This is a genomic window from Rhizobium sp. BK399, from assembly GCF_014194695.1.
Classification (GTDB): domain Bacteria; phylum Pseudomonadota; class Alphaproteobacteria; order Rhizobiales; family Rhizobiaceae; genus Rhizobium.
This window is the reverse complement of record NZ_JACIAH010000001.1, coordinates 788,104-843,588: the sequence shown is the minus strand read 5'-3', so window position 1 is coordinate 843,588 and position 55,485 is coordinate 788,104. Positions and strand designations below refer to the sequence as shown.

The window sequence follows — 55,485 nt, the reverse complement described above, 5'->3', positions numbered from 1 at the left end:
GAAGTACGTTGCTGGCGTTTCCTACGAATATGCTGCTGGCATGGGCTTCCCGGAACTCATCAAGTCGGTCGAGAAGGTCGATGACCTGACCGTCAAGTTCACGCTGAACCATCCGGAAGCACCGTTCCTTGCCGACCTCGCAATGGACTTCGCGTCCGTCGTGTCCAAGGAATATGCCGACAAGCTGCAGGCTGACGGCAAGATGGAACAGATGAACCAGATGCCGCTCGGCACCGGTCCGTTCACCTTCGTTGCCTACCAGCCGGATGCCGTCATCCGCTACAAGGCCAACGAAACCTACTTCAAGGGCAAGGAAAAGATCGACGATCTCGTTTTCGCGATCACCCCGGACGCTTCCGTCCGCGCTCAGAAGCTGAAGGCCGGCGAATGCCACATCATGCCTTACCCGAACGCTGCTGACGTCAAGGATCTTCAGACGGACTCGAGCCTCAAGGTTCTGGAACAGCCGGGCCTGAACGTTTCCTACCTCGCCTACAACACGCTCCAGGCCCCGTTCGACAAGGCCGAAGTGCGTCAGGCGCTGAACATGGCGATCAACAAGCAGGCGATCGTCCAGGCCGTCTTCCAGGGCGCCGGCCAGGTTGCCAAGAACCCGATCCCCCCGACGATGTGGTCGTATAACGACGACATCAAGGATGACGTCTACAACCCGGACGAAGCAAAGAAGATGCTCGAAAAGGCTGGCGTCAAGGATCTCTCGATGAAGATCTGGGCAATGCCGGTTTCGCGCCCGTACATGCTGAACGCACGTCGCGCCGCTGAACTGATGCAGGCTGACCTCGCCAAGGTAGGCGTCAAGGTCGACATCGTCACCCATGAATGGGCTGAATACCTGAAGCTCTCCAAGGACAAGGCCCGCGACGGTGCTGCGATCCTCGGCTGGACCGGCGACAACGGCGACCCGGACAACTTCCTTGACACTCTGCTCGGCTGCGAAGCCGTTGGCGGCAACAACCGCGCGCAGTGGTGCAACAAGGAATTCGACGATCTCGTGAAGAAGGCCAAGAAGACCGCCGACGTCGCAGAGCGCACCAAGCTCTACGAACAGGCACAGGTCGTCTTCAAGAAGGAAGCTCCGTGGGCGACCATCGATCACTCCACGGAATTCGTACCGATGAGCGCCAAGGTTTCCGGCTACGTGCAGGATCCGGTCGGTGTTCACCGTTTCGACGGCGTTGATATCGCCGAGTAATCAAAATTATGCAAAGATGCCCGGCAATCCCGGGCTTGGCCGGCGGTCAGGTTTGATACCTGACCGCCGGAACACTATGGACACTTGCCAATGTTGCGATTTCTCATCGGACGCCTTGCGATCCTGATCCCAACCTTCATCGGCGTTTCACTCATCGCCTTCTCGTTCATCCGACTGCTGCCCGGTGACCCGGTCATGCTGATGTCGGGCGAGCGCGTGATGGCGCCGGAACGCCATGCCCAGGTCATGCATGATCTCGGCCTCGATCGACCGGTCTACGTTCAATACCTTGATTACCTCGGCAACGTGGTGCAAGGCGATCTCGGTTCGTCGATCGTTACCAAGCGCCCGGTTCTGCAGGAATTCGGCTCGCTCTTCCCGGCGACGCTCGAGCTTTCGCTTTGCGCGATCATTTTTGCCATCGTGCTTGGCATTCCCGCCGGCGTCTTTGCCGCGGTCAAGCGAGGAACCTGGTTCGACCAGAGCGTGATGGGCGTTGCCCTCGTCGGCTATTCGATGCCGATCTTCTGGTGGGGCCTGCTGCTCATCGTTCTCTTCTCGAACACGCTGCACTGGACGCCCGTGTCCGGTCGTATTTCGCTGATGTATTTCTTCAAGCCGGTGACCGGCTTCATGCTGATCGACAGTCTGCTCTCCGGCCAGGCCGGTGCATTCAAGTCGGCGTTCGTCTCGCTCATCCTGCCGACAATCGTCCTCGGCACCATTCCGCTTGCGGTCATCGCGCGCCAGACGCGCTCGGCCATGCTGGAAGTGCTCGGTGAAGACTATGTACGAACCGCTCGCTCGAAGGGCCTAGCGCCCTTGCGCGTCGTCGGCTTGCACGCGCTTCGCAACGCGATGATCCCGGTCGTGACGTCGATCGGTCTGCAGGTCGGCGTGCTGCTCGGCGGCGCGATCCTGACGGAAACGATCTTTTCCTGGCCGGGCATCGGCAAATGGATGGTCGATGCCGTCTTCAAGCGTGACTACACCGTTGTGCAAGGCGGCCTGTTGCTCATTGCCGGCATCATCATGATCGTCAACCTGATCGTTGACCTCATGTACGGTCTCATCAATCCACGTATTCGTCACTAGGAGCGGCTTATGAGTGCGATAACCACCAAGTCGACCCAGCCGTCAGGGCTCTCTGAGTTCTGGTATTACTTCTCCCGCAACAAGGGCGCCGTCATCGGCCTCGGCGTCTTTCTGTTGGTGCTGGTGATGGCGATCTTCGCGCCGTTGATTGCACCGCATGATCCGAACGTTCCTTTCGACGGCATGCAGCGCGTCCCGCCGGTTTGGGCGGAAAAAGGCAACCCGATGTTCCTGCTTGGAACCGATGCCGTCGGTCGCGATATGCTGTCGCGCCTGATTTATGGAACGCGCTTCTCTCTGTTCATCGGCCTTGTCGTCGCGTCGCTTTCGGCTGTCGCCGGCGTGCTGCTCGGTCTTGTCGCCGGGTATTTCCGCGGCCGCACCGATACTTTCATCATGCGCGTCATGGATATTATCCTGGCTTTCCCGTCGCTGCTGCTCGCTCTGGTGCTGGTCGCCGTTCTCGGACCGGGCCTGCTGAACGCCATGATCGCCATCTCGATCGTCAACCAGCCGCATTTCGTGCGCTTGACGCGCGCCGCCGTGATCAGCGAGCGCGAGAAGGAATATGTTGTCGCATCGCGCGTGGCCGGCGCAGGCACTTTCCGTCTCATGTTCAAGACGATCCTGCCGAACTGCCTGGCGCCGCTGATCGTTCAGGCGACACTCGCATTCTCCGCTGCGATCCTCGATGCCGCAGCTCTCGGCTTCCTTGGCATGGGCGCCCAGCCTCCGACATCGGAGTGGGGCACGATGCTCGCCGATGCGCGCGAATTCTTCCAGAGCTCTCCGTGGCTCGTCACTTTCCCGGGTCTTTGCATTCTGATCACCGTTCTCGCTATCAATCTGATGGGCGACGGACTGCGCGATGCGCTCGACCCCAAACTGAAGAGGTCCTGAGATGGCACTTCTTGAAATCGAAAATCTCGTCGTCGAGTTCCAGACCTCCACGGGTCCGTTTCGTGCCGTCGATGGCGTATCGCTGAAGGTTGATGCGGGCGAAGTCCTGGCAATCGTTGGCGAGTCGGGATCCGGTAAGTCGGTCTCCATGCTGGCTGCGATGGGCCTCCTGCCGTGGACCGCAAAGGTGACGGCAGACAAGATGGTCTTTGACGGCCGCAATCTGCTTGGCATGTCGGCAAGCGAACGACGCAAGATCATCGGCAAGGATATGTCGATGATCTTCCAGGAGCCGATCGCCAGCCTCAATCCGTGCTTCACCGTAGGCTTCCAGATCGAGGAGGTCCTGCGGATCCATCTCGGGCTTGATAAGGCTGCGCGGCGGAAGCGCGCGATTGAGCTGTTCGAGGCTGTTGGCATTCCCAACCCGGCCGAACGGCTCGGCCACTTCCCGCACCAGATGTCGGGCGGCCAGTGCCAGCGCGTCATGATCGCCATCGCGATCGCCTGCAATCCGAAGCTCTTGATTGCCGACGAGCCGACTACCGCACTCGACGTCACCATCCAGAAGCAGATCCTCGATCTGCTGATGCGGCTGCAGACGGAGCACCGCATGGGTCTCATCATGATCACCCACAACATGGGCGTGGTCGCCGAGACGGCCGATCGCGTGATCGTGCAGTACAAAGGACGCAAGATGGAAGAGGCCGACGTCCTGTCGCTCTTCGAGTCTCCGAAGAGCGACTACACGAGAGCACTGCTCGCCGCCCTGCCGGAAAACGCCACCGGTGACCGACTGCCGACCATCGGCGAGATTTTCAAGGGAGCGGCCCAATGACGCCAGTCCTCGAAGCAAAGAACATTGTCCGCAACTATTATCTGCCGGGCGGTCTCTTCAAGAAGGAGAGAACCGTACATGCCGTCAAGGGTGTGAGCTTCAAGGTGGAGCAGGGCAAGACACTGGCGATCGTCGGCGAAAGCGGTTGCGGCAAGTCGACGCTCGCCCGCATCGTCACGATGATCGATCCGGCGAGCGGTGGCGATCTCTTCATCGACGGCAAGAAGGTCGATATCGCTGCAGGCGATCTGACACCGGAAATTCGCCGTAAGGTGCAGATTGTCTTCCAGAACCCCTACGGCTCGCTGAACCCGCGCAAGAAGATCGGCGACATCCTGATGGAGCCCCTGATCATCAACACCGATACGCCCGCCGCCGAGCGGCGCGAATTGGCGATGGCGATGCTCAAGAAGGTCGGCCTGCAGGAGATTCATTTCAATCGCTATCCGCACATGTTCTCCGGCGGCCAGCGCCAGCGCATCGCGATCGCCCGCGCTCTGATGCTGAAGCCGCGGCTCCTGGTTCTCGATGAGCCGGTGTCTGCACTCGACCTTTCGGTCCAGGCTCAGGTTCTCAATCTGCTCGCGGATTTGCAGGACGAGCTGAACCTCACCTATGTCTTCATCAGCCACGATCTCTCGGTCGTTCGTTACATGGCCGACGACGTCATGGTGATGTATTTCGGTGAGGCTGTGGAGTATGGCGCGCGGGATCAGGTTTTCAACGATCCGCAGCACAGCTATACGAAGACCTTGTTCGCTGCGACACCGCGCGCCGATGTCGACACCATTAAGGCTCGTCTTGCGCGCAAGAGTGCGGCACTCGCCGCGTCATAAGGGTTCTCCCTGTTCCGGGAGCGCCGGAATTGTGGGAGAGATAAACAATGCCAGAGACCAACACGACCCCTCATGCCATCATCGTCATGGGGGTCAGTGGTTGCGGCAAGTCCTCGATCGGCCTGAAGATTTCGGACGCCCTCGGCCTGCAATTTGTCGAGGGTGACCAGCTTCATCCTGCGTCGAATGTCGAGAAGATGTCGAAGGGCATTCCGCTGACGGACGACGACCGCATGCCTTGGCTCGATCTCATCGGTGAAACGATGAAAGAGGCGCTGGATCGCGGGCAGGGCGTCATCGTTTCCTGCTCGGCGTTGAAACGCGCCTACCGCAACCGGCTGCGCAACGTGGTGAATGGAAGCCTGTTCTTCGTTTATCTGTCTGGTTCGAAAGAGCTGCTGACGAAGCGGATGGGTGAGCGCAAGGGCCACTTTATGCCTCCATCACTGCTGGAAAGCCAACTCGCGACGCTGGAAGTGCCGACCGGCGAGCCCGGCGTGGTGACGGTCGATATCGATGACAGCATCGACGGGATTGCAAGGGCGGCACTCCGGGATTTGTCCGGACTCGGTGTCGCCTAGGGGAGAGTTCACGGATTGAAACGCTGCGGCGAATAGGCGGAAATATCGACGAACGGCCTCTCGCCAGTCATTACCTCAGCCAGAGCACGGCCTGTAACCGGCCCCAGCGTCAAGCCGTGGTGGGCGTGGCCGAAGGCGAACCATAGCCCATCATGCCGCGGCGCTTTTCCAATGATAGGCATCATGTCTGGGGTGCACGGGCGAGCGCCCATCCAGGGCTCCGGATCAAGCCTTTCGCCGAGCGGAAAGACCGTGCGCGCCACCTTCTCGGCTCGATCGAGCTGCACGGGTGTCTTTGGTGCATCCATGGCGGCGAATTCAGCGCCCGTCGTCAGTCGTATGCCGCGGTTCATTGGTGCCAGGAAATAACCGCGCTCCGCATCGAGCGTCCAGTTGTTGAGGGTCGCATTCTTTGCCGCGGCATAGTGCATGTGGTAGCCGCGCTTGACGCCGAGCGGGAAGGCATAACCAAGCCGCCTTGTGGCTACTGCGGCCCAGGGACCGAGTGCCAGGACCGCATCCTCCGCGTCCAGCGAGCCTTCGCTGGTTACCACCCTCCAATTTGCCCCAGAGCGGCCGAGGGAGTTGGCATCACCGGTCAGGTATCTGCCGCCCAGGCTTTCGAAATAAGCGCGATAGGTCATCGTCAGCCCGTGCGGATCGAGAACCGACCAGGGATCGCGCCAGCGTAGGCCGCCGACGAAATCTCCGTTGATGTGGGGCTCCAATCGCGCAACCCCAGCAGCATCCAGCTGCTCATAGCTGATCCCGAATTCCGCTCGCAGCCGTTCGGCCTCGGCAAATTCTGCATCACGCTTGCCGGCCGTGCGGAAAATCTCCATCCAGCCATTCTTGCGGATCAGGTGCTGCGCATTGGACGCCTCGATCAGATCATTGTGCTCCGATATCGAGTGCTGGATCAACGGCGCATAGGCGCGGGAAATCATTTCGTGGCGTTTGGCGTTGGAATTCCACCAATAGCGGGCGAGGAAAGCAAGTTGGCCGGGCAACGCCTTGAGATGATAGTGGGCATCGATCCGGTTGTTGAAAGCGTAGCGGACCAGAACGCCGAGCTGTTGTGGAAAGCCGTAGGGAACGACACCCTCGCGTTGAATGAGTCCGGCATTACCAAAGGACGTTTCCTTGCCTGGCGCCTTGCGATCGATCAATGTCACCTGCCGTCCCCGGCGCTGCAGATGAATGGCTGTCGATACGCCGACGATCCCGGCGCCAAGTACAATTGCGTTCTTTGTCATTGCCGTGCATTCCACCTATTTCAGGCAATGAAAATGCCGCTCCGGCAAGTCACACGCAAACGAAAAATTGCGTTTCATTTCAAAAACATTGCGGTTCTCAACGCCTCATTTTCCGCTTTGATGCGGACGTAGAGTACTGCCGCGTTCAGCGCCGAAAATATCGCGGCGTAGACGGGCATCCCAAAGGCGAGGGGAAGGACGGCGATCTCGCCGGCGACGACCGCATAGTTCGGATGCGTCATGAACCGGTACGGTCCACTGCTGACGAGGGGAGCGCCGGGCAGCATGATGATGCGTGTCGTCCAGCGGCCCTTGAGCGTGCCGATGACCCAGAGACGGCCTGCCTGCAAAACCACGAAAACGGCCAACCACACTGGGTCGATCGGGCGACCAATTGCCAGCAGCCACAATCCGGCAATCCAGCAGCTGTGCAGCGCCACCATGTAGCGATAGTGCTCCGGCGCGACCTCCTTCGCGCCGCTGTCCAAAAGCGCCCGCGTATTGCGACGGGCAAGAACGAGTTCCGCGAGGCGCTGGGCCGTCACGAAGGCGAGGAGGGCAACAGAGGGCCACATTACGCGACCCTCTTTAACGTTACGCAGCTCGCCGCAAAGCCTGGCCCCATTGCGACCATGGCGCTACGTGGCGGCAATCCGGCCTTCAAGACGCGTTCCAGTACGAAAAGGATCGTCGGCGAGGACATGTTGCCATACTCGGCAAGCACGGCGCGCTCATGATCCAGCTTTCCTGCGTCGAGTGACAGCGCGCTTTCCAGGGCTGTCAGTACTCTCGCGCCGCCGGGGTGACAGATGAAGCGATCGATATCGCACCGGGACAGGCCGTTACGCGCCAGTATTCCGTCAACGGCGGGGCCGAGTTCAGCCTCCGCAAAGGGCGGCAGCGACTGGGCGAGAACCACGCCAAAGCCGGTATCGTCGATCTTCCAGCCCATGACGCCCAGCGTATCGGGGAAAAGGTGCTCGCCCGTCGACTCGACCTCAGCCTTGCCATGCGGCCCCGCCCGGAGAACGCAGGCCGCCGCGCCATCGCCGAAAAGGGCCGTGGCGATGATGTTGGCGCGTGTCAGTTCGTCGAGCCGGAACGCGAGCGTGCAAAGTTCGATGGTCACGAAAAGCACGGTCTTGCCCGGCCGGTCGCGGGCAAACCGCGAGGCAATGGCGAAGCCCGAAACGCCCGCAGCGCAGCCGAGCCCGAAAACGGGAACACGTTCGATATCCGAGCGAAAGCCCATTTTTTGCGCGAGCTGTGCATCAAGGCTCGGTGTCGCGATCCCAGTGGATGAGACGGTGACGATGCAGTCGACGTCACGCCCCTGCAGTCCCGCCTGTTTCAGCGCGTTGGTGGCGGTTTCGAAGAACAGGCTGCGTGCCACCTCGCCATATGCTTCCATCCGGTCCTGCCAGCCGTGCGGTTCGATGAACCACTCCAGTGGACGCGCGGCATAGCGCTTCTTGATGCCGGAATTTTCGAAGACGCTGGCAAGATGAGAGAAATCCTTGAATCGGGACGAAAACAGCCGGGCGGACGTCTCCGCTGCTTCCTTCTGGGTGATGACATGCTCTGGTGTCGCGACGGCAAGACTCAACAGTTTTACGGTATCACTCACGGAATGCTCCTTTTGGCCGGCGCGAACGGCTAACACCTCAGCTTCGCATTTATTCGCCGGCGGTGCAGCGCAGCGCTCCAAAAAAGAAGAACAAGCAATCGAATAAACTGCCATTCAACAGTGTTCACTCGCCGCCAACGTCATTTTCCTAGGAGATATCCCATGACGATCGCGACTGTTCGTATTGCTTCCATCCTGGTCGGCGGCTGCATTGCCGCTTTCGCGCTTTCGGCTCCCGCTTTTGCAGTGGGAGGCGGTGGCAGCGGCGCTGGTGGCGGCAGCGGTGCCAGTGGCACGGGCGGCAGCAGCGGCACCATGCCGACCTGCAAGAAGGGCCAGCTGTATGACAAGAAAACAAGGAGATGTGTCAAGCAGAGCAGCGCCAACGTGACGGACGAAAACCGCACGGACTATGCCTATTCGCTGGCAAAGGCTGGCCGCTACGAAGAAGCGATTGCCATGCTCGATACGCTGAAGGACCCGAACACGGCTGAAGCCCTGAACTACCGCGGCTACGCCACCCGCAAGCTCGGCCGCACGGACGAAGGTATTTCCTACTACCTGAAATCCGTCGAGATCGATCCGAAATATGCACAGGTTCGCGAATATCTCGGCGAAGCCTACGTCGTTAAGGGTCGCCTCGATCTCGCCAAAGAACAGCTCGAAGTGATCAAGACGCTTTGCGGCAGCACCGAGTGCGAGGAATACGAGGACCTCCACGAAGCAATCATGAAGCCCTCTAAGATGTGATTTCCGGCGACTGGACAGGAGCGCGCAATCACGGTTGACAGGAACCCTCCAAATGCCGTTCGCGTACACCACATTTCCTGCCTATAGTCCTGCAACGCCAAAGCCGCCGGTACAACCGGCGGCTTTGGAAGGAAAACGTGTGGCGGAGGCTCACATCGCAAGCGAAGCCGATATCAGAAGCGGCCTGGCGGACAATCTGCTGCGGCTGTGGCGCTATGGCCTTGTGCTTTCGCATCGCCGCGACGTTGCCGACGATCTCGTGCAGCAGACCTGTGTCCGCGCGCTTGAGCGTGTCGGGCAGTTCGAGACGGGAACCCGGCTGGATCGATGGTTGTTTTCCATCCTGCATTCCATCTGGCTGAATGAGATCCGGTCGCAACGAGTGCGCCTTGGTCGGGGCTTCGTTGATGCCGACGAGGCCTTGGTCGTCGATGGTGCCCGCGAAACGGAAACACATGTCATGGCGAACCAGGTTCTGCGACTGGTCAATACGCTGCCGGACGCGCAGCGGGCAGCCGTGTTCCTCGCTTACGTAGAAGGTCTTTCCTACAAGGAGGTAGCAGACGTATTGGACATCCCGATCGGAACGGTGATGAGCCGCCTTGCTGCCGCGCGCGCCAAGATCGCAGCCAGCGTATCGGGGGGAGGGGACACATGAGCGACAAGAACAAAATCCCCTCCGATGAGGAATTGACGGCCTATATCGACGGTGAGTTGTCGAATGCCGAGGTATCGCGCATCGAGGCGGTTCTGGGCTCTGACGAGCATGCGGCCGCAAGGCTGGCTTTCCTGTCGCAGAGCAGCCTGTCATTCCAGCAGGCCTTCGAGCCATTGCTGTCCGCGGCACCGAAGGCGAGGCTCGATGCGATGCTGGGCATTCTGCCGGCCGAGGCAAGGCCGGTTCCGGCGCGCTCCAATCGCCGCAGCTTCCTAGCTGCGCTTGCCGCCTGCCTGGTCGCCGGTGTTGTGGCCGACCGGGTCGTCATCGGCATTCGCAACCGCGTTCACGCACCCGACGAAAGCAATGAATGGCGGGCCGTGGTCGCCGAATACATCGCTCTCTATACGCCAGACACCCTGGCCGGTCCGTCGCCATCCGCCGAAGCACAGGTCGCCCAACTCGCGCGCCTCGACGACAAGCTTGGCCTCTTGTTGTCCCCTGAAGCCGTGTCGTTGCCGGGCATCGAGTTCAAGCGTGCGCAGATGCTGCAGTATGATGATAAGCCGCTCGCGCAGATTGCCTATCTCGATCCCGAGACCGGACCGCTGGCGCTCTGCATCGTTCGCTCGGATGTCGGCATGAAGGAGCCTGACGTCGAAGGCCGAAATGGCATGAACGTCGTCTACTGGTCGAACGCAACGCACGCCTTCATGTTGATCGGCCGCATCCCGATCGATCGGATGCAGGAACTGGCGGATGGTGTCAGGGCAAGGATATCGGCGTAGTCTCGGCCGGTGTGGCCGAGTGGGCATCGGTCGGACCTTTAGGCCAGGCTCTTCTCGTCTGCGCGAAGCCAGGACATTGTCTTCCAGACCGAGGCAATTCCATTGCCGGCATTCGATCCGGAAGACCACGTGATGGCTATGCGGCCAGCATATCTTCGATCCGGATCGGCAGGGTTCGCACGCGTTTGCCTGTCGCATGGAAGATTGCGTTTGCGATCGCTGGAGCGGTGCCGACGAGTGCTATCTCGCCAAGGCCCTTCACGCCGAGCGGGTTAACGTGAGGGTCGACTTCCTCCACGAAGTGTGCCTCCAGCGTCGGGATGTCGAGGTTTACCGGCATCAGATAGTCGGCCATGTGAGCGTTGACCGGGCGGCCATCGCGCGGATCGAGTGCTGTCTGCTCCATAAGCGCCATCCCCATGCCGCCAATCATGCCGCCGGTGCACTGACTGCGGGCGAGAAGAGGATTGACGACGCGACCGATCCCATAGGCACCGACGATGCGGCGGACGGTGATCGTGCCCACATCCGGATCGATGGCGACCTCCGCAAATACAGCTCCGAAGGAGTGCATTGAATATCGCTCCGCCACGCTCGGATCGCGCTGCGCGGATCCACTGGCTTCGATCGGACCGCGGTTGGCGACAACAATGTCCTGATAAGAAATGCCCAATGACGCTTCGCCGCGGCGCCGAAGCGTGCCTTCGCGCCATTCAAAATCTTCTATCGACGTTCCCGAAACCGGCAAGTTGGCGCTTGTGGTTGCAAGCCGAGTCGCTTCTGCCTGCACTTCGAGACAGGCAGCACGGATTGCCGACCCGACCGATGCCATCGTCCAGGAGCCACCGTGCGAGGGTGTTTGCGGATAGTCCGACCTTCCAAGCTTGAAACGGATTCGCTCCAACGGGAGGCCGAGGAATTCCGCCGCCACCTGGCTCATGGAAGTATAGGTTCCTGGGCCCATGTCGCTTGCGGCTGCCTCTACCTCGGCCGTTCCGTCTGCAAGCAATCGCACTCTCGCGTTTGCCGGTGCATGGAAGGCCGGATAGGTCGCGCTGGCCGTTCCCATGCCGATAAGAAGACGCCCGTCGCGCATGGAGCGCGGTTGGGCGGTTCGTAGCTTCCAGCCAAAACGCTCGGCGCCGAGGTCGTAACATTGGATGAGCGATCTGCTGGAGAACGGCTTGTTTTCACCTTCATCGATATCAGGCTCATTACGACGCCTGAGCTCAATGGGGTCGATGCCGAGTTTGTAGGACAATTCGTCGATAGCGCTTTCGAGCGCAAAGATGCCGCTCGCCTCGCCGGGACCGCGCATATGATTTGGCGTGCTCGTGTCGAGCTGCGCCAAGCGGTAGCCGGTCTGGACGTTGGGGCAGGAATACAAGTAGTCGGTGACCGAGGTCAGCGCCTCCGTGAATTGCTCATAGCGGCTCGTTTCTCCCGTACCTTCATGGATCACAGCGGTAAGCCTGCCCTCTGACGTAGCACCGAGCGCAACCCTCTGAAAGGTGCGTGGCCTGTGACCGGTTGTGAAGAACATCTGCTTGCGGGTGAGCACCAGCTTGACCGGCCGTCGGATCTGGCGCGCCGCCAGTGCTGCCAGCGTAACGTGCGGCCACGTCCTGAGGCTGGTTCCGAAGGCGCCCCCGATAAAGGGACAGATGACTTCGACATTCTCCAGCGGCAAGCCAAATACTGCCGCGATTTCGGCTTGCTCATTGACCAGATATTGGCTCTTGCTCCATAGGGTCACACGGTCGCCGTTCCAGGATGCGACCGTTGCGTGCGGCTCCATTGGATTGTGGTTCTCACGCGCAATATTGTAGGTCTCGTCAATGACGACAGGCGCCTCGGCCACTGCCTTATTGGCATCCCCTCGTGATCTGTCGACGCTACCCGCTTCCGGAATGATGCGCTCAACCCTCCGATCCGTGGGGTCCGTGAGCGGCTGCTGGGCTTCATAGGAAATGTGCAGTTCTGCGGCAGCCCGCTCGGCATGATCGATGCTGTCCGCAACGACTACGGCGACGGGCTGGCCGTAGAAGCGCACCTTGTCGTCCTGCAGGACATGAAGGCGGTCCCCCGACGCCGGATCGATGATGGCCCTATGCGGCAGATAAGGCAGCCGTTCGGCGTTACGATGGCTGATGACGGCGATGACGCCCGGCATCTTCTCGGCGGAAGTGCTGTCGATATCGGTGACCGTACCGAGGCCGATCGTGGAACTGACGATGGCGGCGTAGGCTTGGCCAGGTTGATTGAAGTCGGCCGCGTATCGGGCGCCGCCCGTCACCTTCTGCGGGCCGTCGACTCTAGTTCTGGCTGTGCCGATGAGATTGGTTGTCATGCGACTTCTCCTGCCATTTCGAGGGCACGGACAATGGTCCGCGGCAGTAGCTCCACCTTGTAGTGGTTATGGCTTAATGGACGGGCACCGTCGGTCGCCAGATGGGCGGCAGCCTCGAAGCTTGCGCGATCTGCGGCATTGCCGGCAAGGGCCGCCTCGCAGGCTCGCAGACGCCAGGGCTTGGTGCCGACCCCGCCCACAGCGATACGCGCTGAGCGGATCAGCCCGTTGTCGACATCGATCGCGACTGCCGCCGAAACAAGCGCGAACTCATAGGAAGCCCGGTCGCGTACCTTGAGATAGCGTGCGCGTCGGCTGTGGGGTCCGCCGGGGACGCGGATCTCCAGGATCAACTCGGCCGGAAGGAGCGTATGCTCCAGATGCGGAGTGTTTCCGGGCAATCGGAAGAGGTCTTCGACGGGGAAACTGCGCTCGCCTTGCGGACCCCTGACCCGCATTGTCGCGCCGAGTGCGACGAGCGCGACCGCGACATCCGAGGGATGTGTCGCGACGCATTGATCGCTGGTGCCAAGGATCGCGTTGCCCGCATTGAGGCCGTCGATCGCGGCACAACCGGAGCCGGGAGCCCGCTTGTTGCAGGCAGCGTCCAGCATCCGGAAATAAGGACAGCGGCATCGCTGCAGCAGATTGCCGCCCATCGAAGCCATATTCCGCAATTGTGGCGAAGCGCCTTCGATCAGGCTCTCCGCGATCACCGGCTGCAGGCGCTGCACGTCCGGGTGGGTAGCAACGTCGGACATCCGGGCGAGCGCGCCAATAACCAGATCCTCACCATCCACTCGAACATCGCCCAAGGGGAGGGCGTTGATATCCACGAGCTGATCCGGCCGTTCGACCTCCTCGCGCATAAGATCGACAAGCGTCGTTCCGCCGGCGATGTAGCGCGCGCCGGCGGCTGCGGAGGCTATCGCGGCTTCGGTGTTACGTGCCTTTTCCAATACAAACGGAAGCATGGGTCAGCTCCTTTCGGCCGCGTCAGCGATCGCAGCGACGATGCCTGGATAGGCGCCACAGCGACAGATATTGCCGCTCATCCAGAACCGGATATCCTCGAGGGACGCCGCATGGCCCTCGGCAATGCAGCCTAGTCCCGACATGATCTGGCCAGGAGTGCAGAACCCACACTGCAGGCCTTCATGCTCCACGAACGCCTGTTGCAGTGGATGAAGCTCGCCGTTCCTTTCGAGCCCTTCGATGGTTTCGATTTCGGCTCCGTCATGCATGGACGCCAACGTCAGACAGGAAACGATACGTCTGCCGTTGAGGAGAATAGTGCATGCGCCGCAGGCGCCCTGGTTGCAGCCCTTCTTCGTGCCGGTGAGATCAAGAGTTTCACGCAAAACGTCGAGCAGGGATTGCCGGGAATCGACCTGAAGTTCTCTTGCCGTTCCATTCACGACGAGCCGAACCGGCCCTGTCACGCCGCTGGTTGTCACGCTTGGCGGGGACGACTGCGATTCAGCATGGGACACGGACGCGAGTGACACGACGCCTCCCGCCATCTGAAGAACCGTGCGGCGTGAAACCGATATCGAAGCGGCGGAAGAGTGCTCCTCCGGTCCAGCCTCATTTGACAATGTCTGGTTTTGATTGGTCATCTTGGCCTCCTGACGCGGACCGCGTGCGAGGCTTGGCCAGTTAGCCAGCCCCCACCGCACCTTCGCTTAACGCTATCTGCCGATTGCTCGCAGACCAGTGCACAGAGTGCTGTTTTTTGTATGCCAGTGCTACCTTGCAATAAAGCGCCGTGGCCCGACGGGACCGTGTCGGATGGAGCTTGCCTAGAGGCTGCGAAGGCGCCGCCACGAGCCGGGTGTGACACCAACCGCCTTGGAAAAGCTACGCGTGAAGTGGCTCTGATCGGTAAAACCGCATTGATGGGCGATCAATTCGATCGGCACGGAAGGCTTCAGAAGTAGATTTTTTGCTCGTTCTATCCGCTGCGCCTGCAACCACTGAAGCGGCGGCAGGCCCGTCGTGGCCTTGAATTCGCGTGCGAAATGGCTGCGTGACAGGCCACACCCGCGAGCGAGTTCCCCAAGACCGATCTTGCCGTCGAGGTTCGCCAGCAGCATCTCCTTCGCCCGACGCTCTTGCCACTGCGCCAGTCCCCCACGGATCGCATGTACGACCGCAGGCCGCTCGGCATACGCAACGCTGATGTGCGTCAACAGAGCCAGCGCAATGCCATCAGCAAAAAGCTGAGTCGCAGTCTCCTGCTGCTCGAAAGCGGTTACCAGGCATTCGCCCAGATTTCTGATCACGCCATCATCGAAGGCCACGCCGCTGGCGGTGCGGAGCGACCCGACCGACCCCAGATCGTGCTCGTCGTGGAACTGCTGCAATGCCTCATGCGACGCATACATGGACACACAGTCGACAGCTCCACGAGTCAGCGAGGCATGTTCCTCGTTGAGGTCAAGGAAAAGAAACTGCCCGGCATTGAGCGGCATCGCGGGCATTGGTCTGTCATTGACCCAATAGGGATACTCGGCGAGATAGCGCCGCTGGAGGCAGATCAAGTAGCCGTTGCTCCGTTCCATGCGGACCGGAGCTTCGTTTTCCGGTTCATTCCAGCGCAATCGACCGCCGGTAACTTCCGCCAGTTGCAAAAAGCGCGTGGAAAGGGTGCGAGGTTGCTCCAACCCCACAAATCGACCGATGCTCCGTCCAAACTCCTTCGCCATCGTCGCCCCCGGTGTGGAAACCAGCCATGTAAATAGCATTGCGCAGGGGAATTCAAAGCGAAATCAAGTTACCGTGGGAGGTGGTAGGGCTGCCGGGACTAAGGTCAGAGGGAGATCGGCACGCAGCAAAGTGGAGAATTGGCTGGGGAACCTGGATTCGAACCAAGATCGACGGAGTCAGAGTCCGCTGTTCTACCATTGAACTATTCCCCAGCAGCTGCGGCGCTCGAAGCGGCTCCGCTGGTGTGCGGCGCTTATAAACAAAAGCTGGCGGATTGCAAATACCTGTTTCGAAAAAAATGACCAGGGATTTTGCAGCGGGTTTTGATCTCAAAAAGTTGGCTTATTTCGCAACTGCCAAAAAGAATTTGGTGATTTCGCGATGCGCTGGTATCTTCGCGGCAACGCAAAATCGAATGAGCGCCTGCTGCATACCTTCTGGACTTGCGCGGTGCGATGGAAAAAGAACGTGGAAGACCCCGAAGGCGGCCAAGGGCCGCAAGGTAACGGGGCGTTGGCGGCAGGGCGCAAGGACGGCAAGAAGTCCAGGCGCCGCAAGGGCAAGCGTGGCGGGCAATCCCGCAGCGCGAACCAGTCCGCTCAGCATGTCCTCTCAGGCGAGACCGGAGAGGCGGCACGCCCAATCGAAGCCGGCAACGCGGCGCGCAAGCGAAAGCGTCGCCGTCGTGGTATAGGCGCCTCAGGCGAAGCCGCGCAACAACATCGTCAAAGCAACGAAGTTTCCGCCATCGCAGCGCAAGCAGCTCGCGTTGACAGCGAGTCGGTACCGAGCCGCCGCAATCGCCGCAAGCATCGCGGCAAACGCGGTCTGCAGGGACGTCCCCTGGTGCATGAGAAGCCGGTCGGACGTCCAGCTCAGCCGCAGCAGGCGACCCAAGGGAGCGACACCGCTGAATCGCGGATAGGTCAGAACGAGAATCGGGCGCCGCGGCAGGCCGAAAATGGGTACCGCAATCACGGCGAACATCCGTGGCCGGACGAGCTCTATGCCGCTCTCGATCTCGGCACCAACAATTGCCGCCTGTTGATCGCGCAGCCGACGCGGCCCGGCCAGTTTCGCGTCGTCGATGCCTTTTCGCGGATCGTGCGCCTCGGCGAAGGATTGGCGGCAAGTGGTCGGCTCTCCGACGATGCGATGGATCGGGCGGTCGATGCGCTGCGCGTCTGCGCTTCCAAGCTGAAAAGCCGTGAAATCCGCCGGATGCGGCTGATCGCCACCGAGGCCTGCCGGCAGGCGGTCAACGGCGCCCAGTTTCTCGAGCGCGTTGTGGCCGAGACCGGCCTCGAACTCGAGATTATCGATAGGGAGACGGAAGCGCGGCTCGCCGTTTCCGGCTGCTCGTCTCTGGTCGGTCGGGAGACACGGTCGGTTGTCCTCTTCGATATCGGCGGCGGCTCCTCCGAAATCGCGGTCATCCGCATCGGCGATAGCCGCTTCAATCGCCTCGCCAATCACATCACGCATTGGACCTCGCTTCCCGTCGGCGTCGTGACGCTTTCGGAGCGTCACGGCGGGCGGGATGTCACGCCGGACGTCTTTGAAGGAATGGTCGTGGAGGTGGAGGGCATGCTCGAGCGCTTCGATTGCCCTGCGATCGACATCGGTCATGCCGGTGACTTCCATCTCATCGGCACATCAGGAACGGTGACGACGTTGGCCGGCGTTCACCTCGATCTGCCGCGCTACGACCGGCGCAAGGTCGATGGTATCTGGCTTTCCGACGACGAGGTCTCGGCTATGCAGGCCAAGCTTCTGTCGTGGGATTTCGCCAGCCGCGCCGCCAATCCCTGCATCGGGCCGGATCGCGCCGACCTGGTGTTGGCCGGTTGCGCCATTCTCGAAGCGATCCGCCGTCGCTGGCCGAGCCCCCGTATGCGTGTTGCCGATCGCGGCTTGAGGGAAGGCCTGCTGACGGACATGATGGCGGATGACGGCGTCTGGCGGCGCCACCGCAACCGCCGCGGTCAGCGCGGCAAATAGGGGACAAGCATGGCGAAGCCAACCATTGCGGGCAACCGCACCGGCCGCAAACTCGGTCAGCGCGTCAAGAACAAGAAGATGAAGGCGTCGTCGCGGCAATGGCTGCAGCGCCACATCAACGATCCCTATGTGCAGCGTGCCCAGCTGGAAGGCTATCGCGCCCGCGCCGCCTTCAAGCTGCTAGAGATCGACGAGAAGCACAACATTCTGAAGGGCGCCCGCCGCATCATCGACCTCGGTGCCGCACCGGGGAGCTGGTCGCAGATCGCCGCCAAGGTCACAGGCTCCACGGACGAAGATATCCGCGTCGCGGCGATCGACTTCCTGGAGATGGATCAGCTGCCGGGCGTGAAGATCCTGCAACTCGATTTCCTGGATCCGTCGGCGCCGGCGCAGCTGATCGAGGCGGTCGGCGGCACGCCGGATGTGGTGATCTCGGACATGGCGGCGCCGACGACCGGCCACCACCGCACCGACCATTTGCGTACCATGCATCTCTGCGAAGTCGCGGCCCACTTTGCCGTCCAAGTCCTGGGTGAGGGCGGCCACTTCCTGGCGAAGACCTTCCAGGGCGGCACGGAGCGCGATCTTCTCAACATGCTGAAGCGGCATTTCAAGCAGGTAGTTCACGTCAAGCCGCCGTCGTCGCGTGCGGAGTCGGTCGAAATGTTCCTGCTGGCGAAGGGCTTCAAGGGACGGCAACCCGAACCAGATATTTCGGAAGCTTGATCTTTGGGCTGGTCTTGAGTGATGATCGATGCCCCCAGACCTGGAATGCCCGGCTACCATGCTCCTATACGTTACCCTCGGAACCAATGATATCGATCAGGCGAGGCGGTTTTACGACATCGTCCTGCCAGTGCTCGGTTACCGCCGTCAACGCTATTCCGAAGAAGAGATCGGCTACGCCGCAGATGGCGACACCCGCTGCCGGCTCTGGGTCGTCACCCCGTTCAATCGCCGGCGGGCCTCCAACGGCAATGGTTCTATGGTCGCGCTGCATGCCGAACGCCGAGCGGATGTGGATGCGTTCCACGCTGCGGCACTGGCCGCAGGCGGCGTCGACGAAGGCGCGCCGGGATTGCGGCCGTTCCATGCCAATTTCTATGCCGCCTACGTTCGAGATCCGGACGGCAACAAGCTGAGCGCTGTCTGCGAAACTCCGGAATAGCCCTTACTTCACCGCTTGCTGTGCGGCCTCGATTGTTGCTGGGGAGATGCGCTTTACCCGGTGGCCGGAGACGACCGCCCCGGCGCTCTTGTCCATCCGGATGAAAGGGATCGTTGCCACGACCGTCAGGACCGCGATGACATAGAAGGCGATGTGGAAGTCGGCCACCTGCAGTGCCTCGCCGCGGAAATAGATCGAGGTCTCGAGGATTGCCGCGGCAACCGCGACACCAAGCGCCAGGCTAATCTGCTGCATCACCGAACTCATGGAGGTAGCCTGGCTCGCCTGCGCATCTTCGATGTCGGCAAAGGCCAGCGCATTGACGCCCGTGAAGAAGAACGAGCGCGAGAAGCCGCCGACAAGAAGGACGGCGATGATGACCAGGTGCGGTGTTTGCGGCGTGAAGAAGCCCGTCACCACCGTCACAATCGTCGTGACGCCCGCTGCCGAAAGCAGCGTCGTGCGGAAGCCTGCCGCCGCAAAGACGCGGCGCGCCATGAACTTGGTGGTGATCGCGCCGATCGCGCCGGCAAAGGTGATGAGGCCGGATTGGAACGGCGTCAGACCGAAGCCGAGCTGCAGCATCAGCGGTGTCAGGAAGGGCATTGCGCCGATGCAGATGCGAAACAGTGTGCCGCCGGTGGTCGATGCCCGGAAAGTCGGGTTTTTGAAGAGGTTCAAATTGAGGATCGGCGCTGGATGCCGTTTGGCATGGCGTACATAGAGAAAACCGCAGATGAGACCGATTGCCGTCGCCGTGATGCCGATCACAGGCGGCAGAGCCGGCAGGCTGACGACCGAGAGGCCGAAGACCACGCCGGCCGCCGAAAACGATGTCAGCACGAAACCCGTCACGTCAAGCTTTGGCGGCGCGGTCGCTTCCACCTCCGGCAGGAAGATTGTCGCGAGCCAGACGCCGATGATGCCGACCGGCACATTGATCAGGAAGATCCAGTGCCAGGTAAAATAGGTGGTGATGAAGCCGCCGAGTGGCGGTCCGGCCAAGGGGCCGACCAATGCCGGGATGGTCAGCAGCGCCATCGCCGAGACGAGCTCGCTTTTCTTCGTCGTCCGCACCAGCACCAGGCGGCCGACCGGCGTCATCATCGCGCCGCCCATGCCCTGTAGGAAGCGGGCGACCACGAACTCGATCAGGCCGGACGAGATCGCGCAGAAGATGGAGCCGACGACGAAGACGCAGATGGCAAGGCGAAAGATGCGCTTGGCGCCGAACCTGTCAGCCATCCATCCGCTGATCGGAATGAAGACAGCGAGCGATACCATGTAGGAGGTCAGCGCCAGCTTCAGCGTGATCGGCCCGACATGGAGGTCGTTGGCGATGGCGGGGAGGGCGGTTGATATGACGGTGGAGTCCATCTGCTCCATGAAGAGAGCGACGGCGAGGATCAGCGGAACAATGCGGTTCATGCGCGAATGCCTTGAGGGTCTTGCGAAGGCGTCTGGGGGCCTGTGCTCTGTAGTCCTCGGGAAGACCTCTGCCAACCCCTCATTCCGCTTCTGAAACACGTTTGCATCACGTCTGCGTGAGACTGCTTGCTCAGCAATTTCAACGGTCAAGATTGACATATGTTCGTTTCGGCCAGCTGCAAGAAAGATGGCAGCGGTTCGCTATTTGGGGGCTGGGCGGCAACGATGTCGAACGCTATTGGAAGGATGGGATATGGCAGTACCGTCGGGGATGAAACGGCGCACCTTATTTGCAGCGGGCATCGGCCTGCTGGCGGCGCCGATGATTTTGACAGAGACGGCCGCAAGGGCCGCAAGCGGAGACAAGACCAAGATGGATGCGACGACGCAGCCCCAGTTCAATCAATTCAAGCTCGGCTCCTATAAGTTTACCGTCTTTAAGGACGGCGCCAATGTTGGTGAAAAGCCCTACGAGACATTCGGGACCAATCAGAAACCGGAAACTGTCCAGGAACTGCTCGCGAAGAATTTCCTGCCGACCGAGAAGTTCGTCAATTCCTATGCGCCGACGTTGATCGATACCGGCTCGGACGTCATCCTTGTTGATACCGGCTTTGGCGAAGGCGGCCGTGCGCGAGGCAATGGCCAGCTTCGCGATGGCCTGAAGGCGGCTGGCTATTCGCCCGACGACATCACTGTGGTCGCGCTCACCCACCTGCATGGCGACCATATCGGCGGGCTGATGGAAGGCGGGGCTCCGGCCTTCAAGAATGCGCGCTACGTCATCGGCCAGATCGAATATGACTTCTGGACCGACAAGGCCCGCGAGGGCACGCCGGCCGAAGGCGGCCACAAGGCGGTTCTCGCCAACGTGGTGCCCCTTGCCGAAAAGGCGACGTTCATTGGCGACGGCGGCACCGTCACAAGCGGCATTACCGCGATGCTGGCACCGGGTCACACGCAGGGTCACATGGTTTTCCACGTCGAATCCGAGGGAAAGCGCCTGGTGGCAACAGGCGACACCGCCAACCACTATATCCTGTCGCTGCAGAAGCCGGATTGGGAGGTTCGTTTCGATATGGACAAGGCCCAGGCCGCTGCCACCCGTCGCAAGGTGTTCGGCATGATCGCCGCCGAGAAGATCGCCTTTGTCGGCTACCACATGCCGTTCCCGTCGGTCGGCTTCGTCGAGACCTACGAGGACGGCTATCGCTTCGTTCCGAAGACCTACCAGTTCGACCTGTGAAGTCGCTGCATGGCAGCCATACCGGGCCCGGCGGACACGCCGGGCTTTTTGCTATTCCCTTCCTGTCATAGACGTGTTACCAGCCCTCGCCAACTTCCAAAGCAACCCTTGCACACCGCCGGTGCGGACGATTCGTTCCGGGAGGCGTTGCATTTTTCTTAATTGAAGGAAATTGGCCATGGCTCGCATCATAGAAACGCCAACCGGTTTGGACGCACTCACCTTCGATGATGTGCTCCTGCAGCCCGGTCATTCCGAGGTTCTGCCCGGTCAGACGAGCGTCGCAACCCGCATCGCGACCGACTTCGAGCTGAACATTCCGATCATCTCTTCAGCCATGGACACTGTCACGGAAAGCCGTCTCGCGATCGCCATGGCGCAGGCCGGCGGCCTCGGTGTCATCCACAAGAACCTGACGCCGGCCGAGCAGGCCGAGCAGGTCCGCCAGGTCAAGAAGTTCGAAAGCGGCATGGTCGTCAACCCGGTGACGATCGGCCCCGACGCGACGCTCGCCGACGCGCTCGCCTTGATGAAGATCCACAGCATCTCCGGCATTCCCGTCGTCGAAAAGACCGGCCGTCTCGTCGGCATTCTGACGAACCGCGACGTTCGCTTCGCCTCCGATCCGAGCCAGAAGATCTACGAGCTGATGACGCGAGAGAACCTCGTCACCGTCAAGGAAAGCGTCGACCAGCAGGAAGCCAAGCGCCTGCTGCACGCTCATCGCATCGAGAAGCTGCTGGTGGTCGATGGCGAAGGCCGTTGCGTTGGCCTCATCACCGTCAAGGATATCGAAAAGTCGCAGCTGAACCCGAATGCATCGAAGGATGCGCAGGGTCGCCTGCGGGCCGCCGCCGCCGTCGGCGTCGGTGACGATGGTTTCGAGCGCGCCGAGCGCCTGATCGAAGCCGGAGTCGACCTTCTCGTTGTCGATACCGCGCATGGCCATTCGCAGGGCGTTCTGAATGCCGTGGCGCGCGTGAAGAAACTCTCCAACTCCGTGCGGGTCATGGCCGGCAACGTCGCCACATCTGATGGTACCAAGGCGTTGATCGATGCCGGTGCGGATGCCGTCAAGGTCGGTATTGGCCCGGGCTCGATCTGCACCACGCGCATCGTTGCCGGTGTCGGCGTCCCGCAGCTCGCCGCCATCATGTCGGCCGTCGAGGCAGCACGGGCGCAGGATATCCCTGTCATCGCCGACGGCGGCATCAAGTTCTCCGGCGACGTCGCCAAGGCGATCGCGTCAGGCGCCTCCGCCGTGATGATCGGCTCGCTGCTTGCAGGCACCGATGAAAGCCCCGGCGAAGTCTATCTCTACCAAGGCCGTTCCTTCAAAGCCTATCGCGGCATGGGCTCCGTCGGCGCCATGGCGCGCGGCTCGGCAGACCGTTACTTCCAGGCGGAAGTGCGTGACACGCTGAAGCTCGTGCCTGAAGGCATCGAAGGCCAGGTTCCCTACAAGGGTCCAGTATCCGGCGTCCTGCACCAGCTCGCAGGCGGCCTCAAGGCGGCGATGGGCTATGTCGGTGGCAAGGACATCAAGGACTTCCAGGAGCGCGCGACCTTCGTGCGCATCTCGGGTGCCGGTCTTCGCGAAAGCCATCCGCATGACGTGACGATCACCCGCGAGAGCCCGAACTATCCGAGCGCTGGCGGCTGAGAATGAACGCGGGCAGCCGTATTCCACTCTGGATTATCGCGCTGCTCGCGGCCATCTGCATCGGTGTGCTTGCGTGGACGACATTCGGCTTTGTCGTCCCCTTCAAGCACGAGACCGGGCAAGCGGTTCTCGATATCTATTTCGCCGGCTATGACGAGTTGACCGTCGGTCGCATGCAGCGGCTCCTCGGCGAGAACGATGTTGCCAATAGTCTGCTGCGGGCCATGTACGCCGGTCCCGAGCTGATCTTTCCGGCACTTCTGACCGCACTCCTTTTGCTGGTCTTGATGAAGTTGCGGCCGGGCGGATCCTATTTTGCGCGTCCGATCAGTCCTGCCCTCATTAAGCTCATCTATGTGCTGCCCTTTGTTTACGGTCTTGCGGACTATGGCGAGAACATCGCTAGCTTGATTGCCTTTGGCGGCAGTGCCTGGGCAGACCGGGCCGCCGAGCTATTGCCATGGATGACTCGGCTGAAATTCGCGAGCCTCGCCATCTGCCTGATCATCATCGCCCGTTTTGCTATCGTTCGAGCCATGCACCGCGGCGACGGCGAACGGTAGCCTTATCGCGGCCACCTCCAGGGCGGATTGGTAAGGCGGGCTGCCATGAACTCCGCCAACACCTCGACCTTTGCCGGTCTTGCGCGTGCAGATGGCGTGACAAAATAGAGTGCACCGCTCGGCAGGCTCCAATCAGTCAGGATCGCCTTCAAACGCCCGTCAGCCAAGTATTCGCTGGCCATGAACTCCGGTAGTTCGCAGATGCCGAGGCCGCGCAGCGCCATTGGGATCAATGCCTCCGAGTTGGTCGCCCGGAGCGGACCGGTTGGCGTGACGAATTCCTCGTCGCCAGCCTTGTTCGTCAGGCGCCAAATGTCCTGTCGCGGGCGATAGGCATAGCCGAGGCAGTGGTGAGCGGCCAGCTCGCGTGGATGCTGCGGGCATCCGTATTTCTCAATATAGGCGGGCGACGCCAGAATGAACGGGGCAACCGGCGCGAGCCGCCGGGCGATCAGCGATGAGTCGGGCAGGACCGCGATGCGCAGCGCTGCATCAAAGCCTTCCGCCACAAGATCGACGCTCGCGTCGCTCATGTGAAGGTCGATTGTGATATCCGGGTAAAGCTCGAAGAAGTCAGGCAGGATCGGCGCAATCCAGTGGACACCGAACGTCATCGGCGCCGCCAGCCGGATCAGACCGCGCGGACGGCTCGACAATTCGAGCGCCGCTTTCTCGATTTCCTCGGCATCCGTATAGATCCGCGACGCCCGTTCGGCGAGACGGAGGCCGAACTCGGTTAGCGATAGCTGGCGCGATGTGCGATTGAACAGCCGGGCGCCCAGCCTCTCTTCCAGGCGTGCGACGCCGCGCGAAACGGTTGCCACGGAGATGCCGAGTGTCTTCGCGGCGCGGGCGAACGACCGTTCCTCCGCCACTTTGGCAAACATTGCGAGACCTTCGAAATCCGGCAGCTTCATCATTTCATTTCTGCAACAATGGATTTCATGCCTTTCTATTCCGAAATGATCGCGTCGTCCATATCTCCTGCTCAGTCGAACAAAAGGAGACGACTGATATGACACAGAGACTGAACGGGAAGATTGCGGTCATCACAGGCGCGACATCGGGGATCGGCCTCGCCACCGCCAAGCGTTTCGCTGCCGAAGGCGCGCGCCTCTTCATCACTGGACGCCGGGCGGATGTGCTCGAGGCGGCCGTCGCCGAGATCGGCGGCAACGTCACCGGCATCCAGGCTGATTCCGCCAAGCAGGCTGATCTCGATCGCCTCTTCAATCGCGTGAAGGACGAAGCCGGTCGCATCGACGTTCTCTTCGTAAATGCAGGCGGCGGCTCATTCGCGCCGATTGGCCAGATCACCGAAGAGCAGTTCGACGACACGTTCAATCGCAATGTGAAGGGCGTGCTCTTCACGGTGCAGACGGCGCTGCCGCTGCTCGGCAACGGCTCGTCGGTCATTCTAACCGGCTCGACCGCTGGCGCGACCGGTACGCCAGCCTTCAGCGTCTACGCTGCCTCCAAGGCAGCGATCCGCAACTTCGCACGCAACTGGATCCTTGACCTGAAGGATCGCGGCATCCGCATCAACACCCTGAGCCCCGGCCCGACCGAAACCACCGGCCTGGTCGAACTCGCCGGCAAGGACAAGGCACAGCAGCAGGGTCTTCTCGACTATCTCGGCTCGCAAGTTCCGATGGGTCGCGTTGGCCGCGCCGAAGAAATCGCCGCCGCCGCTCTGTTCCTCGCCTCGGATGAATCGAGCTTCGTCACCGGCGCAGAACTCTTCGCCGATGGTGGCATAGCTCAGGTCTGATGCCAGCCTCGCCCGTCGCAGAATTGCGGCGGGCATTTGCGGCGTTCGCGGTTTTCCTCTACAGCACGGAAATAAAACGGAAAACTGCAAGGAAAGACAGCATGACCGGCTACGAGATGTTTTGGCCCATTATCGCCCACGTAGCCTTGGTTTATTTGCTCTACATGCTGCTCGGCTATCGCCGCCGGCAGCTGGTTCAGGCGGGCAAGGTTCGCCGATCGAACTACCGCGAAAATCGCGACGAGCCGCTGGAAGGTCTCGTCGTCAAGAATTGCTTGGCCAACCAATTCGAACTCCCCGTGCTGTTCTATGCCTGCTGCGTCCTCCTCTACATGACCGAAGCCGACAATCTGGTCGCCGTCGGGCTTGCCTGGGCCTTCGTTGCACTCCGCTATCTGCACGCCTTCGTGCACGTCACCAGCAATGACCTCCGTTACCGCAGTCCGCTTTTCGGGGCTGGCTACGTGGTGCTCGGCGCTATGTGGGTTTGGCTGGCCATCTGGATGGTCTTTCCTAATGGCTGATCGGCTGAACCGCTTGAAGTAACGCAGTTTTGTTCCCGCGTTACCGGTCACTGACCTATCTTCCCCGACAGGTGAAAGCCAACAGGTAGGGAACGGGAGACCTCACATGGACAAGCCGGAAATCACGCAGGCGATGATCAACGCCTACGACGAATATACGCATCTGACACTCGACCGCCGCAACTTCATGGACAAGCTGACGAAACTGGCCGGTTCCGCCGGTGCAGCGGCCGTCATCGCGCCGATGCTCGCTGCCAACAAGGCGAGCGCGGAGATGATCTCGGCCGATGACAAAAGGCTGGTGGCCAAGGACGTCACCTATCCCGGCGGCACTGGCGAAATGAAAGGCTACCTCGTCGAACCCAAGGATGCCTCCGGAAAGCTCGGCGCCGTGATTGTCATCCACGAGAACCGCGGCCTGAACCCGCACATCCGCGACGTTGCGCGCCGCATGGCGCTGGAGGGCTTCATCGCCTTGGCCCCGGACTTCCTTTCCCCTCAGGGCGGTACGCCTGAAAACGAGGACAAGGCCCGCGAGATGTTCGCCAAGCTCGATCGGCCCGCTACCGTCGCGAATGCCGAAGCGACGCTGACCTATCTGGGCAAGCTCGATAATTCCAACGGCAAAGTCGGTGTGATTGGATTCTGCTGGGGCGGAGGGCTCGTCAACGATTTTGCTGTTGCCTCACCGGACCTGAAGGCCGGCGTCGCTTACTACGGTGCTCAGCCGAAGGCGACCGATGTACCAAACATCAAGGCGGCGCTGATGCTGCATTATGCTGGCCTCGACGACCGCATCAACGCCGGCATCGACGCCTACAAAAAGGCATTGCAGGAAAACGGCAAGGACTTCCAGATCTTCGTCTACGACGGCGTCAACCACGCCTTCAACAACGATACGTCGTCGGCGCGATACGACAAGAAGGCCGCCGACCTTGCCTGGACGAGGACGGTCGAATTTCTGAAGAAGAACCTCGGCTGATCAGGCGGCCAGCTCGCGCGGGGTAGGGGCGACGGCAACGATCGCCTCCGCCAGCGCCTCCATCTCCTTGCCGCGATGGTTGCTGCGCCGCCAGGCAAGGCCGATTTCGCGCGACGGCTGTGGATCGGTGAAGGGAACGATACGGATCGAATTGCGGCTGGTCTCGGTCGGAATGGCCATTTCGGGGATAAGTGTCATCCCCATGTCGTGCGACACCATCTGCAGCAGCGTCGCCATCGACGTCGCGCCGAAATTGACCAGGCTGCGCTTGCCGGCGCTGCAGACGGCGAGCGCCTGGTCGCGCAGGCAATGACCCTCCTCGAGCAGCAGCAGGCGATCGACATTTACTTCATGCTCGGTCAGCGGGGATGTCAGCACGGCCTCGCCGTTATCCGCCACCGCCATGAAGAAGCGGTCGGTGAAGAGTGGCCGCGTCTGGATGCCTTCGATATCGAGCGGTAATGCCGCGATCACGGCGTCGAGCTTTCCGGTCAAAAGGTCCGCCATCAATCGATCTGTGACCGCTTCCCGCAACTCCACCTCAACGCTTGGATAGGTCTTACGCAAATGCGGAACGAACTGTGGAACGAGGTAGGGGGCAACCGTCGGAATGATCCCGATGCGGATCAGTCCTTCAAGCGTGCCGCCGCCCTTTCGCGCGGTCTGCTCGAGCAGGTCGACCTGATGCAGAATGGCGCGGACGTAGTGCAGGACTTCCTCGCCCTTCGGCGTCAGGATGGTGCTCTGCCGGGTTCGCTCGACAAGCTTGGCGCCGAGATACTCTTCCATCTCCATGATCTGCGTCGACAGGGCCGGCTGGCTGATGTGGACCATTTCGGCCGCCCTGCCGAAATGGCGTGTCGTTGCCAGTGCATCGAAATAGCGCATCTGTCGCAGGGTCAGCATGATAAGTTCTTTCAATCGAATGTCTCAGTAAATACGATTGGAAGTTATCGAAGGTCAATGAATTTACGACAGGGGCCGCTGGGTAGTCGGCATTGTAGCAGCCGATGGCGGGATGGGTGCCGCGACGCCGGCTGCTGCGAATCGGTAGTGCCCAAACAAGCGGCACGAGCGCGCATCGAGCGACCGCGATTGCGTTCGCTTGCGGTCGAAACTGGACCAAATCCGGGTGTATCACCCCGATTTTGCTATGCTTTTCTGGATCCGTACAATCCAATCTATCTCGTTTACGAGTCGTGAAGACCTGCATGTCATATCGGCAAAAAGGCGCCGGCATGAATGTCCTCCGTCGCTCCACATAGAACAAATGGGAACGACATGAAGGTCGGAAGTTTGGATCGTATTGGCCTCCGCCGGAAGCCAAAGCAGGAACGCAGTATTCAAAGGCTCGACCTGATCTTGTCGGCCGCAGCAGCAATTATTGCCGAAAAGGGCGTAAGCGCCATGCGAATGACGGAACTGGCCGTCGCCGCCAAGGTGCCGATCGGCTCCGTCTATCAGTATTTTCCAGAGAAGGCCGCGATCGTCAAAGCGCTCTTCGACCGCCATGCTTCGGCAATTCAGGCCCGTATCGCCGAGGCTTTTTCGTCAGTGCACTCTGTCGATCATGCGCTTGAGGTGCTCGCGGCGACGATCGACTGGCACTACGAAGACTATCGTAACGACGCCGCCTATCTCGGTATCTGGATGGGCACCGAGACTGACCACGATCTGTTGCGCCTCAACATCGAGCACAGCAAGCGGATTGCCGACATTTTTCAAGATGCCGTCCGCCGCGTCGCCCCCGAACTGTGTGCGGCCGACATGCAGGCCAGAACCTACCTCTTCAGCCATTTGCTCGGCGCCTCGATCCGCCTTGCGGTCGTCAGCGAGGACACGCTCGCCAGGCGCATTCTCGACGAGTGGAAGCGCGTGATCCGCACGGCCTTCCTCTCGCCGGTTGCTGCGTGACGGCTACCAGCTCGGAACGACGCTGGCGACCTTGAGGCGGGGCTGGACCCGCCCATAGGCGTTCTTCACATCAGGCTCCAGATTGTCGTCGACGACAGCGGGCGTGATGTTGTCAAGGCAAGCGGTGATATGGGCGGTGATCGCGTTCATGAGCGACAGGGAGACGCCCGGCCGTTTCATGATGCCGATCTGGACCGGGGGGAGGGCAGGGAAGCCATCCGCCTGGCTCAGCACCTTCATCCCCGTGCGCAGCGCCGATTCCGGCATGACGGAAACGGCCATGCCAGCGAGGACCGCGGCTGCAACGACCGTGCACGACCAGCTGGTGAACAGAATTTGATGTTCGCGGCCGACGGCATCGAGTGCTGAGCAGGCAAGCTGACGCCACTGGCAGTCGCGACGCCCGACGGCAAGCGGCACCGGCGCATCGTCACGGATAGGATGGTTCGCCGAGCCGACCCAGCAGAGGGGTTCGGTTCGCACGACGTCCGACATGCGCTCGCGCGGATTATGCGTCACCAGCGCGATATCGAGTTCGCCGCGATGCATGCGCTCGGCGAGGTCCACCGAAGGCTCGCAGACGATATAGAGTTCGACGTTCGGATGCGTCTTGGCGAAGCGGCCAATGATCTCCGGCATGTAGCGGTCGGCATAGTCATCGGGCGTGCCGATGCGCAGCGTACCCTCGAGACGGTTGTCGTCGAAGGCGGCGATCGCCTCGTTGTTGAGGCGGATCATGCGTCGAGCATAGTTCAAGAGCTTTTCGCCCTCGGCGGTCAGGCGGTTGCCGCGACCGTCCTTGATGAAGAGCTGCTTGCCGATGCGCTCTTCAAGCCGTCGCATCTGCATGGAAACGGCCGATTGCGTCTTGTAGACCCTGTCGGCAGCCTTGGTGAAGCTGCCGGAATCCACGATTGCGATGAAAGTCTGCAACTGATCGATATCAAGAGGCGCTGACATGATCTCACCCATAAAGTTCTCTGATGGTAATCATTAGAAACATTCGTTGGACTGATCAATAGGTGTTTGGCATCTTCGGGATGCAAATCAAGCAAAGTGAAGGACAGACATCCTGCCTGTCCGAACCGATTTCAACCGATGCCCTCCCGCTCGACCTCGCGGGAGGGGTGGGTTGTTGCGCGCCTATGAAAGGATCGTCCCATGCGCACGACAGACCGGATACTCGAACTCGACTGCAGCCCGACCTCGCTGACGTTTGCTCAGCGCGTCGCACATGGCTTTGCAACGCTGTCATCCGTACTGCGCGTGTTCCGCAATCGTATGGAGATCAACCGGCTGCACGAGCTCGATGACAATCAATTGAAGGATATCGGCCTTTCAAGGACCGATCTCACTTCCGCGTTCCTGGCGTCCACCTTCTTTGAAGATCCGTCGGAACACCTGACCCGCTCCGCGAGCGTTCGCGGACGTAAGTCGCTCTTCCGGTCCCGAAAGGATTAAGGCCGGCCCAGTTTTTCCCCGCAGGGTGATAGCCAATAGCCCTGCCTCTTGCCCGGTGCCGGCCTCCCAGCCGTCTCCGGGTTTTTTTATGCCTTGGGGGGAGTGGGGGGCGCCTTGGGCATATAGGTCTCGAAGATCGCTTCCATGCTTTTCTGGTAGTTCTTCTGGACCTCGAGTCCGCTATCGAACATGTTGTTCAGCATGTCCATGTAGTTTTCGGTTTCAGCCTTTGCCTGCTCCTTCGGCGCTTCGGCTGGTTTCGGTTCGACCGGCTTTCCGAGCGAGCCCATCATTTCCTGAAACGCCTTTGCAAAAGGATTGTCGAAAAACGGGTTGGTGACGGCCTTTTGGGCCTCTGGCTTTTGCATGCCGAACATCAGCTGCATCGCCTGCGTGAAAGGGTTGTCGAAGATGCTGGGCTCGGGTGCCGCCGCCTGCTTCGGCGCAAAGCCGGTGCTTTCAAGCCATTTCTGAATGCTCTCACCCATCGCCGTGTTGACGAACGGATTGACTGGCGCCGTCATCTGTCCCATCGACTGCTTGAAGAGGCCCCCCATCAGCGTATCGGCCATGACGGGCAGCATCTGCTTGTAGATCTCCTGTCCGATGCCGGTCATCTGGGCCGCCTGCGCCGCGACGGCCCGCGAGACTTCCTTGGAACCGAACAGCTGCGCGAGGATGTTGTTGCCGTCCGAGATCCCTTGCGGCGTAAAGGCCTTGCTCATGTCCTCAAAATATTTGGTGTAGTTCCCGGAGGCGACCGCCTGCATCAATCCCATGAAGTCGTAAGGGTTGCTGGTGCTTCGCTTCAGGCCGGCGGAAAATGCCGGCATGAGCGCCGCAATCGCCTTGGCGGTCTGCTCCTGAGCCAGATTGAACTGCTTGGAGACCGCATCCATCGCCGCGCCGTTCTGGGCCTGCATCATCATGTCGAAGAGTGGCAGCATGGTAATCCCCTTCCCGGTTTCGCAACGCGTAATTGCGTCACTATAGCCGGAAAAAGGAATGCGCAAACCCCTTTTTGTAGAAGGGCTTAGTATTGATATTCTTCGAAGACCGGCTCAACCGAACCGTTCCAGCGGCCGTGATAGAGCGCCAACAGGTCCTCGGCCAACGTCGCCTTCTTGGCCATGACTTCGTCGAGCGGTGCAAGGAAGATGGTTTCGTCCTGGCCTTCCTTGTTGAGCTTGTTGCGCGCCGTTAGACCCGCCTTCGAAACGGCGATCACTTCGCGCGCGGTTTCATAGAGCTCATGCCCGCGGAACTTTGCCTTTAGGCCCTGAGAGGGGACGGCGTCACGCAAGGCGTTGACCTCGTCGAATGTCCAGTCCTTGGTCAGCATATCGGCGTCTTCGAGCGCCGCGTCATCGTAGAGAAGGCCGACCCAGAAGGCCGGCAACCCACAGATGCGCCGCCAAGGCCCGCCATCCGCACCGCGCATCTCGAGGAAGCGCTTCAGGCGCACGTCGGGGAAAAGCGTCGAAAGATGGTTCGTCCAGTCCCCCATGGTCGGCTCCCATGCGGCGACTTCGCCCTTCAGTGCACCGTTCATGAACTGCCGAAAGGTGACGTGGGTACAGTCGTGATAGTGCCCGTCGCGCACGATGAAATACATCGGAACATCGAGGGCCCATTCGACATAGTCATGGAAGCCGAAATCGTCGCGGAACGTGAAGTCCAACAGACCGGAGCGATTGTTGTCGGTGTCGCGCCAGATGTCGCCACGCCAAGAGAGCAAGCCGTTGAGCTTGCCTTCGGTAAAGGGCGATGAGGCAAAGAGGGCGGTTGCCAGAGACTGCAGCTTCATCGAAACGCGCATCTTCTTGCGCATGTCGGCTTCCGAAGAGAAGTCGAGGTTCACCTGGATCGTGCAGGTGCGATACATCATGTCGAGACCCTTGGATCCGACCTTCGGCATGTAGCGGGTCATGATCTCGTAGCGGGATTTCGGCATGACCGGCGTCTCGGCCAGCGTCCACTTGGGGCTGCCGCCGATACCGAGGAAGCGGATGCCCATCGGTTCTGCGATCTCGCGCAGCGTGGCCAGGTGAGTATTCGATTCCTTGCAGGTCTCGTGGATCGTTTCCAGCGGTGCGCCGGAAAGTTCGAACTGGCCGCCTGGCTCGATCGAGATGGCGCCCATTCCCTTCGGTTCGCCAAGGCCGATGATGTTCTCGCCATCCATGATCGGATCCCAGCCTGACTTTTGCTGCAGTCCTTTCAAGAGCGCCGAAATGCTGGCCTCGCCGAAGTACGGCACGGGGCTGTTGTCGGCACGAAAGAAGGCGAACTTCTCATGCTCGGTGCCGATGCGGAATTTTTCTTCAGGCTTGCTTCCCGCAGCAAGATAATCGGTCAGCTCCTGAACCGAAGAGAGTGGCGTCTGGTCGGTGGTATCGCGAGCCATTCAAGTCTACCTGCAATGGGAGAGCGCCTGGGAAAACCCGGGCAATTGGAAGGGTGATTAGGACCGCTCCCACGTATGTTGCAAGTGAAATTGTTTCAACGGTCCATCAAAAAAATAGCAGCATATTTCGGCCGCGACCGATCCTAAGGTTAATTCCAGTCGCCAATCGACGCCTGAATGACCGCCATGGCAGCCACCGCCGCCGTATCCGCCCTGAGGATCCGCGGCCCGAGCGGGATCGCGGTGACGAAATCGAGGCTGCGCAGTCGCGCGCGTTCCTCCTCGGAAAAGCCGCCCTCCGGGCCGACGAGGAGCGCCAGCTTTCGCTCGCTGACTTTGGACAGGAGTGGAAGTGGGTTCTGCCCTGCATCGCCTTCGTCGCAATAGACGATGCGGCGATCGCTCGGCCAAGTATCCAAGAGGTCGAACAACCTCACCGGCTCGGCAACTTCAGGGATAGCAAGAATGCCGCATTGCTCCGCAGCCTCGATGACGTTTGCCCGCAGCTTGTCGAGATTGGTGATCTTACCTTGCACATGCTGGGTCAGCACGGGCCGCAACACGCCGGCACCCATCTCGACCGCCTTCTGCACCAGATAATCCAACCGGCCGACTTTCAGCGGCGCGAAGAGATAGTGCAGGTCGGAAGGGACCGGTTGTGGTCGCGTCTGCTCCTCGGGGATCATTACAATCCGCTTCCGCGACGGAAAGGTCAGGCGCGCCTTCCACTCGCCGTCGCGACCGTTGAAAACGAGCAACTCGGCGCCTTCGGCCATCCGCAGCACGTTGGCGAGATAGTTGAATTGATCTGCCGTTGCCTCCACCGTCGCTCCGGCAGCAAGAGGGGCATCTACGAACAACCGTTGCATCCGGAAATTGGCGCGCATCGAAAGGTCCTGCTCAAACAAAGAGCGCGAACATAACCCAATAGATCATGGCTGCAAGCGCTGCGGAGGCCGGAACGGTGATGATCCAGGCAGCGATGATCGTCATGAAATGCGAACGGCGAACGAGATAGCGACGGCGAACCTCATGTGTGTTCGGATCTTCGGGCTCGTCGGTCGCGAAGCTTTCGGCCTTCCGGCGCATGTATGCGATGCGGCGCTTCGAATGCCGGGTGTACCACTCGCGGAAGAAGCCGACGCCGAACACGGAGCCGACCGCGATATGCGTCGTGCTGACGGGCATACCGAGCCATGAGGCGACGATAACGGTGAAGGCCGTCGACAGCGCCACGCAATAGGCCCGCATGGGGTTGAGCTTGGTGATCTGCTCACCGACCAGACGGATCAGGCGCGGCCCGAAGAGCAACAGACCGATGGAGATGCCGAGAGCGCCAATCAGAAGCACCCAGATCGGCGGCTTCCCATGCGTACCCTCAGGGGACGCACCGACCGCGCGCACGATTGCTGATAGCGGGCCGACGGCGTTCGACACATCGTTGGCACCATGCGCAAAGGAGAGCAAGGCGGCCGAGCCAATCAAGGGGATTTGGAAAAGGACGCGCAGCGAGCTGTTGCGGTTTTCAAGCCCAACCGACTGTCTGCGGACGAACGATCGTGCTGCGAGCCACCCGACGATCCCGGCGCCGAACCCGAAAAGGATGATGGTGAGCGGGGTGAACTCATTGGTCGCTTCGAGCTGCAGGGCCATGTACGACGTGAAGCCACCGATCATCATGGCAATCAGCACCGGCACCCAACTCCGCGCCGCCGCGATCTTGTCATCGCGGTAGATAATAAGGGTTTTCACCATAAAGAGCAGGCCGGCTGCTATCACCCCTCCGAGCAGAGGGGACGTCACCCAGGCCGAGGTGATCTCGATCATCACCCGCCAGTTCACTGGCGCCGGACCGACCGCGCCGACGCCGGCTCCAATCACCGCGCCGACGATCGCATGCGTGGTCGAGACCGGTGCATTCATCCAGGTCGCAAGGTTGATCCACAAGGCGGCGGCCATTAGTGCCGCCATCATGATCCAGCCAAGCGTCCCCGGAGGCACCTGCACAGTATCGACGATGCTTGAAGAGATGGTCTTGACGACCTCGCCGCCGGCAATTGTCGCTCCAAGAATCTCGAAGATGGCGGCGATGACGAGCGCTTGCGCCATCGTCATCGCACGCGCGCCCACCGCTGCGCCGACGTTGTTGGTGACGTCGTTCGCGCCGATGTTCATGGCCATGTAAGCGGCGAGCGCCGCGGCGGCGATTACGAGGACGGCGCCGGGCCGGTCAAAGACATAGACGCCGGCAAAAAGCATCGCGAGCCCGAGAAAGACCAGCGCGATGCCTGGTGCCACCAGCTTTCGCGACACGAACTTCGTGGCGTCCTCGACATGCGTAAGCTTGTCGAGATCCTTGTCGAGCGTTCGTTTCGTGAGGACGGCTGGTCGTTCGGGCATGCTATTCCTTGGCGTTCATTCCTGCTTTAACGTTGCCAAGTTTAGCAGTGCAAGATGGCAGTATTCACTCCGCCGGAATTTGTTTTGGCACACTTGCCGCGAATTGGTCCTGCATGCGGCGCTTGAAAAGCAGAAAGATCTCCCGAAGCTCCGGTTCGTGGACGCACGTCGCGGCTTCGTCGCAGGAAACCCACTCGGTCTTGCGCTCGCCTTTCTCTTTGAAATTCTTGGCGATGCTAGCGACTTCGAGGGCGTAGACCTGAACCCTGCAGGTTACGCTGAGGCCGTTCTTCAAGACCTTGGGATAGGAATAGGTACCGAGGATTTCACTCTCGACCGTCCCGCGCACGCCGGCTTCCTCATAGGCCTCGCGGGCCGCGACCTCGTAGGCGGTACGTCCGTCCATCGGCCAGCCTTTGGGGATGACCCAGCGGCCAGTGTCGCGGCTCGTTAGCAGCAGCACCTCGATCTCGCCTGTCTTCTTCTTCACCCGATAGCAAAGCGCAGCATATTGTTGACGCGGTGGGCGTCTGAACATCAGCTGTACGTCAGAAGCGAGACGGGCGAGGAGAGTCAACGGTCGGGTCACCTTTTATTTTAGTTCCTTCGATCAGCTATATTAGTATCCAATGGAAAGCTTGCGCGATCCATACGTCTTTCAAGTTTTCCAGCGGGATTTGATACTTATCAATAAGGCAGCTTCCGCTTCGCTACGGTTCGGAAAATCCGCCAAATACTATCCTGATTCCGCCATTGCACAGGTGTTCAATGTGCACCCGTCTTGCATTCGGATCAACGACGGGGTCATGTCATACACTGTTATGTCAATACTATGGTAACCATGCGTCTTCCTCCTCTAAAAGCAGTCCGTGCCTTCGAAGCCGTTTGCCGTCACGGAAGCATTCTCGGCGCTGCCGCCGAGCTTGGGGTGGTCCGGGGCGCGGTGCGCCAGCAGATCTCAATTCTGGAAAACTACTTCGGCGAGAAACTATTCGAACGCGACGGGAGAAAATTGGCTGCAACCACGAAAGCTGTACAGTTCGCGGAGGCCTCCAATGCCGCACTTGCGACGCTGGAACGCGCCGCTGCAGATTTTGTCGGTGCGGGGCATCGCCGCATCCGCTTGGGCGTACCTTCCGCCTTTGCCATATGGTGGCTGATGCCACGGCTTGCAAACATGCAGGATGCGCTTGGCGTCGTCGAGGTCGATATCGTGCCGATGACGGTCGTCGAGCCGTTGGCGCTGCATCCTGAACTCGATGCGGTCATTATGGGCGCCGAATACCGGCCGGCGGTAGGAGTGACGGCGGTCAAGTTTATGGAGGACGAATTTGGGCCCATCGCGACGCCCGATCTTGCAGACCGGATCGCGAGAGATCCTCGGCTGATGGCGGAGGTCACGGCTCTTTTCAGCCGCACTGCGCCAACCCTTTGGCAGGAGTGGTTTGCCGAGAGCGGTACACTGGCAGTGACGTTTCGGCGCAAGCAGGAGTTTGAAGATCTGCTTCTGGCAATCGGGGCGGCCCGATCAGGAATCGGTGTCGTTCTCGCGCCACGCGCAGCCATCGAGGATGATTTGCAGCGCAAAGTGCTTGCGGCACCCTACGGCTTCGTTCGCCGATCGGCCGGCTATAGCCTGTCGTGTCGCGACGCTGACACGAAGAAGCCTGCATTCTCCGCACTTCGAGATTGGTTGGTCCGGTTGGGCGCGGCAACCCAATAGGCAGATTTTCTGCCCTATTGCGAAGAATTATCTCCATGGCCGAAAAGCGTGGCCGGGTCTAACACTGCATTAGCAGCAGAAGGACACGGAATATGCAGAGAGACGCAACCCGCATCGAATGGATCGGCAACAGCTGCCGATTGCTCAAGGCAACGGCGGCGGAATTCGAGAAAACCCAACCGTTCGCCGGTCTGACCATCGGCACCGGCATCCATCTGGAGCCGAAGACCGTAGCGCTGCTGATGACACTCAAGGCCGGTGGCGCACGGCTCGTCTGCACCGGAAACCTGAACAGCACGCAGCCTTCGACCGTCGAGTTTCTTCGTTCGCAAGAGATCACCGTGTTTGCGACCCAGACGACGGACCCGGTCGCGCATCACAAGAGCCTCGAGGCGGTTGTTGCGGAAAGGCCGGATCTGCTGCTCGACAACGGCGGCGACCTTTTTGCGATCGCGGCCGAGGCTCCTTACGCTGGCCTTCTCGGGGGGACGGAGGAGACGACGTCCGGCCGCACACGTCTGCTGCCGATGCGGGAAAAATTGAATATGCCGATCCTGGTCATCAACGACAGCCCGATCAAGCAGTTCGCCGAAAACAAGCATGCCGTCGGCCAGAGCCTGTTCGAAAGCTACATGCGCTTCACCAATCGCTCGACCAACGGCAAGCGTGTGACGGTTTTCGGCTATGGCGCCTGCGGCAAAGGCACTGCAGCCTGCTTCCGCAATGCGTTTTCAACCGTCAGCGTCGTTGATATCGATCCAGTGACTGCGCTAGAGGCGCACCTCGACGGCTTCTCCACGCCGCTGCGCAACGAGGCGATTGCCTCAGCCGACGTGCTTGTCACCGTTACCGGCTTTCCCGCGATCGTCACCGCCGCCGACCTCCCGCTGATCAAGGATGGCGCGATCCTGATGAATGGTGGACATTTTCCGCATGAGATCGATGTTGCGGCGTTTCGACAGCACCCCGAAGTCGTCCGGATCGATCGCTACGAGGCGGACCATATCGAGACCTTGCACCTGAGGGATGGCCGCTCTTTCCATATTCTTGGCGGCGGGCATATGGCAAACCTTGCCGGCCCCCGGCCGCTCGGCAATTCCGTCGAATCGATGGATCTTGGTTTTACGCTGCAGGCGCGCTGCCTTGAGCGTGTCGCCAGGCGCGAAGTCGGCGCCGAGAGCTGCATCGTCCCGGTGCCGAGGGATATCGACGCGATGGTGGCAAGCGCCTATCTCGATCTGGCGCGTTAAGGAGAGGGCGCGGCGCGCGCCCTTCAAACTTTAGGCGATCTCAACCACCAGCTTGCCGTTTGCCTGACGGCTTTCGATTAGAGCATGGGCTTCCGCGACATCGGAAAGTCCGAAGCGACGCGCGTCCAGCCTTGGCATCAGCTTTCCGGCCTCGACGAGTTTGCCGACCTCACGCAGGATCTTGCCGTGGTGGCTTCGACCTTCGCCGGTCAGAAGCGGCAGCAGCGTAAACACTCCCGAATAGGTTGCCGCTTTGAACGACAGCGGGGCAAGCGCGTGTGTTCCCCATCCGAGCGCGCTGACGACGTGACCGAAGCGGCCGATCGCCTGGAAGGCAGTGTCAAGGCTGGCGCCGCCGACCGTATCGTAGACGATGTCGAAGCCTTTGCCCCCCGCGTGATTGACGACATAGTCCGTCACGGTCTCCACCCGGTAGTCGATCGGCGTTGCTCCGAGGCTTCCGAGGTAGTCAGCCTTGGCGGCACCGTCGACGGCAAATACATCGGCACCTACGGCTTTTGCGATCTGTACGGCAATGTGCCCGACGCCGCCGCCGGCGCCGAGGACAAGAACCTGCTGACCATCGCGGACATTGGTGCGATCGACCAGGCCCTCCCAGGCGGTAATGGCGATCAGCGGCAGCGCTGCTGCCTCCCGCATCGAGAGATTGTGGGGCTTCGGCGCGAGCAGCCTGGCGTCAACCGCCGCGAATTCAGCCAGCGAGCCTTGGATGCCGCCGACGCCACCGGTCATGCCGTAAACCTCGTCGCCACGGCGGAACTCGGTGACGCCGGGACCTACCTGCTCGACGACTCCGGCCAGATCAATGCCAAGAACGGCGGGAAACGGATGCCGCGCATGGGCGGCATTGCCGGCACGGATCTTGGTGTCCAAAGGATTGACGCCGCTCGCCTTGATCCGAACCAAAATCTCACCCTCGCGTGGCGTCGGTTCGGCGATCTCGACCAAGCGGAAATCGGCGTTCGGCGCGTCGATCAGGAGCGCCTTCATCGTTGTGGACTGAGACATGCAACTCTCCGTTCGTTTGAATTGCCCGGAGAATGCGCCGTTGATGTGCGAATGGAAATGAAAGAGAATGCACGATGTCCATGCATTTTTGTTTGGGAGCCGGATAGTGGAATGGAGCGATCTCAAGCTGTTCCTGGCGATCGCCCGCCATGGAACTCTCGGCGCTGCCGCCCGCAGCCTCGGCCTGACGCAGCCGACGATGGGGCGTCGCCTTCGCGCTCTGGAAGTTTCGCTCGGCCAGACGCTGTTTCAGCGGACAGCCGACGGCTTTGTGCTGACGGACGAGGGCACGGCCGTCTTCACGCACGCCGAACGGATGGAAGAGGAAGCGCTGGCTCTCGAACGTGAACTCGCCGGACAAAGCCGGCAGTTGAGCGGCTTCCTACGCCTGTCGTCGTCGGAGTGGTTCGGTGCACATGTGCTTGCGCCGGTGCTTGCGGAATTCTCGCTGCGCCATCCGAAGATCGTCGTCGAATTGCTGACCGATAGCCGCCTGCTCAGCCTCTCCCGCCGCGAGGCGGACGTCGTCGTTCGGATCGCGCCCTTCACCGAGCCTGATGTAATATCGCGCAAGCTGCTGCATATCGAGTACCAGCTCTATACGCGCCGGGGCGCAGAGCATCCGAAGGCAGGGGATGGCGCAGGCGCGCGCCTGGTCACGATGGACGAAGCCTTCGGCGGCATGCCCGATGTCATGTGGCTGGCGCGCGTCCTGCCAAAGGCCGAGATCGCCATGCGCAGCAACAACCGCGATGTGCAGGCGACGCTGTGCAGGAATGGCGCGGGGCTCGCCGTCCTGCCGCGCCCCCTCGGCGATGCGATCGCTGACATCGAGCCGGTCGATCTCGGCGAAGCCCCGCCTGGGCGCGACACCTGGATCGGTTATCACCGGGACATGAAACGGCAGGCCCGCCTGCGGGCGCTCCTCGATCTCGTCATCGAGAGGCTGGCGAGTTGACCAGTGAAAGCTCTAGCGTTCCCAATAGGGGACCGGGCCGTAGACCTCGGCGAGATAGTCGATGAACAGCCGCACCTTGGCCGGCAGGAACTGGCGGCTTGGGTAGATTGCCGACAGCGTCACGCTGCGCGACCCCTCATAGGCAGGGAGAATGTGCACCAGCCGACCATCCTTCAACTCGCGGCTGATGTCCCAAGTGGAGCGCAGCGCAATGCCGAGCCCAGATATCACGGCCTCACGCACGACCTCGCTGGAGTTCGTCACAAGCATCCCTTCCGGCCGGAGTGAAAGCGGGCCCTCAGGCCCTTCCAGTCGCCAGGCATCGTTGTTGTGAGCAGGCAGACAGCGGTGCTGCTTCAGGTCTTCGATCGTTTCCGGCGTGCCGTTGGCGGAAAGATAATCGGGGGAGGCGCAAAGCAGGCGCCTGACCGGCGCGAGTCGCCGCGCGACGAGGCTCGAATCCGTCAGTTCCGCAATCCGGATAGCAAGGTCAAAGCCTTCACCGACGATGTCGGTGAACTCGTCGCTGAGCACGAGATTGATCGCAACCCCGGGATGCATGTCCATGAAGGACTTCAGGTGTGGGGCGACATGCGTGCGCCCGAAGGAGGTCGGCGCCGTCACCTTCAGCGTCCCCTGCATCTGCGCCGAGCGCCCGGAGATATAGTATTCGGCCTCCTCGATCCCGGCGAGAATGCCGAGGACGCGATCGTAAAAGCCCTGGCCAGCTTCCGTCAGCGAGATTTGCCGCGTCGTGCGCTGCAAAAGCCGCGTGCCCAGCCATCTTCCAGCCGTTTGATGCGTTTGGAGACTACGGCCGGTGAGAAACCGAGCGCCCTGCCGGCCAGCGACATGCTCCCGGTCGAAACGACTTTTGCGAAAATTTCAAGGTCACCCAGATTGGTCATACGCTTAGATTGTTTGTCCTTTTGGAATAAGTGCTTAGCATTTGCGCCATAATCGGGAAAGTGTTAAGCCCGTTCGAGCCGGCAGCGCGGAGGATGCGCCGGGTTTTCGCTGCCGCCGGCGAAGGGAGGGAGCCATGTCCGACACCATTTCGTTTCTCGCCCCGCGTGCCGACGTGCTTGCTCGCCGCCGGCAGATTGTTGCCGATCTCATCGACCTGCTGCCGCCGGAATGCTTGGTTCATGAGGCGCGCGAACTGATGCCGTTCGAGACCGATGCCTTCGTTTCCTACCGCCGCATGCCGCTTGCTGTTGCCTTGCCGCGGACAACCGCGGAGGTGGCCGCCGTGATGAAATACTGTCACCGCTACGGTGTCCCGGTGGTGCCGCGTGGTGCGGGAACCTCGCTGTCGGGCGGCGCGATCCCGCAGGAGGATGCGGTCGTCGTCTGCGTCTCAAAGATGAACCGCATCCTCGATATCGATCTTCCCAATCGCGTGGCGGTTGTCGAAGCCGGCGTGACCAATCTGAATATCTCGGAATCCGTCTCGGTGGATGGTTTCTTCTATGCGCCCGATCCCAGCTCGCAGCTGGCCTGCACGATCGGCGGCAATATCGGCATGAATTCGGGCGGCGCGCACTGTCTGAAATACGGGGTTACGACCAATAACCTGCTCGGCGTCAAGATGGTGATGACTGACGGCACTGTCATCGATCTCGGTGGCAAGGCGTTAGATGCGGCAGGCTACGATCTGCTCGGCCTCGTCTGCGGACACGAGGGCCAGCTGGGGATCGTCACCGAAGCGACGGTCCGCCTGATTGCCAAGCCCGAGGGCGCGCGGCCGGTCCTGTTCGGCTTCGATACCTCAGAAGAGGCAGGGTCCTGCGTCGCTGACATCATTGCGTCAGGCATCATTCCGGTTGCCATCGAATTCATGGACAAGCCGGCGATCGAAATCTGTGAAGCCTTTGCCAAGGCCGGCTACCCCCTGGATGTCGGCGCGCTGTTGATCGTGGAGGTCGAGGGATCGGAAGCGGAAATGGACGACATGCTGAAGAGCATCGTCGAAATCGCCCACAGGCATGGCGTGAAGACCGTCCGCGAATGCCAGTCGGCAACCGAGGCGGCGCTGATCTGGAAGGGCCGGAAGTCGGCCTTCGGCGCCACCGGGCGCATCGCCGATTATATCTGCATGGACGGCACCGTGCCGCTCAGCCAGCTTTCCTACGTGCTGAAGAAAACCTCTGAAATCATCGATCGCCATGGGCTTCGCGTCGCCAACGTGTTCCATGCCGGTGATGGCAACATGCACCCCCTGATCCTCTTCAATGCCAACGATCCGGACGACGCCGCACGTGCGGAAGCCGCGGGCATGGAAATCCTGAAGCTGTGTGTCGATGCCGGCGGCTGCCTGACGGGCGAACATGGCGTCGGCATCGAAAAGCGAGACCTGATGCGCCATCAATATTCCGAGGCGGACCTGGCGCAGCAGATGGCGGCACGCGCCGCTTTCGATCCGGCCTGGCTCCTGAACCCGTCCAAGGTCTTCCCGCTCGAGGGACGTCCGGCCGCATGATCGATCTATTGCCTATGACGGATGACGAGGCTGCGGCAATCGTCCGCAGCCATGCACAGGCAGGCAAGCCGCTGGCGATCTGCGGCGGCAACACCCGTTCCGGTTTCGGAAATGCAGTCGCGGCGGAAAGTCGGTTGCGTTCGTCCAACCTGAGCGGCATCACGGCTTATAATCCCGGCGAGATGGTTTTGACTGCACGATCTGGAACGCCAATGTCCGAGATCGAAGCCGCACTCGCTGAGAACGGCCAGATGATGGCCTTCGAACCGATGGATCATCGGCCGGTCATGGGTACATCGGGCGAGCCGACCATCGGCGGCGTTTTTGCCGCCAACGTTTCGGGGCCGCGCCGTTTTGTGGCCGGGGCCGCACGCGACAGCCTGCTTGGCGTGAGCTTCATCAATGGCAAGGGCGAACTGATCAAGGCGGGCGGCCGCGTGATGAAGAACGTGACCGGACTGGATCTCGTCAAGCTGATGGCCGGCTCGCATGGAACGCTGGGGTTGCTGACGGAAGTGACCTTCCGCGTGCCGCCGCGACCGCGAACTGAAGCGACGATTGTCGTTTCCGGCCTCAACGATGCCGAAGCCGCCAACGCCATGGCGGCGGCGATGGCCTCGCCAGTCGAAGTCTCCGGCGCCGCGCATCTGCCGATGACCGTATCCTGGAAATTTCTCGACAGTACGCTTTCGGGAGGCGAGGCGACCTGTCTGCGCATTGAAGGCCTGCCTGGCTCCGTTGAAGCCCGCGCAGCCAAGCTCGTTGCGGCCATGCAAGCGTTCGGATCGGTCACGCGGTTGGAGCAAAACGAGAGCGTACGCCTTTGGAAAGACATCCGGGATGCCGCCCCTTATGCTGACGGCACGATGCGGCCCGTTTGGCGGGTTTCTGTCGCGCCAACCATCGGCCATCAGCTGGTCGCGGCCCTCCGCCTCGAAGCCGGCGTCGACGCATTCTACGACTGGCAGGGCGGGCTGATCTGGATGCGGATGGAGGCGGATGCCGATGCGGATCTCCTGCGCCGTTTCATCAAGGCGCTGGGCGGTGGCCACGCCACGCTGATGCGGGCGCCCGAACCAATGCGGGCATTGACGGCCGCCTTTCAGCCGCAGCAGGAGGCGGTGGCCTTGCTCTCGCAGCGACTGAAACTGAAATTCGATCCCGCCGGCATCTTCAATCCCGGGAAGATGGCAGGAGCCTGAAGGCAATGCAGACCAATTTTACGCCCGCCCAGCTTGCCGACCCTCATGTCGCCGAATCCGAGCAGATCCTGCGCAAATGCGTGCATTGCGGCTTCTGCACCGCGACCTGTCCGACCTATGTGACGCTCGGCAACGAACTCGACAGCCCGCGCGGGCGCATCTACCTGATCAAGGACATGCTGGAAAACGGGCGCCCGGCGGATGCCGAGGTGGTCACCCATATCGACCGCTGTCTCTCGTGTCTCGCCTGCGTGACGACCTGTCCCTCCGGGGTCGACTACATGCACCTCGTCGACCATGCACGGGCACACATCGAGAAGACCTACAAGCGTCCTTTCATGAACCGGCTCGTGCGCGCCATCCTTGCCGCTGTCCTGCCATATCCTGATCGGTTTCGCCTTGCGATCAAGCTGTCGTCGGTGGGCCGACCGTTTGCCGGGTTCCTTCAGCACTCGCCCGCATTGAAGCCATTTGCCGCAATGCTGGCGCTGGCGCCGCGACATATCCCTCCCGCCTCGATCTATGCAGCACCGGCAAGCCACGCGGCGGCCGGTGAAAAGCGCGGACGCGTCGCGATCCTAACCGGCTGCGCGCAGCCAGCCCTCGATCCAGGCATCAACGAGGCGACCATCAAGCTGCTGACGCGACTGGGTGTTGAGGTGGTCGTACCCGAGGGGGAAAGTTGCTGCGGCTCGCTCGTCCATCACATGGGACGCGAAGAGCAGGCGTTAGCAAGCGCACGCGCCAACGTCGATGTGTGGACGGGTGAACTCGAAAAGGGTGGGCTCGACGCGATCATCATCACCGCTTCCGGCTGCGGCACGACGATCAAGGATTACGGTCACATGCTGCGGCTCGATCCCGCCTACGCCGAAAAGGCGGCGCGCATCTCGTCGCTGGCGAAGGATGTCACCGAGTACCTTGCGTCGCTTGACCTGCCGGCCCAGATGCCGAAAGGCGTCATCGTCGCCTATCACTCCGCCTGCTCGATGCAGCACGGCCAGAGGATCACGATGGCGCCGAAGCAGCTGCTGAAGGCGGCCGGCTTCAACGTCCGCGATCCCGCGGAAGGCCACCTCTGTTGCGGATCTGCCGGTACCTACAACATCATGCAGTCCGATATTTCCGAAGCGCTCAAGACCCGCAAGGTCAGGAATATCGAGGCGACGAAGCCGCATGTGATCGCAACCGGCAACATCGGCTGCATGATGCAGATCACGACCGGGACAGCAATTCCGATCGTTCACACGGTCCAACTGCTGGACTGGGCCTACGGCGGAGATGTACCGGAAAAATTAAAGGATTTGCCCTTAGCTTAGCGGCGCTGGATCGTCCGGCAATCTCAGGAGCCCGCTATGTACCGCACCATCCTCGCGTTCACGCTTCTCTGCGGTGCGACCAATGCCGCCCACGCAGCCACTCGTTTCTTCTGCTCGGCGGATGACAAGAATGTGCGCTTCACGGTGGAAAGCGGCTTCGAGGCGGAAGGCGGCCACAAGCTCAATCATTTTCGCGGCGCTCTTGTGGTGAAGAGCGGCGATGCACCCCAGGCGCTACAGAAGATTGCCGTGACGTCGGAGAACCTGACGCACCACTGGTCACACGATGGCGAATTGCGGCTGGAAGTATTCTATGAGGATGGAGACGACCCTAAGGGGCAGGGCGTCAGCCTGATCGTGACCGCCGGCCAGCGCGGCAAATCGATGACGACATTCTCGGGCGCCTATGAGCTTGCTCTTGAGGGCGGCGCGAAGCCGCTTAGCGTGACCGGCAAGGTCAGTTGCGGATCGAAGTAGGCGGCCGTCGCCGGCCGCCAAATATTTGCATTAGCCGCCGAATAGCGTCCGCAGGATGTCGATGCCGCGATCGTCGAAGCTGATTTCGCCCTGCTTGTTGCCTGGGCCGACAACGATGACCTTCGTGCCGACAGGAGCGCGATCGTAGAGATCCATCACATCCTTGTTCATCATGCGAATGCAGCCGGACGACATGTTGAGGCCGATCGACCACGGCTGGTTGGTGCCGTGGATGCGGAAGGACGTGTCATTGCCACCCTTGTAGAGATACATCGCGCGGGCGCCGAGCGGATTGTCTTCGCCACCTTCCTGGAAGGCCGGGAGGATGTGGCCTTTCGCAGCTTCGCGAACCCGCATTTCAGGCGGTGGCGTCCAGCCCGGCCACTCTGCCTTGCGGCCGATCTTGACGACGCCCGACCAGCCGAAGCCTTCGCGACCGACGCCGATGCCGTAGCGCGTCGCGCGGTCCTTGGTCTCGACGAGATAAAGGAACTTGTTGTTGGTATCGATGATGATCGTGCCGGGTGCCTCGTTGGTGACGAGGTGGACGCGTTGGCGCTTGAACTGCGGCTTGACCGATTTCGGCTGCACGGCGACCCGAACGACAGGCGCAGCGTCATGAGCGGGCGCGATCGGCTGTGCCGACACAGATGTGGATACGGAAGAGACCAGAAGGCCGGCGGCTGCGAGAGCCGTCGCGAATTTCAGCATATTTGATTCCCTCAAAGCAAAACCGGACCGAAGCTAACCGAACTTCGATCCAGTTCAAGATGTCGGGGGCGGAATGAAGCGGCTGCGATGTTTAATTGCAACTATGCTTGGCTCCGCGCCGGTATTGATGAGCCTTTACATGACGATGACGCGAGTTCCAACCTTTACGCGCTCGTAAAGGTCAACCACGTCTTCGTTGCGCAGTCGGATGCAGCCGGAAGAAACGGCATTGCCGATCGTCCAGGGGGCGTTGGTGCCGTGGATGCGATAAAGGGTAGAGCCGAGGTACATGGCGCGTGCGCCAAGTGGATTCGCAGGCCCACCGTCCATGCGCGCCGGGAGATAATGGCCCTTGGCGGCTTCGCGACCGATCATTTCCGACGGCGGCGTCCAATCCGGCCACTCGGACTTGCGGGTGATCTTGTGCACGCCAGCCCATTCGAAGCCCGGCTTGCCGACGCCGACGCCATAACGCCGAGCCTTGCCGCCGTCCATCACCAGATAGAGGAAGCGGTTGTTGGTATCGATAACGATCGTGCCGGGCCGCTCCTTGGTGTCGTAGCTGACAATCTGCGGCAGATACTGTGGCTCAAGCTGACGACGGATGACGGGAACGCCGGGATTAGTGGCGGATACCGGCTGTGCCCTGGTAGCAGGAGTGCCACCGAAGACGCCGGACGTGAATAGACCACGCGGCGCGAAGGCCGGTTGCCGGTAAACGACGGGGCGAACCTTGCCGCCGCCGAGCTGCATGGTCCACGGGGCTGCGAGATCTGGGCTCAACACGACCGGCGGGCGCGTCGTGTAGCGGTCGTCGCCGAGCGCAGCCGTGGAAAAGACGCCGAGCATCGCTGCGGCGAGCAAAAGGGATTTCATCATCGGACGGACTCTCTACAAATGGCCGAAAATGTGCGGACGGCAGCGGCCGCCTTGCTTCACGCTGCCACCGTTCCCGCCAGTGAATGGTAAATCTGAACTCATTCGAATCCGAAGCGGGAGATAAACTTTTCGTCAGGGTTATCGTTCGGTTTGGAAACAGAGTTTGCAAATGGTAAAGCCGGATTCGCAGCAGGAGAGCGAAGCGAGACATGAGCGATACGGGCATCATCATCGGTGAAGACGGCAAGAGCCGCTGTCACTGGCACGCCAACCTCCCGGACTACCTCAAGTATCACGACGAGGAGTGGGGACGACCCGTCACCGATGATATCCGCCTCTTCGAAAAGATCTGCCTGGAAGGGTTTCAGTCGGGTCTCTCCTGGCTCACCATCTTGCGTAAGCGCGAGAACTTCCGCGCTGCCTTTGCCGGCTTCGACTTCGAGAAGGTCGCGCTCTTCGACGACGCCGATATCGCGCGCTGCCTTGCCGATCCCGGCATTGTGCGTCATCGCGGCAAGATCGTTTCGACGATCAACAATGCTGGCCGAGCGATCGAGTTGCGGCAGGAGTTCGGGTCGCTCGCCCGCTATTTCTGGAGCTTCGAGCCCGGCCATAGCGATCGCCCGAAGGTGGTCGATCGCGCCACTGTCATGGCCAACCCGACAACGCCGACATCGGTCGTCATTTCCAAGAATCTGAAGAAGCGCGGCTGGACGTTTGTCGGTCCGACCACAGTTTATGCCTTCATGCAGGCAATGGGTCTCGTCAACGATCACGTCGAAGGTTGCTACTGTCGCGCCGAGGTGGAAGCGATGCGCGATGCGCTGGTGCGCCCATGAAGGGGCTCGCGGCAACCGTCGCGTTGTGCCTGCTGGCGTCCGCTGCGTTCGCGCAGTCACCTGAGCTGCAGCCTGGCGAACGACTGGAGAAACTGCAGTTTCCGGCCGCCACTATGGAACTCAAGGGCTGGACGAAATTCGGCAACGGACGCGTCTACACGCTTCCCGTCAAGGCTGGCCAGCATGTGAAGATCAGCTTCTCGACCAAGAGCAAATTTGCTTTCCTCTCGATCTTTAATCTCGCGACACCCGATGAGGAGGCGATCTTCGGGACGGACGAGGATGGCGAAAGCTATAATATCACCGTGAAGGACAGCACCACCTGGCTGCTGCGGCCCTACTACTCCAAGGTCTCGCCACGCAGGGGGCTAGGCGCGCCCTACAGCATTCTCGTCGAGCCTCAGGCGGCAGCACCGCCACCGGCTGCTCCCGCCGACAAGCAATCGCCGTCGCCGCTCTTTCCTCCAAGGTGACAGCAGGTTAGCCGAGGCCTTCGATCAGGCCGCGCAGTTCCCCCAGATGTTCGATCTTGCGGAAGCGCGGCGCATCTTTCGGCTCCTCGACATGCTCGACCACCCAGGTGAGCTCGTGCGGCACGAAGACGCCGTAGCTGCCGGCGGCGATCGCCGGGACGATGTCTGATTTCAGCGAATTGCCGACCATCATCGCCCGTTCCGGGCCACCCCCGACCTTGGAGAAGATCCGGCGGTAGGTTACAGCAGTCTTGTCGGAAACAATCTCGACCGCGTGAAAGAAATCGCCGAGCCCGGATTGCGCCAACTTGCGCTCCTGATCGAACAGGTCGCCCTTGGTGATCATCACCAGCAGGTAGTTCTCCGAGAGTGCCGCCAGCGTCTCCTGAACGTGCGGCAGGGTCTCGACCGGGTGGGAAAGCAGGTCTCGGCCGGTGTCGAGAATGCTGGCAATGACGCTGGCAGGGACCTTGCCTTCAGTGACTTCGATCGCCGTCTCGATCATCGACAAGGTAAATCCCTTGATGCCGAAGCCGTAGTGGCGGAGATTGCGCTTCTCGGCCTCGAGCAGTCGCTCCGACACCCTCGGGCCGTCTGCAAAATCAGCCAGCAGTTCGGTGAAATGCGCCTCGGTCAGCCGATAATATTGCTCGTTCTGCCAGAGCGTGTCGTCGGCATCGAAGCCGATGGTTGTCAGCGCGCGGGTCGTCATCCGTCATCTCCGAGTCATCAAGTAGAATTTATTGGAGGCCGGGCGCGAAACAAGGGGATGCGAATGGTCGGATGGTAACGGACACGTTGAAATACCGTCGGTTCGCCTTACATCGATAGGGCCTCTCGCACAGCCGCATTTTGGCTGTTCCTGTCTCGACCAGGCCAATAACCAAAAATCAATTCAACCGTCTTTAGGTCGCGCTCGCGGCCGTCACAAGGAAATCTCCGACCATGCGTTACAATCAACTTGGAAATACTGGACTGTTCGTCTCGGAAATCTGCCTCGGCACGATGACATTCGGTGCCGCCGGCGAAAACAATCTCTGGGGTTCCATCGCTGACGTCGACCAGAAGGCTGCCGATCAAATCGTCGAAAAGTCGCTGGCATCAGGGGTCAACTTCATCGATACGGCAGATGTCTACTCCTTCGGTGAGTCCGAAAAACTGCTCGGCCAGGCACTGAAAAACCTCGGCGTTCCCCGCAAGGACGTCGTGATTGCCACGAAGGTCTATGGCACCATGGGCGACAAGCCGAATGATCGTGGCGCTTCGCGCGGGCACATCATGGATTCGGTCGAGGCCAGCCTGAAGCGTCTTCAGACCGATCATATCGACCTTTATCAGATCCACGCCACCGACACGGTCACGCCGATCGACGAGACGCTGCGCGCCTTCGACGATCTCGTTTCTCGTGGTTTGGTGCGCTATGTCGGCGTTTCCAACTGGCAGGCATGGCGCATTGCCAAGGCGCTTGGCATCTCCGAGCGTCGCGGCTTCGCTCGGTTCGAGACGGTGCAGGCCTATTATTCCATCGCCGGCCGCGATCTGGAACGCGACATCGTGCCGATGATGCAGGAGGAGAAGCTCGGCCTGATGGTCTGGTCGCCACTGGCGGGCGGCCTACTCTCCGGCAAGTATGGGCCGGGAGCGCCTGGCAACGGCGAAGGTCGCCGCGCTGCGTTTGACTTCCCGCCAGTCGACAAGAATCGCGCCTGGGCCTGCGTTGCCGTGATGCGCGAGATCGCCGAAAAGCACGGCACGAGCGTCGCTACTGTCGCGCTTGCCTACATTCTCGCGAAGCCGTTCGTGACAACCGTCATCATCGGCGCCAAGCGGGTCGAGCAGCTCGACCAGAACCTGGCGGCGGTCAACCTGAAACTCGATGCGGACGATTTGAAGAAACTCGATGAGGTCAGCGAGCTTGCGCCTGAATATCCGGGTTGGATGCTTTCGCGACAGGGTGCCGGCCGTCGGCCGGAGCCATTCCAGCCGAAGGCCTGATTGAAGTTTCGTGAAACGGACGCCGGGGCTTGCTGCTCCGGCGTCCTTGGCTATTACTTGCCGTGCGCCTTCAGCCAGGCCTGCATGTCGGCGATTTCGGCCTCCTGGGCCTTGATCACGGCTTCCGCCAGCTTGCGGATTTCCGGATCCTTGCCGTATTGCAATTCGATCTTCGCCATGTCGATCGCGCCCTGATGGTGCGGGATCATGCCCCGGACGAAGTCGACGTCGGTATCGCCGCTATATTTGAGCATCATGTCCTTGTGCATCTTCGCGTTCGCCTCCGCGAACGCGTGGCTCGATGCACTGTGATCGCCCATCGGCTTGCTCATGTCCATCGGCGCATCCTCCGCGAAGAGGGGCGTGGCAGAGAGGGCAAGCGTTGCAGCAAGAGCGAGAGTTTTCAGAGACATGGGATTACCTTCCTCTGTCTGATACTGGGGTTCAATGCGCGGCCGAAGCCGCGGCGTTTCATGAAAACCGGTCAGACAAGCCGGGGAGGCGGCGCCAGGGGCTGAGGGCGTGCATCCCGCATCGCATCGGCCGGTCCAGGGGCAGGATAGGAAAATACGTGCTTTCCGGCTGCCGCGAACACCATCGGCGGCGGCACGACGAGACAGGCTGAGCAGAAGGGCATGTGCACCATGCCGCTGGCTGAACACGGATCCTGTTGCGCAGGCGCGGATTTCGCGTTCTCGCCCATGTCCATTCCGGCCACATGATGGTGTTCGACACTGGAGGTCGCTGCGACGGTCTGCATCGACAGGCATGTCGGACAGCCAGCCCAGGCGGACATGGTGCCGTAGGCCATCCAGGCAAGTGCCATCGCGATGATTGCAAAAAAGCGCATGCCGTCAAAATAGGAACACGACGCAAAGAAGCCAAGCTGCATTTTGCGGATTTGGCAGACACTGGTCGCGTGGGCCACATCGGCCCGAGGCGAACATCAGATGGCGGTCCGAAAGACATCGGAGGATGCGCGGCCTTGAAGGCCACTCCTTCCGGCAGGGCCACCCACCAAGCACGGCGAGCTGACACTAGTTCCTGTATTGGTAGACTCTCCCGAAGCGATTGGGCATCAGGAATATTTGTTCAGCTTCGGAGAACCCGGCTTCACGGCCCATCGCCTTCCATGTGTCGGCCTTTTCCGGGAAGTCGGCGAGCCTCATATGCGCGTCCATCGCCGCAAATTCTTCGTCCGTTAATGCAGCCCACACATTACGATAGGCCGAGAACCGATCAAAATGTTCTTCCCGGTTTTCCTCGTCGAGAAGGGTGGGTTCCCAGATCAAAAACAGGCCGTCACGGCTCAATGTATCGCGCACATCTTTCATCAATCGGACCTTTCCGTCCGGCTGGAGATGATGCAGCGACATGCCAATCCATACGAAGTCCACGGTGTCGGACCAGTCGGCCATTGCTTCGGCAAAATCGCCACACCGCAGGTCGATAGGGCACGGCAAGTCCTTCAGCGATTCCCTCGCGAGATCCAACGACTGCGGAGAGAGGTCGATCCCGTAATAGTGGCCGATGGCACTCCCCTTCAACGCACCCGCCGAGGCAACTGCATCCCCGCAAGCGATATCGAGAAATTTGAACGGCTTGGGCATCTCCTGGGACAACAGTGTGCGCAGCAAGCCATAGACCTCGCGGTGAAACATGAGGTTTTCGCCGACGATCTTCCGGTAAGTTGCCAGATGTTTATTGAACATGGCTTGTGCATCGTCGGTGGCCGCCGAAGCAGTGCCTTCAGCCTGATTTCGCAAGGTCTCCATTCGTTTCCCTCCCAGAAAAGCCGTCAGCCGTGGAGTTGAGTGTACCCTTCGCGTAGAGATGCAGCGCGCGATAAACCGCCGTGTGTGATGGCGTCGGTATGCCAAGGCCGTTCCCAAGCGCGTGCATTCGCCCTGAAAGCCAGGCAAGTTCCAGTGGTTTTCCGTTCAAGAGATCATTGGCCATCGATGAGCACGTATCGGGCGGCAGGTTCTGCCAGATCGATTCAGCGTACGCTTCATATTCGTCCTGCATCGGGTGACCGGCTGCCTTCGCCACCGCCATGCCCTCATCCCGCAACTGGGCAAGCAATGTGCGAGACTCAGGATCTGTCAGGATCGATCCAATTCCGGATCGAATTAAGCTGGTCGCACCCGAGAACGCGCAGAGCGTCACGAACTTGGTCCAGAGCGTCTGATCGATATCTTCGACCGTCTGCAGCCCAATGTCTCCGGCCTGGATGGATGCCGCGAGCAACGCACTGATCACCGGGTCACGATGCCCGCCGATATAGAACTGCCCTGCACCACCGAGATGCACGATCAGGCCGGGCTGTTTTATGTATCCCGAAATGTAGGCAGCGCCGCCGACAACCTGTGACGGCGGCACCAGCCGACCCAGGGTCTCGACGCTGTCGATGCCGTTTTGCAACGTCACCACTCTCGTTTCCGGCCCGACCATCGGCACGATTGCCGCAGCCGCCGTGTCGCTGTCATAGAGCTTAACGGCGAAGAAAACGATGTCGACATGGCCGACCTCGCCGGGCGTCGCAGTCGCCTTCACATGTGGCAGGCTGAGATTGCCGAGCGGACTTTCAAGCTGCAGTCCGTTGCTTCGCATTGCCTCGAGGTGGGGCCCCCGGGCAATAAAAGTGACATCATGGCCCGCGACAGCGAGCCGTGCACCAAGATAGCCGCCGATGGCGCCCGACCCCATGATCGCGATCCGCATGGCCGCCCCCTCCGACGACAAACCTGTGGCTGCAAAATCAATATAGCCATTGCTACCTTAGACCACAATCAAGTGGTTCGCATGACAGCGTCGCAGGGACGCTGCTGGCTCAAGATGGTCTTCCCTTTCGAAGTCGCTCTTCGCACCGTCCGCCCAAGCGCCCATCCTCCCAAATAGACGGGCCGTACGCTTCGCTCCGCATTTGATATCAATCGGGCACATGCTCCATGATGATTTGCGTGTGCAGCATCGGTGCCGCCTCCGCTCCGAAATAGCTTTCCAGCAGCGGCAGAAAATCGTCTGACAGGTAGAAAGCCGTCAAGGCACGATCGGCCAGCAAGCGGAAGTCGGCGTCGTCGCGACGCAGCCCTATCGCATAGGGTTCGTGCGTAAACAGGCGATCGCCGATCTCAAGCGAGGACGGATCGCGCGCCCGCGAAGCCAGGCTGGCGAGCAGCGCCTGATCCGCGATATAGGCATCGATCTTGCGATCCTCGAGTGCGGCGAGCCCGTCCTCATGCGTCTGGAAATCGGCAAGCTTGGTCTTCGATACCTGGGTTGCCAGCGCCTCGCGCAGTGTCACTCCCGTCGTCGTATTGGCACGCACGCCGATGACGCGCGTCGAGGCGACATGCTCGCTAACGGCGCGAACAGCAGGCTTCTCGAGAAAAAGCGTTTGCAGATAGTTGGGCGAATCCTTGCGGAGCAGTGCAGTCGCCCCGGTCAGGAAGATGGGCTGCGAGAAGTCGACTATTTCGCGCCGCTTCAAATTGACGGTGATCGCGCCGCAAAGCAGATCGACCTCTCCATTTTTCACCGCGTCGAAGCCGCTGGCGAGAGTCGTCTCGATGTATTCGCGCTTCAGCTGCGGAACCTGGTGTTCTATTTCATCGGCGATCTTGCCACAGAGGTCGATGGCGTATCCCGTCGGATTGGCGCCCGCCTTGCTGGAGGAAAAGGGCGCTTCGTCGGCGATGTAGCCGATGCGCACGCTGCTGCGCTCAGTGATCGTATCGAGCGTCGCAGCGGCCGCCGCGAAAGCCGTAAGGCAAAGAGCAAGATGCGCTAGCAGAAACCGTCTCATGCACTTCGTCATAGGCATGATCCTCATCCTCGAGCGGTTGCGATTTCAAAGGCGTACACGCAGACTATGGGCTGCCTGCCATTTGTCAACCAAGGACACGTCGGCGGTGCTCGAACTGGCGACATCGCCCCGAGCGAGACCCGGGCTCGGACGAGCCGACGCTCAATATGCCGCAACAACCTTGTGCACGATCTGATAGTCGGCGCTTTCCTCGCCGATCGGCGCCACGGGCCATGTCCAGTCGGCTTGAACCGATCGCAGCGACACACCATGCAGCAAGTCGGCCTCTTCATGGACCTTCCCGGTGCGGTCGATGACGGCATAGGAGACATCGGTGATCAGGCAAGTCTTGCAAGGCGCCGCTTCCAATGCCGACCGGTGCGCCTGGATCAGCTGTGCGACAGTATCGGCGGGCAGGGCGCCTTCCTGCTCCGCCTCGAAGCGTCGTTTCACGCCTCGACCGATCTGCGAGAGGAGATTGGCCGAGACCACGAAGTCGAGATACGGAACGGTTCTCAGGAAGGCGAGGGGTTCCGGCTGCCTGCCCGCCGCGAGGTCGTCATAGCCTGAAAGGTCGCGCTCAATCAGCCGAACGTTCTTGTAGCCTTTCCGCCGCAGCCACAAGCGTGTCGAGGCGAGATGCACGAGATCGACGAGCACGACAGTATCAAACGTCTGGGCCAGCTCCTCGATCGGTACGTCGCGCAGCAAGCCGGATCCCAGGATGACCGCCGTTCTCCTCTGCCGCAGGCCGGTCATGGCGCTCCTTATGGCGTCCTTGCTCCTCTCCTCGTGCTCTGCCCATTGCCGGCTGCAGCGGCCGGCGCGGGACCAGAGATTGACGGAGTATCGGATGAACCGGCGATGCGCCTTCAGCGTCACCGGAACGGTCGCGGCATAGAGAAGCGCCTCCGCGATCATGATAGAGCTCCTGCCATTCGATCCATTCCTACTCGCTCAATCGATTCTGTGTTCCGGATCAAGGGCCTTCGCCCTTGCCGCATCCGGCCCTTTCCGCTAGGAAACCGCCACTGTCACAGCGAGCGGAATACCTTGGAAATGAACGACAAGCAGAAGAAACCACAAAAGCTCAAGGCCAGACTTCCCCGCGGCTTCGTCGATCGTTCGGCAGCCGACATTCGCGCCGTCAACGAAATGACCGCGAAGATCCGGGAAGTCTATGAGCACTATGGTTTCGATCCTGTCGA

Annotated in this window: 57 protein-coding genes, 1 tRNA gene and 1 pseudogene (2 of these 59 cut by a window edge); 31 read left to right on the top strand and 28 right to left on the bottom strand. The window is 60.8% G+C overall.

The features are described 5' to 3' along the window. The 6 genes from FHT97_RS04210 to FHT97_RS04185 all read left to right on the top strand — a co-directional run. Positions 1–1,213, top strand: partial view of an ABC transporter substrate-binding protein gene (locus FHT97_RS04210; protein WP_183860132.1) — the 3' portion only. 383 nt of this gene lie to the left of the window's left edge; 1,213 of the gene's 1,596 nt are visible here — the last part of the coding sequence; the start codon falls outside the window, past its left edge; it ends in the stop codon at positions 1,211–1,213. Between the two features lie 90 nt (positions 1,214–1,303). After that, positions 1,304–2,308, top strand: coding sequence for an ABC transporter permease subunit (locus tag FHT97_RS04205; RefSeq protein WP_183752561.1), 1,005 nt, complete (start codon positions 1,304–1,306; stop codon positions 2,306–2,308). A gap of 9 nt (positions 2,309–2,317) precedes the next feature. Then, on the top strand, positions 2,318–3,208 hold the full coding sequence (locus FHT97_RS04200) for an ABC transporter permease subunit (RefSeq protein ID WP_183860130.1): 891 nt from the start codon (positions 2,318–2,320) through the stop codon (positions 3,206–3,208). 1 nt (position 3,209) lies between these two features. After that, the gene (locus FHT97_RS04195) at positions 3,210–4,046 is read left to right on the top strand and encodes an ABC transporter ATP-binding protein (RefSeq protein WP_183860128.1); all 837 of its coding nucleotides are present in this window, start codon (positions 3,210–3,212) and stop codon (positions 4,044–4,046) included. Next, positions 4,043–4,882, top strand: a complete 840-nt coding sequence (locus tag FHT97_RS04190; RefSeq protein ID WP_114711537.1) for a dipeptide ABC transporter ATP-binding protein — start codon at positions 4,043–4,045, stop codon at positions 4,880–4,882. The genes FHT97_RS04195 and FHT97_RS04190 overlap by 4 nt, the downstream gene beginning before the upstream one ends. A 47-nt stretch (positions 4,883–4,929) precedes the next feature. Then, positions 4,930–5,463 (top strand): gluconokinase, encoded by a 534-nt coding sequence (locus FHT97_RS04185; RefSeq protein ID WP_183860126.1) that lies wholly within the window; start codon positions 4,930–4,932, stop codon positions 5,461–5,463. A gap of 8 nt (positions 5,464–5,471) precedes the next feature. On the opposite strand, the gene FHT97_RS04180 is transcribed toward FHT97_RS04185, so the two are convergent. From FHT97_RS04180 to FHT97_RS04170, 3 genes are all read right to left on the bottom strand, one after another. Further along, a complete protein-coding gene (locus tag FHT97_RS04180; protein WP_183860124.1) occupies positions 5,472–6,719 on the bottom strand; it encodes an FAD-binding oxidoreductase in 1,248 nt (415 codons plus the stop codon). A gap of 74 nt (positions 6,720–6,793) precedes the next feature. After that, positions 6,794–7,294 (bottom strand): isoprenylcysteine carboxylmethyltransferase family protein, encoded by a 501-nt coding sequence (locus FHT97_RS04175; protein WP_183860122.1) that lies wholly within the window; start codon positions 7,292–7,294, stop codon positions 6,794–6,796. Beyond that, entirely contained in the window at positions 7,294–8,346 is a 1,053-nt protein-coding gene (locus FHT97_RS04170) for a type III polyketide synthase (protein ID WP_183860120.1), read from the bottom strand. Before FHT97_RS04170 ends, FHT97_RS04175 begins: the two co-directional genes overlap by 1 nt. 162 nt (positions 8,347–8,508) lie before the next feature. On the opposite strand from FHT97_RS04170, the gene FHT97_RS04165 reads away from it, so the two are divergent. Genes FHT97_RS04165 through FHT97_RS04155 form a run of 3 tightly spaced genes read left to right on the top strand, consistent with a single transcriptional unit; the run spans position 8,509 to position 10,542 of the window. Continuing rightward, on the top strand, positions 8,509–9,096 hold the full coding sequence (locus tag FHT97_RS04165) for a tetratricopeptide repeat protein (protein ID WP_183752547.1): 588 nt from the start codon (positions 8,509–8,511) through the stop codon (positions 9,094–9,096). Positions 9,097–9,148: 52 nt separating this feature from the next. Continuing rightward, entirely contained in the window at positions 9,149–9,754 is a 606-nt protein-coding gene (locus FHT97_RS04160; protein ID WP_183860118.1) for an RNA polymerase sigma factor, read from the top strand. Next, positions 9,751–10,542, top strand: coding sequence for an anti-sigma factor (locus FHT97_RS04155; protein WP_183860116.1), 792 nt, complete (start codon positions 9,751–9,753; stop codon positions 10,540–10,542). Before FHT97_RS04160 ends, FHT97_RS04155 begins: the two co-directional genes overlap by 4 nt. Before the next feature lie 136 nt (positions 10,543–10,678). Here FHT97_RS04155 and FHT97_RS04150 read toward each other — a convergent pair whose 3' ends face one another. The 5 genes from FHT97_RS04150 to FHT97_RS04130 form a co-directional block, all read right to left on the bottom strand. Then, positions 10,679–12,892 (bottom strand): xanthine dehydrogenase family protein molybdopterin-binding subunit, encoded by a 2,214-nt coding sequence (locus tag FHT97_RS04150; RefSeq protein WP_183860114.1) that lies wholly within the window; start codon positions 12,890–12,892, stop codon positions 10,679–10,681. Further along, positions 12,889–13,866 carry a xanthine dehydrogenase family protein subunit M gene (locus FHT97_RS04145; RefSeq protein ID WP_183860112.1) on the bottom strand — a complete coding sequence of 326 codons (978 nt, stop codon included), beginning with the start codon at positions 13,864–13,866 and terminating at the stop codon, positions 12,889–12,891. Before FHT97_RS04145 ends, FHT97_RS04150 begins: the two co-directional genes overlap by 4 nt. Positions 13,867–13,869: 3 nt before the next feature. After that, positions 13,870–14,511, bottom strand: a complete 642-nt coding sequence (locus tag FHT97_RS04140) for a (2Fe-2S)-binding protein (protein ID WP_210296591.1) — start codon at positions 14,509–14,511, stop codon at positions 13,870–13,872. Between the two features lie 183 nt (positions 14,512–14,694). Then, complete coding sequence (locus tag FHT97_RS04135) at positions 14,695–15,600, bottom strand: AraC family transcriptional regulator (RefSeq protein WP_246712553.1); 906 nt, start codon at positions 15,598–15,600, stop codon at positions 14,695–14,697. A 139-nt stretch (positions 15,601–15,739) separates the two neighbouring features. Further along, positions 15,740–15,813 (bottom strand) — tRNA-Gln (locus FHT97_RS04130). Between the two features lie 256 nt (positions 15,814–16,069). Here FHT97_RS04130 and FHT97_RS04125 point away from each other — a divergent pair. From FHT97_RS04125 to FHT97_RS04115, 3 genes are read left to right on the top strand one after another with little or no spacing between them, the layout of a single operon-like run. After that, the gene (locus tag FHT97_RS04125) at positions 16,070–17,602 is read left to right on the top strand and encodes a Ppx/GppA phosphatase family protein (RefSeq protein ID WP_183860111.1); all 1,533 of its coding nucleotides are present in this window, start codon (positions 16,070–16,072) and stop codon (positions 17,600–17,602) included. 9 nt (positions 17,603–17,611) lie between these two features. Next, positions 17,612–18,331, top strand: coding sequence for an RlmE family RNA methyltransferase (locus tag FHT97_RS04120; protein ID WP_183860109.1), 720 nt, complete (start codon positions 17,612–17,614; stop codon positions 18,329–18,331). A gap of 58 nt (positions 18,332–18,389) precedes the next feature. After that, positions 18,390–18,773: a VOC family protein gene (locus FHT97_RS04115; protein ID WP_183752531.1), complete on the top strand. Its 384-nt coding sequence runs from the start codon at positions 18,390–18,392 to the stop codon at positions 18,771–18,773. A 3-nt stretch (positions 18,774–18,776) separates the two neighbouring features. Here FHT97_RS04115 and FHT97_RS04110 read toward each other — a convergent pair whose 3' ends face one another. Beyond that, entirely contained in the window at positions 18,777–20,201 is a 1,425-nt protein-coding gene (locus FHT97_RS04110) for an MFS transporter (protein ID WP_183860108.1), read from the bottom strand. Positions 20,202–20,454: 253 nt separating this feature from the next. Between FHT97_RS04110 and FHT97_RS04105 the strand changes: the two genes are divergently transcribed. The 3 genes from FHT97_RS04105 (at position 20,455) to FHT97_RS04095 (ending at position 23,673) form a co-directional block, all read left to right on the top strand. Continuing rightward, a complete protein-coding gene (locus tag FHT97_RS04105; RefSeq protein WP_183860106.1) occupies positions 20,455–21,447 on the top strand; it encodes an MBL fold metallo-hydrolase in 993 nt (330 codons plus the stop codon). 178 nt (positions 21,448–21,625) lie between these two features. After that, a complete protein-coding gene (guaB, locus tag FHT97_RS04100) occupies positions 21,626–23,110 on the top strand; it encodes an IMP dehydrogenase (protein ID WP_183860104.1) in 1,485 nt (494 codons plus the stop codon). Between the two features lie 2 nt (positions 23,111–23,112). Beyond that, positions 23,113–23,673 (top strand): hypothetical protein, encoded by a 561-nt coding sequence (locus tag FHT97_RS04095; RefSeq protein WP_183860102.1) that lies wholly within the window; start codon positions 23,113–23,115, stop codon positions 23,671–23,673. 2 nt (positions 23,674–23,675) lie between these two features. Here the strand turns inward: FHT97_RS04095 and FHT97_RS04090 are convergent, their stop codons facing one another. Continuing rightward, on the bottom strand, positions 23,676–24,593 hold the full coding sequence (locus FHT97_RS04090) for a LysR family transcriptional regulator (protein ID WP_183860100.1): 918 nt from the start codon (positions 24,591–24,593) through the stop codon (positions 23,676–23,678). A 95-nt stretch (positions 24,594–24,688) separates the two neighbouring features. Here FHT97_RS04090 and FHT97_RS04085 point away from each other — a divergent pair, with 95 nt between their 5' ends. From FHT97_RS04085 to FHT97_RS04075, 3 genes are all read left to right on the top strand, one after another. Continuing rightward, positions 24,689–25,444, top strand: a complete 756-nt coding sequence (locus FHT97_RS04085; RefSeq protein WP_183860099.1) for an SDR family oxidoreductase — start codon at positions 24,689–24,691, stop codon at positions 25,442–25,444. Positions 25,445–25,545: 101 nt separating this feature from the next. Continuing rightward, entirely contained in the window at positions 25,546–25,968 is a 423-nt protein-coding gene (locus tag FHT97_RS04080; RefSeq protein WP_183860097.1) for an MAPEG family protein, read from the top strand. 106 nt (positions 25,969–26,074) lie between these two features. Then, positions 26,075–26,950 (top strand): dienelactone hydrolase family protein, encoded by an 876-nt coding sequence (locus FHT97_RS04075; protein WP_183860095.1) that lies wholly within the window; start codon positions 26,075–26,077, stop codon positions 26,948–26,950. Here the strand turns inward: FHT97_RS04075 and FHT97_RS04070 are convergent, their stop codons facing one another. Then, positions 26,951–27,856, bottom strand: coding sequence for a hydrogen peroxide-inducible genes activator (locus tag FHT97_RS04070; protein ID WP_183752515.1), 906 nt, complete (start codon positions 27,854–27,856; stop codon positions 26,951–26,953). Between the two features lie 375 nt (positions 27,857–28,231). Between FHT97_RS04070 and FHT97_RS04065 the strand changes: the two genes are divergently transcribed. Continuing rightward, positions 28,232–28,864: a TetR family transcriptional regulator gene (locus tag FHT97_RS04065; protein WP_246712551.1), complete on the top strand. Its 633-nt coding sequence runs from the start codon at positions 28,232–28,234 to the stop codon at positions 28,862–28,864. A 3-nt stretch (positions 28,865–28,867) separates the two neighbouring features. Here FHT97_RS04065 and FHT97_RS04060 read toward each other — a convergent pair whose 3' ends face one another. Next, a complete protein-coding gene (locus FHT97_RS04060; RefSeq protein ID WP_210296590.1) occupies positions 28,868–29,824 on the bottom strand; it encodes a LysR substrate-binding domain-containing protein in 957 nt (318 codons plus the stop codon). Between the two features lie 201 nt (positions 29,825–30,025). Here FHT97_RS04060 and FHT97_RS04055 point away from each other — a divergent pair, with 201 nt between their 5' ends. Then, positions 30,026–30,325: a DUF1127 domain-containing protein gene (locus FHT97_RS04055; RefSeq protein ID WP_114711580.1), complete on the top strand. Its 300-nt coding sequence runs from the start codon at positions 30,026–30,028 to the stop codon at positions 30,323–30,325. 86 nt (positions 30,326–30,411) lie between these two features. Here FHT97_RS04055 and FHT97_RS04050 read toward each other — a convergent pair whose 3' ends face one another. The 5 genes from FHT97_RS04050 to FHT97_RS04030 all read right to left on the bottom strand — a co-directional run bounded on the left by FHT97_RS04050 (position 30,412) and on the right by FHT97_RS04030 (position 35,709). Continuing rightward, positions 30,412–31,272 (bottom strand): DUF937 domain-containing protein, encoded by an 861-nt coding sequence (locus FHT97_RS04050; RefSeq protein ID WP_183860090.1) that lies wholly within the window; start codon positions 31,270–31,272, stop codon positions 30,412–30,414. Between the two features lie 86 nt (positions 31,273–31,358). After that, positions 31,359–32,732, bottom strand: a complete 1,374-nt coding sequence (locus tag FHT97_RS04045; protein WP_183860088.1) for a glutamate--cysteine ligase — start codon at positions 32,730–32,732, stop codon at positions 31,359–31,361. A gap of 149 nt (positions 32,733–32,881) precedes the next feature. After that, positions 32,882–33,619, bottom strand: a complete 738-nt coding sequence (locus FHT97_RS04040; RefSeq protein ID WP_183860086.1) for a 16S rRNA (uracil(1498)-N(3))-methyltransferase — start codon at positions 33,617–33,619, stop codon at positions 32,882–32,884. 13 nt (positions 33,620–33,632) lie between these two features. Continuing rightward, positions 33,633–35,132: an inorganic phosphate transporter gene (locus FHT97_RS04035; RefSeq protein WP_183860084.1), complete on the bottom strand. Its 1,500-nt coding sequence runs from the start codon at positions 35,130–35,132 to the stop codon at positions 33,633–33,635. A 64-nt stretch (positions 35,133–35,196) separates the two neighbouring features. Beyond that, positions 35,197–35,709, bottom strand: coding sequence for an NUDIX hydrolase (locus FHT97_RS04030; RefSeq protein ID WP_183860082.1), 513 nt, complete (start codon positions 35,707–35,709; stop codon positions 35,197–35,199). Between the two features lie 255 nt (positions 35,710–35,964). On the opposite strand from FHT97_RS04030, the gene FHT97_RS04025 reads away from it, so the two are divergent. Both FHT97_RS04025 and FHT97_RS04020 read left to right on the top strand, forming a co-directional pair. Then, positions 35,965–36,855, top strand: coding sequence for a LysR substrate-binding domain-containing protein (locus tag FHT97_RS04025; RefSeq protein ID WP_183860079.1), 891 nt, complete (start codon positions 35,965–35,967; stop codon positions 36,853–36,855). A 92-nt stretch (positions 36,856–36,947) separates the two neighbouring features. After that, positions 36,948–38,105, top strand: a complete 1,158-nt coding sequence (locus FHT97_RS04020; RefSeq protein WP_183860077.1) for an adenosylhomocysteinase — start codon at positions 36,948–36,950, stop codon at positions 38,103–38,105. A gap of 30 nt (positions 38,106–38,135) precedes the next feature. On the opposite strand, the gene FHT97_RS04015 is transcribed toward FHT97_RS04020, so the two are convergent. Then, positions 38,136–39,134, bottom strand: coding sequence for a zinc-dependent alcohol dehydrogenase family protein (locus FHT97_RS04015; protein ID WP_183860075.1), 999 nt, complete (start codon positions 39,132–39,134; stop codon positions 38,136–38,138). Between the two features lie 106 nt (positions 39,135–39,240). On the opposite strand from FHT97_RS04015, the gene FHT97_RS04010 reads away from it, so the two are divergent. Continuing rightward, on the top strand, positions 39,241–40,092 hold the full coding sequence (locus tag FHT97_RS04010) for a LysR family transcriptional regulator (protein ID WP_183860073.1): 852 nt from the start codon (positions 39,241–39,243) through the stop codon (positions 40,090–40,092). Positions 40,093–40,104: 12 nt separating this feature from the next. On the opposite strand, the pseudogene FHT97_RS04005 reads toward FHT97_RS04010, so the two are convergent. Next, positions 40,105–41,000: pseudogene (locus FHT97_RS04005) on the bottom strand (LysR family transcriptional regulator). Positions 41,001–41,134: 134 nt separating this feature from the next. On the opposite strand from FHT97_RS04005, the gene FHT97_RS04000 reads away from it, so the two are divergent. From FHT97_RS04000 to FHT97_RS03985, 4 genes are read left to right on the top strand one after another with little or no spacing between them, the layout of a single operon-like run. Beyond that, entirely contained in the window at positions 41,135–42,574 is a 1,440-nt protein-coding gene (locus FHT97_RS04000; protein WP_183860071.1) for an FAD-linked oxidase C-terminal domain-containing protein, read from the top strand. After that, positions 42,571–43,776 carry a glycolate oxidase subunit GlcE gene (gene glcE, locus FHT97_RS03995; RefSeq protein WP_183860069.1) on the top strand — a complete coding sequence of 402 codons (1,206 nt, stop codon included), beginning with the start codon at positions 42,571–42,573 and terminating at the stop codon, positions 43,774–43,776. The genes FHT97_RS04000 and glcE overlap by 4 nt, the downstream gene beginning before the upstream one ends. Positions 43,777–43,781: 5 nt before the next feature. After that, entirely contained in the window at positions 43,782–45,095 is a 1,314-nt protein-coding gene (glcF, locus tag FHT97_RS03990; RefSeq protein ID WP_183860067.1) for a glycolate oxidase subunit GlcF, read from the top strand. Between the two features lie 36 nt (positions 45,096–45,131). Further along, complete coding sequence (locus FHT97_RS03985) at positions 45,132–45,572, top strand: hypothetical protein (protein WP_183752473.1); 441 nt, start codon at positions 45,132–45,134, stop codon at positions 45,570–45,572. Between the two features lie 30 nt (positions 45,573–45,602). Here the strand turns inward: FHT97_RS03985 and FHT97_RS03980 are convergent, their stop codons facing one another. Together FHT97_RS03980 and FHT97_RS03975 are read right to left on the bottom strand one after the other, a co-directional pair. Further along, positions 45,603–46,283, bottom strand: coding sequence for a L,D-transpeptidase (locus FHT97_RS03980; protein ID WP_183860065.1), 681 nt, complete (start codon positions 46,281–46,283; stop codon positions 45,603–45,605). A gap of 135 nt (positions 46,284–46,418) precedes the next feature. Next, positions 46,419–47,162: a L,D-transpeptidase gene (locus tag FHT97_RS03975; RefSeq protein WP_183752468.1), complete on the bottom strand. Its 744-nt coding sequence runs from the start codon at positions 47,160–47,162 to the stop codon at positions 46,419–46,421. 209 nt (positions 47,163–47,371) lie between these two features. Here FHT97_RS03975 and FHT97_RS03970 point away from each other — a divergent pair, with 209 nt between their 5' ends. Both FHT97_RS03970 and FHT97_RS03965 read left to right on the top strand, forming a co-directional pair. Continuing rightward, positions 47,372–48,001 carry a DNA-3-methyladenine glycosylase I gene (locus FHT97_RS03970; protein WP_183752466.1) on the top strand — a complete coding sequence of 210 codons (630 nt, stop codon included), beginning with the start codon at positions 47,372–47,374 and terminating at the stop codon, positions 47,999–48,001. Continuing rightward, the gene (locus FHT97_RS03965; RefSeq protein ID WP_183860063.1) at positions 47,998–48,474 is read left to right on the top strand and encodes a hypothetical protein; all 477 of its coding nucleotides are present in this window, start codon (positions 47,998–48,000) and stop codon (positions 48,472–48,474) included. Before FHT97_RS03970 ends, FHT97_RS03965 begins: the two co-directional genes overlap by 4 nt. 7 nt (positions 48,475–48,481) lie before the next feature. Here the strand turns inward: FHT97_RS03965 and FHT97_RS03960 are convergent, their stop codons facing one another. After that, the gene (locus tag FHT97_RS03960) at positions 48,482–49,186 is read right to left on the bottom strand and encodes an HAD family hydrolase (RefSeq protein ID WP_016552882.1); all 705 of its coding nucleotides are present in this window, start codon (positions 49,184–49,186) and stop codon (positions 48,482–48,484) included. Positions 49,187–49,419: 233 nt separating this feature from the next. Here FHT97_RS03960 and FHT97_RS03955 point away from each other — a divergent pair, with 233 nt between their 5' ends. Then, positions 49,420–50,469, top strand: coding sequence for an aldo/keto reductase (locus tag FHT97_RS03955; protein WP_183860061.1), 1,050 nt, complete (start codon positions 49,420–49,422; stop codon positions 50,467–50,469). Positions 50,470–50,522: 53 nt separating this feature from the next. On the opposite strand, the gene FHT97_RS03950 is transcribed toward FHT97_RS03955, so the two are convergent. From FHT97_RS03950 to FHT97_RS03925, 6 genes are all read right to left on the bottom strand, one after another. Beyond that, positions 50,523–50,882 carry a DUF305 domain-containing protein gene (locus FHT97_RS03950; RefSeq protein WP_183752460.1) on the bottom strand — a complete coding sequence of 120 codons (360 nt, stop codon included), beginning with the start codon at positions 50,880–50,882 and terminating at the stop codon, positions 50,523–50,525. A gap of 71 nt (positions 50,883–50,953) precedes the next feature. Then, the gene (locus tag FHT97_RS03945; protein ID WP_183860059.1) at positions 50,954–51,319 is read right to left on the bottom strand and encodes a hypothetical protein; all 366 of its coding nucleotides are present in this window, start codon (positions 51,317–51,319) and stop codon (positions 50,954–50,956) included. A 187-nt stretch (positions 51,320–51,506) separates the two neighbouring features. Beyond that, positions 51,507–52,244: a class I SAM-dependent methyltransferase gene (locus tag FHT97_RS03940; RefSeq protein ID WP_183860057.1), complete on the bottom strand. Its 738-nt coding sequence runs from the start codon at positions 52,242–52,244 to the stop codon at positions 51,507–51,509. Further along, on the bottom strand, positions 52,219–53,193 hold the full coding sequence (locus tag FHT97_RS03935) for a 2-dehydropantoate 2-reductase (RefSeq protein WP_183860055.1): 975 nt from the start codon (positions 53,191–53,193) through the stop codon (positions 52,219–52,221). The genes FHT97_RS03940 and FHT97_RS03935 overlap by 26 nt, the downstream gene beginning before the upstream one ends. A 208-nt stretch (positions 53,194–53,401) precedes the next feature. Continuing rightward, positions 53,402–54,289, bottom strand: a complete 888-nt coding sequence (locus tag FHT97_RS03930) for an amino acid ABC transporter substrate-binding protein (RefSeq protein ID WP_183860750.1) — start codon at positions 54,287–54,289, stop codon at positions 53,402–53,404. Between the two features lie 150 nt (positions 54,290–54,439). Next, the gene (locus FHT97_RS03925) at positions 54,440–55,198 is read right to left on the bottom strand and encodes a hypothetical protein (protein WP_183860053.1); all 759 of its coding nucleotides are present in this window, start codon (positions 55,196–55,198) and stop codon (positions 54,440–54,442) included. Positions 55,199–55,336: 138 nt separating this feature from the next. Between FHT97_RS03925 and hisS the strand changes: the two genes are divergently transcribed. Continuing rightward, positions 55,337–55,485 carry the 5' end (the start) of a histidine--tRNA ligase gene (hisS, locus tag FHT97_RS03920; RefSeq protein WP_183860051.1) on the top strand. It continues 1,366 nt past the right edge of the window, so 149 of the gene's 1,515 nt are visible here — the first part of the coding sequence; the start codon lies at positions 55,337–55,339; its stop codon lies off the right edge, out of view.

Coding starts and splice junctions, on each gene's coding strand:
- FHT97_RS04205 (WP_183752561.1), top strand. CDS start 1,304: ATGTTGCGATTTCTCATCGGACGCCTTGCGATCCTGATCCCAACCTTC.
- FHT97_RS04200 (WP_183860130.1), top strand. CDS start 2,318: ATGAGTGCGATAACCACCAAGTCGACCCAGCCGTCAGGGCTCTCTGAG.
- FHT97_RS04195 (WP_183860128.1), top strand. CDS start 3,210: ATGGCACTTCTTGAAATCGAAAATCTCGTCGTCGAGTTCCAGACCTCC.
- FHT97_RS04190 (WP_114711537.1), top strand. CDS start 4,043: ATGACGCCAGTCCTCGAAGCAAAGAACATTGTCCGCAACTATTATCTG.
- FHT97_RS04185 (WP_183860126.1), top strand. CDS start 4,930: ATGCCAGAGACCAACACGACCCCTCATGCCATCATCGTCATGGGGGTC.
- FHT97_RS04180 (WP_183860124.1), bottom strand. CDS start 6,719: ATGACAAAGAACGCAATTGTACTTGGCGCCGGGATCGTCGGCGTATCG.
- FHT97_RS04175 (WP_183860122.1), bottom strand. CDS start 7,294: ATGTGGCCCTCTGTTGCCCTCCTCGCCTTCGTGACGGCCCAGCGCCTC.
- FHT97_RS04165 (WP_183752547.1), top strand. CDS start 8,509: ATGACGATCGCGACTGTTCGTATTGCTTCCATCCTGGTCGGCGGCTGC.
- FHT97_RS04160 (WP_183860118.1), top strand. CDS start 9,149: ATGCCGTTCGCGTACACCACATTTCCTGCCTATAGTCCTGCAACGCCA.
- FHT97_RS04155 (WP_183860116.1), top strand. CDS start 9,751: ATGAGCGACAAGAACAAAATCCCCTCCGATGAGGAATTGACGGCCTAT.
- FHT97_RS04150 (WP_183860114.1), bottom strand. CDS start 12,892: ATGACAACCAATCTCATCGGCACAGCCAGAACTAGAGTCGACGGCCCG.
- FHT97_RS04145 (WP_183860112.1), bottom strand. CDS start 13,866: ATGCTTCCGTTTGTATTGGAAAAGGCACGTAACACCGAAGCCGCGATA.
- FHT97_RS04140 (WP_210296591.1), bottom strand. CDS start 14,511: ATGACCAATCAAAACCAGACATTGTCAAATGAGGCTGGACCGGAGGAG.
- FHT97_RS04135 (WP_246712553.1), bottom strand. CDS start 15,600: ATGGCGAAGGAGTTTGGACGGAGCATCGGTCGATTTGTGGGGTTGGAG.
- FHT97_RS04120 (WP_183860109.1), top strand. CDS start 17,612: ATGGCGAAGCCAACCATTGCGGGCAACCGCACCGGCCGCAAACTCGGT.
- FHT97_RS04115 (WP_183752531.1), top strand. CDS start 18,390: ATGCTCCTATACGTTACCCTCGGAACCAATGATATCGATCAGGCGAGG.
- FHT97_RS04110 (WP_183860108.1), bottom strand. CDS start 20,201: ATGAACCGCATTGTTCCGCTGATCCTCGCCGTCGCTCTCTTCATGGAG.
- FHT97_RS04105 (WP_183860106.1), top strand. CDS start 20,455: ATGGCAGTACCGTCGGGGATGAAACGGCGCACCTTATTTGCAGCGGGC.
- guaB (WP_183860104.1), top strand. CDS start 21,626: ATGGCTCGCATCATAGAAACGCCAACCGGTTTGGACGCACTCACCTTC.
- FHT97_RS04095 (WP_183860102.1), top strand. CDS start 23,113: ATGAACGCGGGCAGCCGTATTCCACTCTGGATTATCGCGCTGCTCGCG.
- FHT97_RS04090 (WP_183860100.1), bottom strand. CDS start 24,593: ATGATGAAGCTGCCGGATTTCGAAGGTCTCGCAATGTTTGCCAAAGTG.
- FHT97_RS04085 (WP_183860099.1), top strand. CDS start 24,689: ATGACACAGAGACTGAACGGGAAGATTGCGGTCATCACAGGCGCGACA.
- FHT97_RS04080 (WP_183860097.1), top strand. CDS start 25,546: ATGACCGGCTACGAGATGTTTTGGCCCATTATCGCCCACGTAGCCTTG.
- FHT97_RS04075 (WP_183860095.1), top strand. CDS start 26,075: ATGGACAAGCCGGAAATCACGCAGGCGATGATCAACGCCTACGACGAA.
- FHT97_RS04070 (WP_183752515.1), bottom strand. CDS start 27,856: ATGCTGACCCTGCGACAGATGCGCTATTTCGATGCACTGGCAACGACA.
- FHT97_RS04065 (WP_246712551.1), top strand. CDS start 28,232: ATGAAGGTCGGAAGTTTGGATCGTATTGGCCTCCGCCGGAAGCCAAAG.
- FHT97_RS04060 (WP_210296590.1), bottom strand. CDS start 29,824: ATGTCAGCGCCTCTTGATATCGATCAGTTGCAGACTTTCATCGCAATC.
- FHT97_RS04055 (WP_114711580.1), top strand. CDS start 30,026: ATGCGCACGACAGACCGGATACTCGAACTCGACTGCAGCCCGACCTCG.
- FHT97_RS04050 (WP_183860090.1), bottom strand. CDS start 31,272: ATGCTGCCACTCTTCGACATGATGATGCAGGCCCAGAACGGCGCGGCG.
- FHT97_RS04045 (WP_183860088.1), bottom strand. CDS start 32,732: ATGGCTCGCGATACCACCGACCAGACGCCACTCTCTTCGGTTCAGGAG.
- FHT97_RS04040 (WP_183860086.1), bottom strand. CDS start 33,619: ATGCGCGCCAATTTCCGGATGCAACGGTTGTTCGTAGATGCCCCTCTT.
- FHT97_RS04035 (WP_183860084.1), bottom strand. CDS start 35,132: ATGCCCGAACGACCAGCCGTCCTCACGAAACGAACGCTCGACAAGGAT.
- FHT97_RS04025 (WP_183860079.1), top strand. CDS start 35,965: ATGGTAACCATGCGTCTTCCTCCTCTAAAAGCAGTCCGTGCCTTCGAA.
- FHT97_RS04020 (WP_183860077.1), top strand. CDS start 36,948: ATGCAGAGAGACGCAACCCGCATCGAATGGATCGGCAACAGCTGCCGA.
- FHT97_RS04015 (WP_183860075.1), bottom strand. CDS start 39,134: ATGTCTCAGTCCACAACGATGAAGGCGCTCCTGATCGACGCGCCGAAC.
- FHT97_RS04000 (WP_183860071.1), top strand. CDS start 41,135: ATGTCCGACACCATTTCGTTTCTCGCCCCGCGTGCCGACGTGCTTGCT.
- glcE (WP_183860069.1), top strand. CDS start 42,571: ATGATCGATCTATTGCCTATGACGGATGACGAGGCTGCGGCAATCGTC.
- glcF (WP_183860067.1), top strand. CDS start 43,782: ATGCAGACCAATTTTACGCCCGCCCAGCTTGCCGACCCTCATGTCGCC.
- FHT97_RS03985 (WP_183752473.1), top strand. CDS start 45,132: ATGTACCGCACCATCCTCGCGTTCACGCTTCTCTGCGGTGCGACCAAT.
- FHT97_RS03980 (WP_183860065.1), bottom strand. CDS start 46,283: ATGCTGAAATTCGCGACGGCTCTCGCAGCCGCCGGCCTTCTGGTCTCT.
- FHT97_RS03975 (WP_183752468.1), bottom strand. CDS start 47,162: ATGATGAAATCCCTTTTGCTCGCCGCAGCGATGCTCGGCGTCTTTTCC.
- FHT97_RS03970 (WP_183752466.1), top strand. CDS start 47,372: ATGAGCGATACGGGCATCATCATCGGTGAAGACGGCAAGAGCCGCTGT.
- FHT97_RS03965 (WP_183860063.1), top strand. CDS start 47,998: ATGAAGGGGCTCGCGGCAACCGTCGCGTTGTGCCTGCTGGCGTCCGCT.
- FHT97_RS03960 (WP_016552882.1), bottom strand. CDS start 49,186: ATGACGACCCGCGCGCTGACAACCATCGGCTTCGATGCCGACGACACG.
- FHT97_RS03955 (WP_183860061.1), top strand. CDS start 49,420: ATGCGTTACAATCAACTTGGAAATACTGGACTGTTCGTCTCGGAAATC.
- FHT97_RS03950 (WP_183752460.1), bottom strand. CDS start 50,882: ATGTCTCTGAAAACTCTCGCTCTTGCTGCAACGCTTGCCCTCTCTGCC.
- FHT97_RS03945 (WP_183860059.1), bottom strand. CDS start 51,319: ATGCGCTTTTTTGCAATCATCGCGATGGCACTTGCCTGGATGGCCTAC.
- FHT97_RS03940 (WP_183860057.1), bottom strand. CDS start 52,244: ATGGAGACCTTGCGAAATCAGGCTGAAGGCACTGCTTCGGCGGCCACC.
- FHT97_RS03935 (WP_183860055.1), bottom strand. CDS start 53,193: ATGCGGATCGCGATCATGGGGTCGGGCGCCATCGGCGGCTATCTTGGT.
- FHT97_RS03930 (WP_183860750.1), bottom strand. CDS start 54,289: ATGACGAAGTGCATGAGACGGTTTCTGCTAGCGCATCTTGCTCTTTGC.
- FHT97_RS03925 (WP_183860053.1), bottom strand. CDS start 55,198: ATGATCGCGGAGGCGCTTCTCTATGCCGCGACCGTTCCGGTGACGCTG.